50 protein-coding genes and 1 other RNA gene (2 of these 51 cut by a window edge) are annotated in these 56,329 nt (G+C 64.3%); 36 read left to right on the top strand and 15 right to left on the bottom strand.

Annotated elements, in window-relative coordinates:
* A protein-coding gene (locus tag NYQ83_RS09545) for a TrmO family methyltransferase (protein ID WP_261214347.1) crosses the window boundary here: on the top strand, positions 1 to 125 show its 3' portion. Its footprint begins 454 nt before the window's first position; 125 of the gene's 579 nt are visible here — the last part of the coding sequence; its start codon lies beyond the left edge, outside the window; its stop codon occupies positions 123 to 125.
* A gap of 238 nt (positions 126 to 363) precedes the next feature.
* Positions 364 to 567, top strand: coding sequence for a cold-shock protein (locus tag NYQ83_RS09540; RefSeq protein WP_092810980.1), 204 nt, complete (start codon positions 364 to 366; stop codon positions 565 to 567).
* A 94-nt stretch (positions 568 to 661) separates the two neighbouring features.
* Here the strand turns inward: NYQ83_RS09540 and NYQ83_RS09535 are convergent, their stop codons facing one another.
* The gene (locus tag NYQ83_RS09535; protein ID WP_261214345.1) at positions 662 to 985 is read right to left on the bottom strand and encodes a c-type cytochrome; all 324 of its coding nucleotides are present in this window, start codon (positions 983 to 985) and stop codon (positions 662 to 664) included.
* Positions 986 to 1,110: 125 nt separating this feature from the next.
* Between NYQ83_RS09535 and NYQ83_RS09530 the strand changes: the two genes are divergently transcribed.
* Complete coding sequence (locus NYQ83_RS09530) at positions 1,111 to 1,344, top strand: KTSC domain-containing protein (protein WP_128291512.1); 234 nt, start codon at positions 1,111 to 1,113, stop codon at positions 1,342 to 1,344.
* Here the strand turns inward: NYQ83_RS09530 and NYQ83_RS09525 are convergent.
* From NYQ83_RS09525 to msrB, 3 genes are all read right to left on the bottom strand, one after another.
* The gene (locus NYQ83_RS09525) at positions 1,283 to 1,825 is read right to left on the bottom strand and encodes a hypothetical protein (protein WP_261214343.1); all 543 of its coding nucleotides are present in this window, start codon (positions 1,823 to 1,825) and stop codon (positions 1,283 to 1,285) included. The two genes, NYQ83_RS09530 and NYQ83_RS09525, sit on opposite strands and share 62 nt — an antisense overlap.
* Before the next feature lie 117 nt (positions 1,826 to 1,942).
* The gene (locus tag NYQ83_RS09520; protein ID WP_128291514.1) at positions 1,943 to 2,143 is read right to left on the bottom strand and encodes a DUF2905 domain-containing protein; all 201 of its coding nucleotides are present in this window, start codon (positions 2,141 to 2,143) and stop codon (positions 1,943 to 1,945) included.
* A gap of 29 nt (positions 2,144 to 2,172) precedes the next feature.
* Positions 2,173 to 2,625 carry a peptide-methionine (R)-S-oxide reductase MsrB gene (gene msrB / locus NYQ83_RS09515; protein WP_261214341.1) on the bottom strand — a complete coding sequence of 151 codons (453 nt, stop codon included), beginning with the start codon at positions 2,623 to 2,625 and terminating at the stop codon, positions 2,173 to 2,175.
* Positions 2,626 to 2,835: 210 nt separating this feature from the next.
* On the opposite strand from msrB, the gene NYQ83_RS09510 reads away from it, so the two are divergent.
* The gene (locus NYQ83_RS09510; protein ID WP_261214339.1) at positions 2,836 to 3,024 is read left to right on the top strand and encodes a hypothetical protein; all 189 of its coding nucleotides are present in this window, start codon (positions 2,836 to 2,838) and stop codon (positions 3,022 to 3,024) included.
* Positions 3,025 to 3,087: 63 nt separating this feature from the next.
* Here the strand turns inward: NYQ83_RS09510 and NYQ83_RS09505 are convergent, their stop codons facing one another.
* Positions 3,088 to 6,804, bottom strand: a complete 3,717-nt coding sequence (locus NYQ83_RS09505) for a hydantoinase B/oxoprolinase family protein (RefSeq protein WP_409976988.1) — start codon at positions 6,802 to 6,804, stop codon at positions 3,088 to 3,090.
* A 114-nt stretch (positions 6,805 to 6,918) separates the two neighbouring features.
* On the opposite strand from NYQ83_RS09505, the gene NYQ83_RS09500 reads away from it, so the two are divergent.
* The 5 genes from NYQ83_RS09500 to rnpB all read left to right on the top strand — a co-directional run bounded on the left by NYQ83_RS09500 (position 6,919) and on the right by rnpB (position 10,841).
* Complete coding sequence (locus tag NYQ83_RS09500; protein WP_261214335.1) at positions 6,919 to 7,905, top strand: TRAP transporter substrate-binding protein; 987 nt, start codon at positions 6,919 to 6,921, stop codon at positions 7,903 to 7,905.
* Between the two features lie 56 nt (positions 7,906 to 7,961).
* Complete coding sequence (locus NYQ83_RS09495; RefSeq protein WP_261214333.1) at positions 7,962 to 8,519, top strand: TRAP transporter small permease; 558 nt, start codon at positions 7,962 to 7,964, stop codon at positions 8,517 to 8,519.
* On the top strand, positions 8,519 to 9,823 hold the full coding sequence (locus NYQ83_RS09490; protein WP_261214331.1) for a TRAP transporter large permease: 1,305 nt from the start codon (positions 8,519 to 8,521) through the stop codon (positions 9,821 to 9,823). The genes NYQ83_RS09495 and NYQ83_RS09490 overlap by 1 nt, the downstream gene beginning before the upstream one ends.
* Before the next feature lie 3 nt (positions 9,824 to 9,826).
* Positions 9,827 to 10,357: a winged helix DNA-binding protein gene (locus NYQ83_RS09485; protein ID WP_261214329.1), complete on the top strand. Its 531-nt coding sequence runs from the start codon at positions 9,827 to 9,829 to the stop codon at positions 10,355 to 10,357.
* 50 nt (positions 10,358 to 10,407) lie between these two features.
* Positions 10,408 to 10,841, top strand: an RNA gene (gene rnpB, locus NYQ83_RS09480) — RNase P RNA component class A.
* 15 nt (positions 10,842 to 10,856) lie between these two features.
* Here the strand turns inward: rnpB and NYQ83_RS09475 are convergent.
* The 3 genes from NYQ83_RS09475 to NYQ83_RS09465 form a co-directional block, all read right to left on the bottom strand.
* The gene (locus NYQ83_RS09475; RefSeq protein WP_261214327.1) at positions 10,857 to 11,558 is read right to left on the bottom strand and encodes a lytic transglycosylase domain-containing protein; all 702 of its coding nucleotides are present in this window, start codon (positions 11,556 to 11,558) and stop codon (positions 10,857 to 10,859) included.
* 129 nt (positions 11,559 to 11,687) lie between these two features.
* The gene (locus NYQ83_RS09470) at positions 11,688 to 12,446 is read right to left on the bottom strand and encodes an N-acetylmuramoyl-L-alanine amidase (RefSeq protein ID WP_261214326.1); all 759 of its coding nucleotides are present in this window, start codon (positions 12,444 to 12,446) and stop codon (positions 11,688 to 11,690) included.
* Entirely contained in the window at positions 12,443 to 13,159 is a 717-nt protein-coding gene (locus tag NYQ83_RS09465) for a J domain-containing protein (RefSeq protein WP_261214324.1), read from the bottom strand. The genes NYQ83_RS09470 and NYQ83_RS09465 overlap by 4 nt, the downstream gene beginning before the upstream one ends.
* Before the next feature lie 627 nt (positions 13,160 to 13,786).
* Between NYQ83_RS09465 and NYQ83_RS09460 the strand changes: the two genes are divergently transcribed.
* The 20 genes from NYQ83_RS09460 (at position 13,787) to ligA (ending at position 38,795) form a co-directional block, all read left to right on the top strand.
* On the top strand, positions 13,787 to 14,242 hold the full coding sequence (locus NYQ83_RS09460; RefSeq protein WP_246008381.1) for a division/cell wall cluster transcriptional repressor MraZ: 456 nt from the start codon (positions 13,787 to 13,789) through the stop codon (positions 14,240 to 14,242).
* On the top strand, positions 14,242 to 15,264 hold the full coding sequence (gene rsmH, locus NYQ83_RS09455; RefSeq protein ID WP_261214321.1) for a 16S rRNA (cytosine(1402)-N(4))-methyltransferase RsmH: 1,023 nt from the start codon (positions 14,242 to 14,244) through the stop codon (positions 15,262 to 15,264). Before NYQ83_RS09460 ends, rsmH begins: the two co-directional genes overlap by 1 nt.
* On the top strand, positions 15,261 to 15,617 hold the full coding sequence (locus NYQ83_RS09450; protein WP_128291526.1) for a hypothetical protein: 357 nt from the start codon (positions 15,261 to 15,263) through the stop codon (positions 15,615 to 15,617). The genes rsmH and NYQ83_RS09450 overlap by 4 nt, the downstream gene beginning before the upstream one ends.
* 137 nt (positions 15,618 to 15,754) lie before the next feature.
* Positions 15,755 to 17,368 (top strand): peptidoglycan D,D-transpeptidase FtsI family protein, encoded by a 1,614-nt coding sequence (locus tag NYQ83_RS09445; protein ID WP_261215162.1) that lies wholly within the window; start codon positions 15,755 to 15,757, stop codon positions 17,366 to 17,368.
* Between the two features lie 11 nt (positions 17,369 to 17,379).
* Positions 17,380 to 18,894, top strand: coding sequence for a UDP-N-acetylmuramoyl-L-alanyl-D-glutamate--2,6-diaminopimelate ligase (locus NYQ83_RS09440; protein WP_261214318.1), 1,515 nt, complete (start codon positions 17,380 to 17,382; stop codon positions 18,892 to 18,894).
* Positions 18,891 to 20,366, top strand: a complete 1,476-nt coding sequence (locus tag NYQ83_RS09435; protein ID WP_261214317.1) for a UDP-N-acetylmuramoylalanyl-D-glutamyl-2,6-diaminopimelate--D-alanyl-D-alanine ligase — start codon at positions 18,891 to 18,893, stop codon at positions 20,364 to 20,366. The genes NYQ83_RS09440 and NYQ83_RS09435 overlap by 4 nt, the downstream gene beginning before the upstream one ends.
* Before the next feature lie 5 nt (positions 20,367 to 20,371).
* Entirely contained in the window at positions 20,372 to 21,454 is a 1,083-nt protein-coding gene (gene mraY, locus NYQ83_RS09430) for a phospho-N-acetylmuramoyl-pentapeptide-transferase (protein WP_128291529.1), read from the top strand.
* A 7-nt stretch (positions 21,455 to 21,461) separates the two neighbouring features.
* Positions 21,462 to 22,907, top strand: a complete 1,446-nt coding sequence (gene murD / locus NYQ83_RS09425) for a UDP-N-acetylmuramoyl-L-alanine--D-glutamate ligase (protein WP_261214315.1) — start codon at positions 21,462 to 21,464, stop codon at positions 22,905 to 22,907.
* Positions 22,904 to 24,052, top strand: a complete 1,149-nt coding sequence (ftsW, locus tag NYQ83_RS09420) for a putative lipid II flippase FtsW (RefSeq protein WP_128291531.1) — start codon at positions 22,904 to 22,906, stop codon at positions 24,050 to 24,052. The genes murD and ftsW overlap by 4 nt, the downstream gene beginning before the upstream one ends.
* Complete coding sequence (gene murG / locus NYQ83_RS09415) at positions 24,049 to 25,167, top strand: undecaprenyldiphospho-muramoylpentapeptide beta-N-acetylglucosaminyltransferase (RefSeq protein WP_261214311.1); 1,119 nt, start codon at positions 24,049 to 24,051, stop codon at positions 25,165 to 25,167. The genes ftsW and murG overlap by 4 nt, the downstream gene beginning before the upstream one ends.
* The gene (gene murC / locus NYQ83_RS09410; RefSeq protein WP_261214309.1) at positions 25,164 to 26,576 is read left to right on the top strand and encodes a UDP-N-acetylmuramate--L-alanine ligase; all 1,413 of its coding nucleotides are present in this window, start codon (positions 25,164 to 25,166) and stop codon (positions 26,574 to 26,576) included. Before murG ends, murC begins: the two co-directional genes overlap by 4 nt.
* 28 nt (positions 26,577 to 26,604) lie before the next feature.
* Positions 26,605 to 27,588: a UDP-N-acetylmuramate dehydrogenase gene (gene murB / locus NYQ83_RS09405; RefSeq protein WP_261214308.1), complete on the top strand. Its 984-nt coding sequence runs from the start codon at positions 26,605 to 26,607 to the stop codon at positions 27,586 to 27,588.
* Between the two features lie 92 nt (positions 27,589 to 27,680).
* Positions 27,681 to 28,613, top strand: a complete 933-nt coding sequence (locus NYQ83_RS09400) for a D-alanine--D-alanine ligase (RefSeq protein ID WP_261214307.1) — start codon at positions 27,681 to 27,683, stop codon at positions 28,611 to 28,613.
* Entirely contained in the window at positions 28,601 to 29,515 is a 915-nt protein-coding gene (locus tag NYQ83_RS09395; RefSeq protein WP_261214306.1) for a cell division protein FtsQ/DivIB, read from the top strand. Before NYQ83_RS09400 ends, NYQ83_RS09395 begins: the two co-directional genes overlap by 13 nt.
* Positions 29,512 to 30,837: a cell division protein FtsA gene (gene ftsA / locus NYQ83_RS09390; protein ID WP_409976987.1), complete on the top strand. Its 1,326-nt coding sequence runs from the start codon at positions 29,512 to 29,514 to the stop codon at positions 30,835 to 30,837. Before NYQ83_RS09395 ends, ftsA begins: the two co-directional genes overlap by 4 nt.
* Positions 30,838 to 30,923: 86 nt before the next feature.
* Positions 30,924 to 32,687, top strand: coding sequence for a cell division protein FtsZ (ftsZ, locus tag NYQ83_RS09385; RefSeq protein WP_261214305.1), 1,764 nt, complete (start codon positions 30,924 to 30,926; stop codon positions 32,685 to 32,687).
* A gap of 242 nt (positions 32,688 to 32,929) precedes the next feature.
* Positions 32,930 to 33,886: a UDP-3-O-acyl-N-acetylglucosamine deacetylase gene (gene lpxC / locus NYQ83_RS09380; RefSeq protein ID WP_261214304.1), complete on the top strand. Its 957-nt coding sequence runs from the start codon at positions 32,930 to 32,932 to the stop codon at positions 33,884 to 33,886.
* A gap of 160 nt (positions 33,887 to 34,046) precedes the next feature.
* Positions 34,047 to 34,895: an outer membrane protein assembly factor BamD gene (locus tag NYQ83_RS09375; protein ID WP_128291538.1), complete on the top strand. Its 849-nt coding sequence runs from the start codon at positions 34,047 to 34,049 to the stop codon at positions 34,893 to 34,895.
* A 15-nt stretch (positions 34,896 to 34,910) separates the two neighbouring features.
* Positions 34,911 to 36,590 (top strand): DNA repair protein RecN, encoded by a 1,680-nt coding sequence (gene recN / locus NYQ83_RS09370; protein ID WP_261214303.1) that lies wholly within the window; start codon positions 34,911 to 34,913, stop codon positions 36,588 to 36,590.
* A 30-nt stretch (positions 36,591 to 36,620) separates the two neighbouring features.
* A complete protein-coding gene (ligA, locus tag NYQ83_RS09365) occupies positions 36,621 to 38,795 on the top strand; it encodes an NAD-dependent DNA ligase LigA (RefSeq protein WP_261214302.1) in 2,175 nt (724 codons plus the stop codon).
* 92 nt (positions 38,796 to 38,887) lie between these two features.
* On the opposite strand, the gene NYQ83_RS09360 is transcribed toward ligA, so the two are convergent.
* Positions 38,888 to 39,145 carry a DUF1127 domain-containing protein gene (locus tag NYQ83_RS09360; protein WP_128291541.1) on the bottom strand — a complete coding sequence of 86 codons (258 nt, stop codon included), beginning with the start codon at positions 39,143 to 39,145 and terminating at the stop codon, positions 38,888 to 38,890.
* A gap of 135 nt (positions 39,146 to 39,280) precedes the next feature.
* Between NYQ83_RS09360 and NYQ83_RS09355 the strand changes: the two genes are divergently transcribed.
* Complete coding sequence (locus NYQ83_RS09355; protein ID WP_261214298.1) at positions 39,281 to 40,207, top strand: LysR substrate-binding domain-containing protein; 927 nt, start codon at positions 39,281 to 39,283, stop codon at positions 40,205 to 40,207.
* On the opposite strand, the gene NYQ83_RS09350 is transcribed toward NYQ83_RS09355, so the two are convergent.
* On the bottom strand, positions 40,204 to 42,051 hold the full coding sequence (locus tag NYQ83_RS09350; protein ID WP_261214297.1) for an aminopeptidase P family protein: 1,848 nt from the start codon (positions 42,049 to 42,051) through the stop codon (positions 40,204 to 40,206). The two genes, NYQ83_RS09355 and NYQ83_RS09350, sit on opposite strands and share 4 nt — an antisense overlap.
* Positions 42,052 to 42,195: 144 nt before the next feature.
* Here NYQ83_RS09350 and NYQ83_RS09345 point away from each other — a divergent pair, with 144 nt between their 5' ends.
* Positions 42,196 to 42,411 (top strand): hypothetical protein, encoded by a 216-nt coding sequence (locus NYQ83_RS09345; protein WP_261214296.1) that lies wholly within the window; start codon positions 42,196 to 42,198, stop codon positions 42,409 to 42,411.
* Positions 42,412 to 42,442: 31 nt separating this feature from the next.
* On the opposite strand, the gene NYQ83_RS09340 is transcribed toward NYQ83_RS09345, so the two are convergent.
* The 3 genes from NYQ83_RS09340 to NYQ83_RS09330 form a co-directional block, all read right to left on the bottom strand.
* Positions 42,443 to 43,306 carry a 50S ribosomal protein L11 methyltransferase gene (locus NYQ83_RS09340; protein WP_261214295.1) on the bottom strand — a complete coding sequence of 288 codons (864 nt, stop codon included), beginning with the start codon at positions 43,304 to 43,306 and terminating at the stop codon, positions 42,443 to 42,445.
* On the bottom strand, positions 43,303 to 45,168 hold the full coding sequence (locus tag NYQ83_RS09335; protein ID WP_261214294.1) for a cation:proton antiporter: 1,866 nt from the start codon (positions 45,166 to 45,168) through the stop codon (positions 43,303 to 43,305). Before NYQ83_RS09335 ends, NYQ83_RS09340 begins: the two co-directional genes overlap by 4 nt.
* A 124-nt stretch (positions 45,169 to 45,292) precedes the next feature.
* The gene (locus tag NYQ83_RS09330) at positions 45,293 to 47,701 is read right to left on the bottom strand and encodes an ATP-dependent helicase (protein WP_261214293.1); all 2,409 of its coding nucleotides are present in this window, start codon (positions 47,699 to 47,701) and stop codon (positions 45,293 to 45,295) included.
* A 259-nt stretch (positions 47,702 to 47,960) separates the two neighbouring features.
* Between NYQ83_RS09330 and NYQ83_RS09325 the strand changes: the two genes are divergently transcribed.
* Both NYQ83_RS09325 and NYQ83_RS09320 read left to right on the top strand, forming a co-directional pair.
* Positions 47,961 to 48,434: a GFA family protein gene (locus NYQ83_RS09325; RefSeq protein WP_261214292.1), complete on the top strand. Its 474-nt coding sequence runs from the start codon at positions 47,961 to 47,963 to the stop codon at positions 48,432 to 48,434.
* Between the two features lie 58 nt (positions 48,435 to 48,492).
* Complete coding sequence (locus NYQ83_RS09320; protein ID WP_261214291.1) at positions 48,493 to 49,152, top strand: cupin domain-containing protein; 660 nt, start codon at positions 48,493 to 48,495, stop codon at positions 49,150 to 49,152.
* Positions 49,153 to 49,270: 118 nt separating this feature from the next.
* Here NYQ83_RS09320 and NYQ83_RS09315 read toward each other — a convergent pair whose 3' ends face one another.
* Complete coding sequence (locus tag NYQ83_RS09315; RefSeq protein WP_128291550.1) at positions 49,271 to 49,903, bottom strand: PRC-barrel domain-containing protein; 633 nt, start codon at positions 49,901 to 49,903, stop codon at positions 49,271 to 49,273.
* Positions 49,904 to 50,324: 421 nt separating this feature from the next.
* Here NYQ83_RS09315 and NYQ83_RS09310 point away from each other — a divergent pair, with 421 nt between their 5' ends.
* On the top strand, positions 50,325 to 52,160 hold the full coding sequence (locus NYQ83_RS09310) for a chloride channel protein (protein ID WP_246008382.1): 1,836 nt from the start codon (positions 50,325 to 50,327) through the stop codon (positions 52,158 to 52,160).
* A gap of 46 nt (positions 52,161 to 52,206) precedes the next feature.
* On the opposite strand, the gene NYQ83_RS09305 is transcribed toward NYQ83_RS09310, so the two are convergent.
* Entirely contained in the window at positions 52,207 to 52,695 is a 489-nt protein-coding gene (locus NYQ83_RS09305; RefSeq protein WP_261214289.1) for a thioesterase family protein, read from the bottom strand.
* Positions 52,696 to 52,807: 112 nt separating this feature from the next.
* Here NYQ83_RS09305 and NYQ83_RS09300 point away from each other — a divergent pair, with 112 nt between their 5' ends.
* Entirely contained in the window at positions 52,808 to 54,211 is a 1,404-nt protein-coding gene (locus tag NYQ83_RS09300; protein ID WP_261214287.1) for an FAD-binding oxidoreductase, read from the top strand.
* A protein-coding gene (locus NYQ83_RS09295) for an AsmA family protein (RefSeq protein WP_314733305.1) crosses the window boundary here: on the top strand, positions 54,186 to 56,329 show its 5' portion. The gene runs 1,744 nt beyond the window's last position; 2,144 of the gene's 3,888 nt are visible here — the first part of the coding sequence; it begins with the start codon at positions 54,186 to 54,188; its stop codon lies off the right edge, out of view. Before NYQ83_RS09300 ends, NYQ83_RS09295 begins: the two co-directional genes overlap by 26 nt.

The raw sequence follows: 56,329 nt of genomic DNA, 5'->3' as shown, positions 1-56,329 counted from the left end.
CCATCCTGGAGGTGGAGCAGGAGAGGGGGATCATCGTCGTCGATGCCCTCGATTGTCTCGATGGCACGCCGATCATCGATTTGAAGCCCTGGACGCAGATGGCCGACATTCCGGCCGCACGCTGAGACTGGTTCAAGGGCGGATTTCAACGCCGGCGACCGCGGAAGCCGATTTCGGCGTTCGGACACGGCCTTGAAACGGCCCTCTTCGGCCTCCATATTCTCGTCATCCAGGGCGACTTCATGGTTGCCCGCGCCACAAGCCCCGCGAAAGCCGGGCGGCGCATATTCCCAATCAATCCATCACATCGCTGAACGCAGCCGCGGAGCGCGGCGCGAAAGTGAGTCAAAGGACACCCGAATTATGCACACAGGCAACGTTGTCTGGTTCGACACCCGCCGAGGCTTCGGCTTTATCCGCCCCGATGAGGGCGCCGACATTTTCGTTCACCGCACCGCGCTTGAGCGCGCCGGGCTGGCGACGCTTCAGCCCGACCAGATCGTCTTCTTCGACGTCGAGATGCGCGATGGCGCGCCGACGGCGACGGATCTGACCGCCCTCAATTGAGGCGGAGCCCCGGTTTCGGGGATCGAAGACTTTTCCATGGACGGGCCGCCGCGTGCGGCCCGTTTCGATTCCGACTGCCGCGTTCGGCCAGGCCTCAGCCGCGAAGCGCGTCGATATAGGCGGTGAGGTCGCGGATCTCCTGTCGCGTCAGGCTCATATCCGGCATAACCGGATGCGGGTCGGCGAGGAAGGCTGCAAGTGCCGCGGGGCCCTTGCCGCGGTATTTCTCTCCGATTGCGGCGAAGCTCGGTGCGGCGGGCGTGGCGCTCGTCTGCGTCTCCATGACGACGTGGCAGGCGGCACACCATTTCTGGGCGATCGCCTGTCCCTCCTGCGCATCTCCCGCCGCCAAGGCCGGTGGGGCAAGAGACAAAAGCATCGCGAGAGCGCAGGCCGAGTGATGCAGGGATGAGGACATGAGGGCCTCCGAAGAGTTTCTTGGCACCTTGCGCATGTTAAGCCGCAGATCGGCATTCTTCAGCGGACGCTTCGCCGCTTCCTCCGTCTCGCCAGCCACGGGGCCAAGCCTAGATACGTGCTCGCATGGATGTTCTGGAGCATGTCTTTCAATCGGAGGCCTTGAAGCAGGCGCTGTACGTGCCGGCGGAGAAAGCGCTTTTCATCGCTTTCCAGACGGGCCGCATTTACCGCTACGACCATGTCCCGGAAGCGGTCTTCACCGGGCTCACGGAGGCGCAGTCGGCGGGCGCCTATTTCAATGCTGTCGTTCGTCATTATCCGTATCGGGAGGTGGAGACGACGTCTCTGCAGCGCTAGAGGGCCGGCGCGGCCGCGGCTTCAGGGTGAGCGAGCCGGTATATTCGAGCGCCGTCCGATCCTTCATGTTGAGAATGACACGGATGGTGCCGCCGCCGCTCAGGCCTCGATATTTGCCGGTGCCGTCGATGGCGACCCATTCGCCGCCGCGTTCTCCGTCCGAGGTCCAGGAGAGCCACCAGAGATCGCGGTCATGGTCGATGGTCGTGCAGATCCCGGCGCCAAACGGCGTCTCGCCTTCGGCCGTATAGAGCGTTCCCACACAATCCTGCGCGCTCAGATGCAGCGGGCTCGCCTCTCTCTTGTCCTTGATGATGCCCTTCTGGACGATGGCGGTGAGACGGCGTCCCTCGCCGAGCCGCGTCTGTCGGTTGGTGGTGGTGTAGACGACGGTGCCGTCCGTCTCCAAGGCTGGGACTTGCGCTTCGGCTGCTGCGGGCGCGATGACGGCCAACATCAGCCCAAGAATGGCGGTTCGCATGAGATCTGCCTCCCCCCGGCACAGCCTCGACCGAAGCGCAGGATGAGGCAGCTTGTGGTTGAGCGCAAGGCAGGTTTTCGGCCGCGTTGGTCGCGGCCTTTTCCGCTCTTTGCCGGCCTACCTGTCGAAGAACCACAGGATGAGCGAGAGGACGAGGCTCACGATCACCATCGTGGTGATCGGAAAATAGAACGAGACGTTCTCCCGCTCCACCGCGATGTCGCCGGGCAGACGGAAGAGGCCGAACCTCGAAAGGAGCGGCCAGAGAAGGCCCGCCGCGACGAGGGCGAGCCCGATGAGGATCAGCGTCTTCGACATCGTGCCGTGTCAACTCGCAGGCGCGCCGGTCATTCCGTCGCGAATTCGAGCGCGGCCGAATTCATGCAATAGCGCAGGCCCGTCGGGCGCGGGCCGTCGGGGAAGACGTGCCCGAGATGGCTGTCGCAGCGGGCGCAGCGCGTCTCGATGCGGCGCATGCCGTGGGAATTGTCCTCGATCTCGCGCACATGTTCCGGATCGAAGGGCTCGTAGAAGCTCGGCCAGCCGGTGCCGGATTCGAATTTCGTCACCGAGCGGAAGAGCGGCAGGCTGCAGAGCTTGCAGGTGTAGACGCCATCTTCCTTGTTGGTGAGAAGACCGCCGCAGAAGGGCGTCTCCGTACCGTGGTCGAGCATGATGTGACGCTCTTCCGGCGTCAGCTTTTCGGCGAGCCTGTCGCGTTCGGCGCCGCGGATCGGCGTCAGGTCGTAACCGGACTGCGAAACATGGTGGCCGTCGGTCTTGGCGGCAGTGTCGGTCATGAAAAATCTCCCTGTTTCAAGAGACATATAGGGAGCGATCGCCAAGGGCGAAGGCGGGGCAGGGCGATCGGAACGATCTTCTCGATCCGGATGCCCGCTGGGAGCGCCGGCCGGCGGTTTCGGCGGCTGCGTGAGTGGAGAGGCGTGGCGCCGCGGGAACGATCCCGGCGAGCCCTGCATTGTGGCACGGAAGATAAGACGGAGAACGAAATGGCTGAAAGCTCGGGCGGCAACACCTTCCTCGCCTTCATCGTCGGGGCGCTTCTCGTCCTCGTCGTCATCCTCTTCCTGGCACTCGGCGGCGTGAACCTCTTCACAGGTGGCGGCAGCGGTGGGCCGGACGTGGACGTCGACATCCAGGCGCCTGCGCCAGGTGGTGGCGACGGCGGCGGCAGCTGAGCAGGTCGCAAGGTTTTCTCTCAAGACGGCGCGGAGGTGTTCCGCGCCGTCCGTGTATGAGCGTCAGACTGCCCCAAATCCCCCGCCGGTCGGCGTCGTGACGATCACCGCTTCTCCGGCCTTCAAAACCGTCTGATCGGCGCCTTCGAGTTCTTCGAGGCTTCCGTCGAGGCGTCGGATTTCGGTTTTACCGACTTGCCCGGCCGCGCCGCCTTTGAGCCCGTGGGGGGCAACTTTTCGGTGGGAGGAAAGGATGGCGCAGTCCATTTCTTCCAGGAAGCGGATGGTGCGGCGCGTGCCTGATCCGGCCGAAAACGCGCCGCGTCCGCCCGAGCCGTGGCGGATATGAAAATCCTCCAGCAGCACCGGATAACGCATCTCCAGAACTTCCGGATCGGTGAGGCGCGAATTGGTCATGTGCACATGGACGCCATCCGTGCCGTCGAAGCCGGTGCCGTCGTTCATCGTGCCGGCCGGTGAGCCCGAACAGATCGTCTCGTAATACTGGTAGGTGGCGTTGCCGAAGGTCAGGTTGTTCATCGTGCCTTCGGAGGCGGCCATCGCGCCGAGCGCGCCGAAGAGGGCGTTCGTCACCTGCTGGCTCGTCTCGACATTGCCGGCGACGACGGCGCGCGGATATTCCGGCGACAGCATCGAACCTTTCGGGAGAACGATTTCGATCGGCTCCAGGCAGCCGGCATTCATCGGGATGTCGGCCTCCACCATGACGCGGAAGGCGTAAAGCACGGCGGCGCGCGTCACCGGGGCAGGGGCGTTGAAGTTGTTCTCCTTCGCCTCCGACGTGCCGGTGAAATCGACCTTGGCGGACCGGTTCTCCTTGTCGACCGTGATCGCCACCTTGATCACGGCGCCCTGGTCGGTTTCGACGGAGAATTCCGAATCTTTCAGGCTCTCGATGACGCGGCGGACGCTTTCGGCCGCATTGTCGCGGACATGGCGCATATAGGCCTGCACGACGTCGAGCCCGAACTCCGCCACCATCTTGCGCATCTCCGCGACGCCCTTTTCGTTGGCGGCGATCTGCGCCTTCAGATCGGCGACGTTCTGATCCGGGTTGCGGCAGGGATAAGCATGGTCGGTCAAAAGCTCGCGGAGCGCGTCCTCGCGGAAACGGCCCCGATCGACGAGTTTGAAATTGTCGATCAGAACGCCTTCCTCGTCGACATTCGTCGCCCGCGGCGTCATCGAACCGGGCGCCACGCCGCCGACATCGGCATGGTGGCCGCGTGATGCTACCCAGAAGAGGATCTGGTTGCCCGCCTCTTTCCCAGTTTCGGCGAAAACCGGTGTGACGACAGTGATGTCCGGCAGATGCGTGCCGCCATTGTAGGGGGCGTTGAGGGCGTAGACGTCGCCGGGGCGAATGTCCGGGTTCTTCTCGCGCACCGTCTCCACCGAGCGGTCCATGGAGCCGAGATGCACCGGCATGTGCGGGGCATTGGCGACGAGGGTGCCGTTCGGCCCGAAGACGGCGCAGGAGAAATCGAGCCGTTCCTTGATGTTCACCGAATAGGCGGTGTTCTGCAGCGTCACGCCCATCTGCTCGGCAATCGACATGAAGAGGTTGTTGAAGATCTCAAGAAGCACCGGATCGGCCCTGGTGCCGATCGCATGGTCGCGCGCCATCGCCTCCGTGCGCGTCAGGATGACATGGTTTTTCGCCGTGATCTCCGCCGACCAGCCGGGCTCGATGACGATCGTCTGATGGTCCTCGATGATGAGCGCCGGACCCTTGAGGCGGGCGCCGGGGGAGAGCTCGGCGCGCTGCGCGATCGCAGCCTCGTGCCAGTCGCCGGCCGAAAAGAAGCGGGTCGTCGCTTCCGGCCGCACGTCCTCGGAGATCGTGTCCGCTTCCGGCTCGTCGATGTCGGCGCCGCCGCCGACGGCCTCCACCTCGACTTGTTCGGCGATCAAGGGCTTGTCGTCGTAGATGAAGCCGAACTGGGCGCGGTGGGCATCTTCGAAGGCGGATCGCATCTCGGCCGCGTCCCCGAAAGGCACGGGGATCGGCGTATCGGTGCCCTCGTAGCGCAGATGCGCCTTGGCGATAATCGTGATCTCTGAATCGCTTATCGCCTGGTCTTGAAGCTCTTTGCGGGCCTCTTCCTCAAGTTCTGATTCAACGCGTTGAAGTTCTGATTCAGAGGCTGCCTTGAGCGGCAGGACGGTGGCGCGGCTCTTGTTGGCGCGCACATCGGCGAGGCCCATGCCGTAGGCGGAGAGGACGCCCGAAAGCGGGTGAATATGTACCTTCTGCATGCCGAGCCGGTCGGCGATCTGGCAGGCGTGCTGGCCGCCGGCGCCGCCGAAGCAGGAGAGCGCGTAGTGGGTGACGTCGTGGCCGCGCTCGACGGAGATTTTTTTTATGGCGTTCGCCATGTTTTCGATGGCGATTTTCAAAAAGCCGTCGGCAATCTCCTCAGGTGTGCGGTGCCTGCCGTTCTCGTCCGGTCCGATCTCACCCGCAAGCGCTTCGAAGCCCTTTTCGACCGCCGCGATATCGAGCGGCTCGTCCTGGTTCGGGCCAAAAATCGCCGGGAAATTCTCCGCCCGGATCTTTCCGGCCATGATGTTGGCGTCGGTGACGGTGAGGGGACCGCCGCGGCGGTAGGCGGCCGGTCCGGGATCGGCGCCGGCCGAGGCGGGCCCGACCTGAAAGCGGCCCGAGGCGTAAGAGAGGATCGAGCCGCCGCCAGCGGCCACCGTGTGAATGCGCATCATCGGGGCGCGCATTCTGACCCCCGCCACCTCCGTCTCGAAGGCGCGTTCGAGGTCGCCCGCATAATGCGAGACGTCGGTCGAGGTGCCGCCCATGTCAAAGCCGATGATCTTGTCGAGACCGGCCATCTTTGCGGTCTCGGTGGCGCCGACGACGCCGGCGGCGGGGCCTGACAGGATCGCGTCCTTGCCGGCGAAAAGTTCCGCCGCCGTCAGGCCGCCCGAAGACATCATGAACATGAGGCGGGGCGCATCGGGATCGTGCGGCTCGGCGGGATCGGCCGTTTCCTTGATGCCGAGATCGCGGGCGACGCGGGCGATGTAGCGAGCGAGGATCGGCGAGAGATAGGCGTCGACCACCGTCGTATCGCCACGGCCGACGAGTTTGACGAGCGGTGAGGTTTCGTGGCTGACGGAAACCTGGGTGAAGCCCATGTCGCGGGCGATCTCGGCCACCGCGGCCTCGTGCTCGGGGTATTTCCAGGCATGCATGAAGACGATCGCGAGCGCGTCGAAGCCGTCGTCCTTCAAGGCCTGAAGCGTCTTGCGGATCGCGGCTGCATCAGGCGCCGCCTCGACCGTGCCGTCGGCGCGCACGCGCTCGTCGATTTCTTCGACGCGATCATAGAGGAGGTCCGGCAGGACGATCTTCTTGGCAAAAATGTCGGGACGCGCCTGGTAGCCGATGCGAAGCGCGTCGCGGAAACCTCTGGTGATCAAAAGGGCCGTGCGCTCGCCCTTGCGTTCCAGGAGAGCGTTGGTGGCGACCGTCGTGCCCATCTTGACCGCGCCGATCTTCTCCGACGGCATTTTCTCGCCGGCCGGAACCTCGAGAAAGCGGCGGATCGCCTCGATCGCCGCGTCGTCATAGGCGCCGGGATTTTCCGACAGGAGCTTCATCGCGGAGAGTGCGCCCGCGGGATTGCGGGCCACGACATCCGTGAAGGTGCCGCCCCTATCGATCCAGAAGTCCCATTTCCCGCCGGCTTCCGATTGTGCCACGATCGTCTCTCCCGTCGCTCGATTGGCTATCGGAAGCATGTCGGGATGAAAACGTCAACACAACGTTGACAAATCGTCGGGGTGCGAACAGTCTCGGCACAGCTGCGGGACGCCGGCTCGGGCTCTCGCGAAAAACCAAGAGGGAGAGCATCGATGTACAAGACATTTCTGGGGGCGCTCGCGCTCGCCGGCTTCGTCGCCAATGGCTTAGCGGTTACGGGTGCCCAGGCGCAGACCGCCTGGGACATGCCGACGCCTTATGGCGACAGCAATTTCCACACGCAGAACATCGCCCAGTTCGCCGAGGATGTGAAAGAGGCGACGGGTGGCGATCTCACCATCACCGTCCATTCGGCCGGATCGCTGTTCAAGCATCCGGAGATCAAGGACGCGGTGCGCAAGGGGCTGGTGCCGATCGGCGAGGTGCTCGTCTCGCGCCTGTCCAACGAAGATCCGATTTTCGGGCTCGATTCCGTGCCCTTTGTGGCGACGAGCTATGACGACGCCAAGAAGCTCTACGACGCGCAGAAGCCGGAGCTCGAAAAGGTGCTCGACCAGCAGGGCCTGACGCTTCTCTATTCCGTGCCGTGGCCGCCGCAGGGGCTTTACACCACCAAGGAAGTGACGAAGGTCGAAGATCTCGCCGGCCTGAAGATGCGTGCCTACAACGCCGCGACGGAGCGGCTTGCCCAGCTTGCGGGCGCGGTGCCGACACAGGTCGAAGTGCCCGATCTGCCGACCGCCTTCTCCACCGGGCGCGTGGAGGCCATGGTCACGTCTCCCTCGACGGGCGCCAATTCCAAGGCCTGGGACTACGTCAAAATCTATACGAACACGCAGGCCTGGCTGCCGAAGAACATGGTCTTCGTGAACAAGCGGGCTTTCCAGAGCCTCTCGGCGGAAGATCAGAAGGCGGTGATGGACGCGGCGGCTGCTGCCGAGACGCGCGGCTGGGAAGCCTCCAAGACGGAGACCGAGGAGAAGACCCAGGAGCTCAAGGACAACGGCATGACGGTCGCCGAGCCGACCGACGAGCTGATGAGCGGTCTGAAGAAGATCGGCGAGACGATGGCCTCGGAATGGAGCGAGGAAGCGGGCGATCCCGGCAAGGCCGTGCTCGATAACTACAAGAGCATGTGAGGCAACACGGCCGGCCCAATCTGAGCCGGCCGTTTTCATTCGAGCGGAGGACAACGATGCGCAAGGCGCTCGACATGCTCTATGCCGCCTCCGGGATTGCCGCGGCTGCCGCGATCGTCGCCATTGCGGTGCTTGTTTCCGTTCAGGTGCTCGGGCGCGTCGCCGACAAGGCGCTGCAGCTTTTTGGCTATCCCGTCTATGGCTTTCTCATCCCGTCACTGGCGGAAATCTGCGGCTTCCTGTTGGTGGCAGCATCCTTTCTGGCGCTCGCTTCGACGCTTCGCCACGGCGTCCATATCCGCGTCAATCTTCTCCTGCAGTCGGTGCCGGAGGCAGCGCAGCGTCCGCTCAATGCTCTCGTCCTCATGGCGGGCACGGCGCTCTCCGGCTTCCTCGCCTTTCAGGGGGTGAACCTCGTGCTTGAATCCTATCGGTTCGGGGAGGTGTCTTTCGGCATCATTCCGATCCCGCTGTGGATCCCGCAGACCACGATGGCTGCAGGCCTCGTCATCCTGACGATTGCGCTCCTCGACGATCTCCTCGTGCTCCTTCGCGGACAGGTTTCGGTCTTCGCCCAGCATGAGGGCGAGGATCTGGTGGAAGGACGAGAGTGATGGGTCTCGCTGCAATCTCCGCGCTTCTTGCCTTCGGGCTTTTGGGTGCGCTCGCTCTCGGCCTCTGGGTGGCGCTGTCGCTTCTCGGCGTGGCGCTCGTCGCCATTCTTCTGATGACCAACGTGCCGGCCGGCGCCGTGACGGCGACGGCGGCCTGGGGTGCGTCGAATTCCTGGGATCTGACGGCGCTGCCGATGTTCATCTGGATGGGCGAGATCTTGTTCCGCACGCGCCTGTCGGAGGACATGTTCGCCGGCATCTCGCCCTTCATGCGGCGCATTCCGGGGCGGCTTCTGCACGTCAATATCGTCGGCTGCGCCATCTTTGCCGCCGTCTCGGGCTCCTCGGCCGCCACCACGGCCATGATCGGGCGCATGTCGCTGCCGGAGCTGCGGGGTCGCGGCTACGACGAGAAGATGGCGATCGGGACGCTCGCCGGGTCCGGCACGCTCGGGCTTTTGATTCCGCCCTCGATCATCCTCATCGTCTATGGCGCGGCGACGGAGCAATCGATCGCGCGCCTCTTCATCGCCGGCATCCTGCCGGGCGCGATGCTCGCCTGTCTCTTCATGGGCTATGTTGTCGTCTGGTCGCTCTTGCGCCGGTCCGGCATGCCGGAGGCAGATCCCTCGACGAGCATGCGGCAGAAGTTTTCGGCTGCGCGCCGGCTTTTGCCGGTCGTTCTTCTCATCGTCGGCGTCATCGGTTCGATCTATGCAGGTCTTGCCGCACCGACGGAGGCGGCTGCGATCGGCGTCATGCTGGCGCTTTTGCTCTCCTGGGTGACGGGCACATTGACGAGGGCAAGCTTTGCCGAAGCGCTGATGAGCGCCACGCGCACCTCCTGCATGATCGCCTTCATTCTCGTGGGGGCGGCGGTGCTGACGGTTGCGATGGGATTTACGGGCATCCCGCGGGAGCTCGCCTCGGCGATCGGCGCGATGGATTTGTCGCCCGCCGCACTTCTGGCGGCGCTGACGCTCCTCTTTATCGTGCTCGGCTGTTTTCTCGACGGCATTTCGGTGGTGGTGCTGACGACCTCCGTCATCCTGCCGATCGTGGAGGCGGCGGGCTTCGACCTCATCTGGTTCGGCATCTATCTCGTTCTTGTCGTGGAAATGAGCCAGATCACGCCGCCGGTCGGTTTCAATCTCTTCGTTCTTCAGGGCATTACGGGGCACAACATCTTCAAGGTGGCGGTGATGGCGCTGCCGTTCTTTCTCATCATGGTGGTGGCGGTGGCGCTGATCGCAGCGTTCCCAGAGATCGCGCTCTTCCTGCCGCGCACCATGCTCGCAAGGTGATCCATGGCGGCGACCCCTAAACGAACCACGGAGATCGGCCCGATCGTGTCGGCCGCGCATCTCGCGGAAGGGGGGATGCCCGCGCTTTCGGAAGTCGAGTTTGCGCTGGAGATGGCGAGCAACGCCTTTTCGCGCTGGATGGTGCGTGGCATGGCCGCCGCCGGTGTGGACGGATTGTCGGCGCTCGACGTTCTCGTTCTTCACACGGTCGCGCATCGCGCGCGGATGAAGACGGTCGCCGACATCTGTCTCGTTCTCAACATCGAGGACACGCACACCGTCACCTACACGCTGAAGAAGCTCGAGCGGCTCGGTCTCGTCTCCTCCAGCCGGCGCGGCAAGGAGAAGGCGGTCGCCGTCACGCGCGAAGGCGAGGCGGCGTGCCTGCGCTACCGCGAAATCCGTGAGACGCTGCTCGTGGAGGCGGTGAAATCGCTCGGCCTCGACGAAGCGGAGATGAGCCGGCTCGCCGCGCTGCTCAGGGCGCTCTCCGGCCATTACGATCAGGCGGCGCGGTCAGCCGTGTCATTGTAGTCACGCCGGCGGCATTGACGCCGCCTTCCGCCAATGCCACCTGTCGCGCGCCAGCCGGCCGGACGGCCGCTTCGCCAAGTCTCGAAAGGGCGGCGGAGAGGAAAGTCCGGGCTCCATGGAAACACGACGCCGGGTAACGCCCGGCGAGGGAAGCTGCGCCGCAAGGCGCAGACGAACCTCAGGGAAAGCGCCACAGAGAGCAGTCTGCCTCTCCGCTTCGGCCGAGAGGTGAGGGTGAAAGGGTGGGGTAAGAGCCCACCGCGGACGCAGCGATGCGGACGGCACGGCAAGCCCCGTCGGGAGCAAGACCGAGAAGGGGCGGCAGGGACGAACGTCTTCGGGCGCTTGCGTCCAGGCCGGTTTTCAGGCCAGCCGCTCGGGTAGGTCGCGAGAAGCGCCGGGCAACCGGCGCTCCAGATGAATGGTCGTCACGTCGCGGGCAACCGCGGCCGTACAGAACCCGGCTTACAGGCCGGCTGGCATATTTCCCGCTGAAAAATCAGACGGTTGGGCCGGCGGAGGCCAAGGCCGTCTTGACGCGACCGCAATAGGCCGCGGCGCCGGAGGTCATGCGTGTCGCGTAATGGCCGGCGTTGTAACGCAGAAGCGTGCCGCAGGTCGTGCCGCCGCCGAGCTCATAGGCGCGGGCGAGATAGCGCATGCCCCATTCGAGGTTCGTTTCCGGATCGTAGAGTGCCTGGATCGAACCGGTATAGCCGAGGCCGCGGGCCGTCGCCGGCTTGATCTGCATGAGGCCGATCTCGCCGGCGCTGCCAGTGGCGCGCGGATTGAAGCGGCTTTCCACCATCACCACGGCGCTTGCGAGTTCCACCGGCACGCCATGCTTTGCGGCCGCCTTGGCGACGAGCGCATGCAGATCGCTGGCCGGCTTTGCGGTTTTCTCGGCCGCGTCCTTCTTGGCTTCGACCGTTTTCTCGGTGCGCGCGACGGCGTCCGTGCTGCCGGTGCTTTTCGGCGCTGCGTCGTGCGCCCGGGCGATGATGAAGGCTTTCGAGCTGTCGCCTGAGCTGGCCCGTGGCGTATGCGCGGTCTTCTGCGTGGCGGTGTCGCTCTTTTCGGTTGTGGTTTCGGCGGCAGCCTGGCGCTGTGCGCCGATGATCAGATCTTTGGAGGCATCATCTGCGAAAGCGGGCTGGATGAAAGCGGCGCCTAGCAGGACCGCTGCAATCGTTCTCTTCAACTTTGACCCCTTTACCGGTCTCTTCCGGGCGGGGCGGGTAAAAAGCCCAGATGGCCACAATGTGCGGGTTCCAAGGTCATTTGATGGAACACCACATGTGACGCAGCGGCGGGCAAGTCCCTGAACCGACTAAGCTTCGTCGATCGTGGCGAGGAGCTTGCGCAGTGTCTGGAGCGTCGAATGATCGACGATGCCGTCGATGCGCTCGGGGCGGAAGTGCCTCTGGAAGGCGGCCACGATCGTCTGGGTGCGCTCGTCATAAACGCCGCTGACTGTGACCCCGTAGCCATAGAGAGCGAGGAGGCTCTGGAGGTCGGCGACCTGCTCGCCTTCAGCGCCGAGAGCCAAGAGCGGTTCGGAGGAGGCGGGCTCCGGCGACACGAAATGGCCGATCCCCGCCTTCGCAAGCTGGTGCCAGGGAAAGAGCTCGCCCGGATCGAGCTTGCGCTCGGGTGCGACGTCGGAATGGCCCAGAACACGTCGGGCCGGGATTTCGTGGCGTTTCAGGATGTCCCGGGACAGGGCGATGACGCTGTCGATCTGTCGAGCGCTGAACGGCGGCAATGGCTTGCCTTCTTCGAGTGCCGCATGGCCCCAATTGGCGATCTCGATGCCGATCGAGCGGGCATTGATATCGCACGCGCCGTTCCATGAGGCGCGGCCGGCATGCCAGGCGCGATCTTTCTCGTCGACGAGCTGGAGACGCGTGCCGTCCGTGCGAACGAGATAGTGGCAGGAGACTTGCGCGGCCGGGTCGCACAGCCGAGCGAGGGCCGCGTCCTCATGCTCCATGCCTGTATAATGCAGGAGAAGGAGATCGATCGGCTCGCCGTTCCGAGAGTTGAAATTGGGCGATGGCTGCCACTCGGCGAGGGGAGTGTTGCTCATTGATCGGCGGCCGAGCCTCGCGAGGCGAAGGAGCGGCCGCGGCCGATTTCCTCCCAGGCCGCGTTGATCGCGGCAAGCCTGTCATTTGCGATGGCGATGAATTCTTCGGGCACGTTGCGTGCGATCAAGCGATCGGGATGGTTCTCGCGGACGAGCTGGCGGTAGCGATCTCGCAACTGTTTTTCGTCCCATGAGGGATCGGCGCCGAGAACCAGCCAGGGATCGGCCTCGCCCATATGCACATGGCGGGCCCGGATGCGCTCGAAATCACGACCTTCGAAGCCGAAGATGGCTGCGACCCGCTCCAGATAAGAGAGCTCGCGCTGATGCACGGCGCCGTCCGCCTTGGCGATGGCGAAGAGCGCGTCGAGGATGTCTTCCAGCATCGCCGGATCGTCCTGCAGGAGACGGGCGGCGTCCTGCGCGTAGGCCTCGAAACCTGCAATGTCGGCGCTTGCCAGACGATAGATGCGGGCGACGTTCTTCTCGTCTGCGGGTGGGACGATGAAGAGCCTTTCGAAGGTCTCGATCTCCTCGAAGGAGACGATGCCGTCAGCCTTCGCCATTTTTGCAGACAAGGCGATCATCGCGATCGTGAAGGCGATCTCCTTGCGCCTTTCGCTTCCCGAGAGCTGCAGCAGCACGTCGCGCAGGCCGGCGATCGCCGCGCCCGTGCGGTCGAGGAAGTCGGACAGACGCGACCAGATGCTCATGGATGTCCTGCTGAGGTGGTGAAGCGAACTGTGAGCGGCATCGGAACCGCTTTTGTGTCCCTAGCGGGGCGAAAGTGCCCAGGCAAGAATAAGCGAATTCCTCAGCGCTTCTCCAGGTCCGGCGTGGTGCCTTGAGCCTCGATCGCCCGTCGCGAGCCTGAGCGTCCGATAGTGAGCGGGCAAGGCAGCGCGACGCGAACGTCGCGCTGCCTCGGGCCGCCAGGCCGGCACCCGATCGGCCGGCGGCCGATCCCTTGCCCACTCGTCCTGTAACGGTCGCAGGGAGCTTTGCGTTCCGGCCTCGGCGTCTCTCTGTGCGTCTCTTTCATGCTGCCGGAAATCCCTGCCGGCAAAGGGTTTAGGCAATCGCGGAAGGTCCCGCTTACCGCCTGTTTACCTTGTGAGCGCATCTCTTCCAGACCATCAGAACGGTGCTCCGGCCCGCCGGATTCCATTGCAAACCATGGTATCCCATGCTATCCCATGGATACCCGGAATGGATCGGTAGGGATGATGCGCGTGGGGTTCTCGGCGCGCTTCGTCTTTCGTGTTTGCGGAATGCCGTGACCTTGCCGGGGAGCGCGGCTCGATGACCGCTATGGGGTGTGCAGGCGTATGGACGGGTTCGTGGCAACCTTCACCAACCGGCTCGATGCGAAGGGCCGGGTGTCGGTGCCTGCCCAGTTCCGTGCGGTGCTTGCGCGGGAAGGGACGGAAGGGCTGTTTTGTTATCCCTCACTCGACCAGGACGCGATCGATTGCGGCGGCGCTCGTCTTCAGGACGAGATCAGCAAGCGCCTGCAAGCCTTCGAGACGTTCTCGGAGGATTACGAGACCCTTTCCACGGCCTTCTATGCCGACAGCCGTCTCCTGAAGATCGATCAGGACGGTCGCATCATGCTTCCCGAGGAATTCATCGAATTCGCCGGCATCAAGGATGCGGCGGTGTTTGCCGGTCTCGGCCTCAAATTTCAGATCTGGGAGCAGGAGAAGTTCCAGGCGCGCCGTCAGGTCGCCCGCTCCAGACTGCGCAGCATCATCCGTTCGCTCGACGGCAAGCGGCCGTCCGAGGACGACGCGTGATGGGCGGGTCGGAAAGCCTGCCGAACAATTCCCCGCATGTCCCGGTGATGCTCGAGCCGGTCATGGAGGCTCTCAATGTGCGCGCCGAGGGGCGCTACATTGACGGAACATTTGGAGCCGGCGGCTACAGCCGCGCCATCCTCGAGGCGGGCGGCGCGGTTCTGGCGATCGATCGCGATCCGAGTGCGATCGCCGGCGGTGCGGCTCTTCTGGACGAATACGGGGCGCGCCTGCGTCTCGTCGAAGGCCGTTTCTCCGAGCTCGAGGCGATCGCCAAAGACAACGATTTCACGCCAGCCGATGGCGTCGTTCTCGACATCGGCGTGTCCTCCATGCAGCTCGATCAGGCCGAGCGCGGCTTTTCATTTCGTTTCGATGGCCCGCTCGACATGCGCATGGGCGCGGACGGTGCGTCTGCCGCCGACGTCGTCAACCGTGCCTCGATCGGCGATCTTCAGCGTATCATCGGCCATCTCGGTGAGGAGCGCCGGGCCGGGCGCATCGCCCGCGCGATCGCCGCAGCCCGCGAGGACGAGCCGATTACGCGGACCGCGACGCTCGCCGCCATCGTCGAGAAGGCGGCCGGAGGCCGGGCTCCCGGCTCCCATATCCATCCTGCGACGCGCACCTTTCAGGCGCTGCGCATCTTCGTCAACCGCGAGCTCGACGAGCTCGTCGAAGCGCTTTCCGCGGCCGAGCAGGTTCTGGGCGAGGGCGGCCGGCTGGTCGTCGTCGCCTTCCATTCGCTCGAGGATCGCATCGTCAAGCGCTTCCTGCGTCTGCGCGCCGAGGAGCTGCGCGGTTCGCGCCATCAGCCGTTGAATGTTGGTCCGGCGCCGAGCTTCAAGGCGCTCAATCGCGGCCTCAAGGCCGATGATGCGGAAACTGCGCGCAATCCCCGGGCTCGCTCCGCGGTTCTGCGTGCGGCCGAACGCACCGCTGCTCCCGCTCATCCCCTCGATAACACGCGCCTCGGTGTTCCCCGCCTTGTCGGTGTCTCCGGGCCGGAGGCCTTCGCATGATGCGTGTTCTCAACATCGTCGCCATCGCCGCGGCCCTCATCGCGGCCTTCTCCGTGTTCAATCTGAAGTACCAGGCTGAAGGCGTCGCCAAAGAGGTCGCGGAGCTGCAGCGGAAGGTCGATCAGGAAAAAGAAAGCCTGTCGCTCCTGCGCGCCGAATGGAGCGTTCTCAACCAGCCAGAACGTGTCGAGGAACTCGTCACGCGGCATGCCGAAGCTCTCGACCTCGCACCCGTCGAGCCGGCGCAACTTGCTGATCCAAGGCAGATACCCATGCGAAGCATCGCTCCGAGCGAGCAGGACCGTGATCTCCTGACCGGCCTTGCCGGCGATCTGGTGGAGAAACTCCAGTGAGCGTCACGACCGAAGCCTTCAAGCCGGACAATTCATGGCGGGAGAGCAGCTGGAGGCATCTTGCTTCCCGCCCGCGCCAGCCGTCGATCACCCGAGCCGGCGACAACGAACGTTTGCGCTGGCGTGTCGTCTTCGCGATGGCCGCGTTCGGCGTGCTCTACGCGGTGCTCGCCGGACGGCTCGTGCATCTGGGTCTCGCCGCCAATGGCGATGATATGCGCACGGCCGGTGCCGCAAGCGCGGTTGCTGCCGCGCGGCCCGATATCGTCGACGAGAACGGCGAGATTCTCGCCACCGACATCAAGACGGCGTCGCTTTACGCAGAGCCGCGCCGCATCGTCGATGCCGACGAGGCCGCCGAGCAATTGTCGCTGGTTTTCCCGGATTTCGATCGCGAGCGGCTGCGGCGCGATCTTGCCACCAATGCTGGCTTTCTTTGGCTGAAGCGCGAGATCACTCCGGATCAGCGCCGGCGTGTGCACGAGCTCGGCCTGCCGGGCATCGGCTTCGTCTCTGAAAATCGCCGTTTCTATCCTGGCGGCCCGACCGTTTCCCACATTCTGGGTGCGGTCAACGTCGACAATCAGGGCATCGCCGGCATCGAAAAGTATATCGACGACAGCGGCCTTGCGGATCTGCATCAGGCGGGCTTTGCGACCGAACACGGTCTCGAACCGGTCAAGCTCTCCATCGATCTGCGTGTGCAGCATGCGGTCCGCAGCGAGCTTGAGACCGCGATGGGCAAGTACACCGCCAAAGCCGCCATCGGCATCGTGCTCGACGTGAAGACCGGCGAAGTCGTGGGCATGAGCTCGCTGCCCGACTTCGATCCGAATATCCCGGCGCAGGCTCTCGACAAGGACCGGCTCAACCGCGCCACCGTCGGCGTCTACGAGATGGGCTCGACCTTCAAGACGTTTACGACGGCCATGGCCCTCGATTCAGGGCTGGTGCACCTGAACGACACGTTCGATGCGAGCAAGCCGCTGCGCATCTCGGGCTTCACCATTCACGATTTCCACGGCAAGCACCGGGCTTTGAGCGTGCCGGAGATCTTCATCTATTCGTCGAACATCGGCACGGCGAAGATGGCGCTCGAATGCGGCATCCCCATGCAGCAGGAATTTTTGGGCAAGCTCGGCCTTCTCGACGAGTTGCGCACCGAATTGCCGGAAGCCGGCGCACCGCTGAAGCCGCGGGAGTGGACCAAGCTCTCTTCGGTCACGATTTCCTTCGGCCACGGCATTTCCGTGTCGCCGCTGCAGACGGCTGCGGCCGGTGCGGCGCTTATGAACGGCGGCTATTATATTCCGCCGACGTTCCTGCCGCGCGACGAGCGGACTGCGGCCGAGCTTTCGCGCCGGGTGGTCAAGCCTGAGACGAGCGCCGACATGCGCAAGCTGATGCGGCTCAACGTTCTGAAGGGCTCCGGCCGCCGCGCCGCCGTTCCTGGCTACCGCGTCGGCGGCAAGACGGGGACCGCCGAAAAGGTGGTGAACGGCAAATACGCGAACGACAAGCGCCGCAACGCCTTCCTTTCCGCTTTTCCGATCGACGATCCCCGCTATCTCGTGCTGGTGGTCATCGACGAACCGAACCCGGAGAAGCCTGGATTGCCCGCCACGGCCGGCATGAATGCCGCCCCCACGACCGCCGCCATCATCCGCCGGATCGCCCCGATGCTCGGCATCAAGCCGCTCCTCACCGATCCCGAAGAGGATCTGGCGACGACGATCGCAGCCATCGAGTAGGTGACAGGTCGATGGCTTCCGACAAGGCCTACCCACCGCGCCGGCTCGGCAAGCTCTTCGGCGACGAAGCTTCCGTTGCCGACGATGCCGCCGAGGTGTGGATCTCCGGACTGACCGCGGACAGCCGCGAGGTGGTCCGGGGAACGCTCTTCGCTGCGCTGCCCGGCACGAAATCCGATGGCGCTTCCTTCATCCCGGATGCGGTGAACAAGGGGGCCGCTGCAATCCTGACCGGCACGAAGCCGCTTCCTGAAGATCCTGGCGTGCCCGTCATCCGTGCCGCCGATCCGCGCCGCGCGCTCGCAGTTGCGGCCGCCAATTTCTTCGGACGGCAGCCGGAGCGTGTGGTCGCCATCACCGGGACGAGCGGCAAGACTTCGGTCGCCGTCTTCACACGGCAGATTTTTGCCCATGCGGGGCTGAAGGCGGCGAGCCTCGGGACGATCGGGCTCGTGACGTCGGACGGCCAGACGAAGCCCGGCCTCACGACGCCGGATCCGGTTTATCTGCATCGTACGCTTGCCGATCTCGCCAAGTCGGGCGTCACGCATCTGGCGCTCGAAGCCTCCAGCCATGGCCTCGACCAGCGGCGGCTCGACGGCGTCAAGCTCGCGGCGGGCGGCTTCACCAATCTGTCGCGCGATCATCTCGATTATCACAAGACGCTCGAAGAGTACCTTCTCGCCAAGCTCAGGCTCTTCGAGGTGCTTCTGCCGGAAGGCGCGGCCGCCGTGGCCGATGCCGATCAGAAGGAAGCGATGCGGGTGAGGGCGATCGCCAGGCGTCGCAATCTCTCCTATCTGTCGATCGGCAAAGCGGGCGAGACGCTTCGGCTCCTTTCGGTCACGCGCATGCCGGACGGGGCTCGTCTGCTCCTCGAAGTGAACGGCGAGAAACGTTACGTGCCGCTGCCGCTGATCGGGGAGTTTCAGGTCTCCAACGCCTTGATGGCCGCATGCCTCGCCATTGGGGCCGGGCTTTCGGTCGATCAAGCACTTGCGGCGCTGCCGGAGCTTCAAGGCGCGCCGGGGCGGCTGGAGCTCGTCGGGAGCCATCCGAACGGGGCGCAGGTTTTTGTCGATTACGCGCACAAGCCGGGCGCGATCATGGCAGCGCTTCAGGCGCTGCGTCCGCACACGCAGAACCGTCTCGTCATCATCTTCGGGGCGGGCGGTGATCGCGACCCCGGCAAGCGCGAGCTGATGGGCGAGGCCACGCGGGAGGCCGCCGACCGCGTCATCGTCACCGACGACAATCCGCGCAGTGAAGATCCGGCGTCAATCCGCCGGGCCATCATGGCCGCGGTACCGAAGGCCCGGGAAATCGGCGACCGGCGCGAGGCCATTCGGCAGGGCATTGCCGGTCTCGAAGCCGGCGACATCCTGCTCGTGGCCGGCAAGGGACACGAGACGGGCCAGACGGTTGGCGATCAGGTTCTACCTTTTTCCGATCAGGAAGAGGTGCGCAAGGCGCTGGCGGAACTCGGCAGCGAAGCTCCGCAAGAGGCGAAGGAACAGGCCCAATGAACCCTTTGTGGCGGATAGCCGAGTTCCTGGCCGCCACAGAAGGGCGGCTGGAAGGTGGGGCGCCTCAACCGGCCTTGGCCGGAGACGAGGATGCTGGCGCGATCTCACCGATGGCCATCACCGGCATCTCCATCGACAGCCGCTCGGTCGGTCCTGGTGAGGCCTTCTTTGCCATCAAAGGCGATCGCTTCGACGGCCACGATTTTGCCGAGGCCGCGCTGAAACAAGGTGCCGCGCTCGCGGTCGTCTCCGAAGATCGTCTTGCGGAACTCTCCGGCGGACCCTTCGTGGTCGTGCCCGACGATCCCTTGAAGGCGCTCGAACGCCTCGGCATCGCCGCACGCGAGCGCTCGCATGCCAAGATCGTCGCGGTGACGGGCTCTGTCGGAAAGACCGGCACGAAGGAAATGCTGCGGCTCGCCTTCTCCCTTCTCGGCGAGACGCATGCGCCGGTCGGATCCTTCAACAATCATTGGGGTGTGCCCCTGACGCTCGCGCGCCTGCCGGAAAAAGCGGCGTTCGGGATTTTCGAGATCGGCATGAACCATGCCGGCGAGATCCGGCCGCTGACGCGGATGGTGCGACCGGACGTTGCGATCGTCACGACCGTCGAACCCGTGCACATCGAGTTCTTCGGGACTGTCGAAGCGATCGCCGATGCCAAGGCGGAAATTTTCGAGGGGCTCGAAGAGGGCGGAACGGCGATCCTCAATCGCGACAACGGCCAGTTCGATCGTCTGGCCGGAGCGGCCCGAGCGCGGGGCACGCGGATCGTCAGTTTCGGCAGCCATCCCGATTGTGACGTCAGTCTTGTCGGTCTTATCGAAGAGGCCTCGGGGAGCCGGGTGACGGCCGATGTCTTCGGGGAGAGCGTGCAGTATCGGCTGGGCGCGCCCGGTCGCCATCTGGCGACCAATTCCTTGTCCGTTCTTGCAACGGCTTCGGTTCTCGGAGAGAGCCCGTCGGCTGCCGGCGAAGCGCTGTCGCAATTTTCAGCTCCCGTTGGGCGCGGGGCGCGCACGCAGCTTTGTGTCGGCGAGGGGAGCTTCACGCTCATCGATGAAAGCTACAACGCCAATCCCGCGTCGATGCGTGCGGCGATCGCGCTCCTGGGTGCGGCCGAGCCGGGTCCGAACGGTCGGCGGATCGCCGTTCTCGGTGATATGGGCGAACTCGGCGAGCATGGGCCAGCTTTTCATGCCGAGCTTGTTGATAATCTTGCAACAGCCCGCGCCGATCAAATCTTTCTGGTCGGGCCGCTCATGCATCATCTTTGGAATCACTTGCCGGAACGGGTGCAGGGAGCCTATGCCGAAGCGGCGGGCGAAATTGAGCCGATTCTTCTCGATGCGATCCGGCCGGGCGACGTGGTGATGGTGAAAGCCTCCCTGCTCACTGGTCTCGGCAGAGTGGTTGCGGCAATGAAAGAGCGGTTTCCCGCAAGAGATCCAAGCGAAAAAGAAGAGAGCTGAGACGGATGCTGGCCTATCTGCAGAACTTCGCGGATGACTTCTCCGTCTTCAACATCTTCCGTTACATAACCTTCCGAACAGGGGCGGCGACGATGACGGCGCTGCTCTTCGTTTTTCTGTTCGGTCCGATGATGATCGAGGTGCTGCGCTTTCGGCAGGGCAAAGGTCAGCCGATTCGAGCCGACGGGCCGCAAACGCATTTCAAGAAGGCCGGAACCCCCACGATGGGCGGGCTCATGATCCTGACGGGCGTCGTCGTCTCGGCGCTCCTGTGGTCGGATCTTTCCTCGCCGTATGTCTGGTGCGTGCTTCTGGTGACGCTCGGTTTCGGTTCGATCGGCTTCTACGACGATTATCTCAAGGTGAAGGGCGCGTCTTCGAAAGGCTTTTCGGGACGGGCGCGGCTCGGCTTCGAGGCATTGATCGCCGGCGCCGCTGTCTACGTGATGATGCGGGCGGGCGAGGGCGCAAGCGCGACGGCGCTGACGTTGCCGTTCTTGAAGGAGACCTTCATCCAGCTCGGGATCTTCTTCGTCGTCTTCGGCGCCTTCGTGATCGTGGGGGCGGGCAATGCCGTGAACCTGACCGACGGTCTCGACGGGCTCGCCATCGTCCCGGTGATGATCGCTGCCGCCTCCTTCGGGCTGATCGCCTATCTCGCCGGCAATATCCGCTTCGCCGATTATCTCCAGATCCATTACGTCGCCGGAACCGGCGAGCTTGCCGTTCTCTGCGGCGCGATGATCGGCGCCGGTCTCGGTTTTCTCTGGTTCAACGCCCCGCCTGCCGCAATCTTCATGGGCGACACTGGCTCGCTGGCGCTCGGCGGCATGATCGGCGCGGTCGCGGTCGCCACCAAGCACGAGGTCGTGCTCGCCATCATCGGCGGCATCTTCGTCATGGAAGCACTGTCGGTGATCATCCAGGTCACCTCTTACAAGCTCACGGGCAAGCGCGTCTTCAAGATGGCGCCCATTCATCATCATTTCGAGCAGATCGGCTGGACCGAACCGCAAGTCGTGATCCGGTTTTGGATCGTCGCCGTGGTTCTTGCCCTGATCGGCCTCTCCACGCTGAAACTCCGCTAGGCCGGCGATGTCGATCCCTCTCTCCCATCTCAAAGGAAAAAGTCTCGGGGTTTTCGGGCTCGCCCGCAGCGGGCTTGCGACGGTCAAGGCGGCCGTCAGCGGCGGGGCACGCGTCTATGCCTGGGACAACCGGGAAGATGCGCGGGCAAAAGCGGCGGGCGAGGGCGTCACGCTGCAAGAGCCGGGGGAATGGCCGTGGGAAGAGCTTGCCGCTCTGGCGCTCGCCCCCGGCGTGCCTCTCACGCATCCCGAGCCACATCCGATCGTCGGCATGGCAAGGGGCGCAGGCGTTGAAATCCTGTGCGATGCGGAGCTTTTGTTTCGCGAACTTGAAGGCAAGGCCCGCTTCGTTGCCATCACCGGAACGAACGGCAAGTCGACGACGACGGCGCTCATCGGCCATCTCTTCGGCGAGGCTGGAATTGCTGTCGAGGTGGGGGGCAATATCGGGCGTTCCGCGCTTGATCTCGCAGCGCCTTCGGCGAGCGAGCCTGTCTCTGGGCATGTCCCCGAGCACGTCTATGTGCTCGAGCTCTCGTCCTATCAGCTCGATCTCTGCCACCGCCTTCGGCCCAACGTTGCGGTCTGGCTCAATCTGACGCCGGATCACCTTGACCGCCATGGCGATATGGCCGGCTATCGTCTCGCCAAGGAGCGGATCTTTGCGAAGATGGGCGGCGACGATCTTGCGGTTCTCGGTATCGACGAGACCGATATGGAAGAGGTTGCCGTCGCGCTTTCCGAACGAGCCCAGGCGCCCCGGCTTGCCCGCGTCACCGTGCGCGAGCGGGACGCGGCCGACATTCGCGTCGACGATGCCGGGCAGATGACGGATGCGCGCAACGGCGAGAGGCTCGATCTTTCGGCGTTCCCATCGCTGCGCGGACGTCACAATTGGCAGAACGCTGCCTGCGCCTATGCGGCGGTGCGAGAGCTCGGCGTGCCGGTCTCTCAGATCGCCGCTGGAATGGCGAGTTTTCCGGGGCTCGAACACCGCATGCAGATCGTCGGACGACACGGCAAGGTGCTTTTCGTCGACGATTCCAAAGCGACCAACGCCGATGCGGCCGCGCCCGCTCTGGCGACCTTTCAGCCCGTCTACTGGATCGTCGGCGGGCGGCCGAAGGCGGGGGGTATCCACGGCTTGTCCGGTTTCTTCCCGCGCGTTGCGAAAGCCTATCTGATCGGCGAGGCGGCGGATGAATTCTCCGCCACGCTCGCCGCGCGGGTCCCGCATGTCATCGCCGGAGAGCTCGCACGCGCCGTCAGGATGGCGGCGGAAGATGCGGCGCTCGATCCGGAGGACGAGCCTGTCGTCCTCCTGTCGCCGGCGGCGGCTTCCTTTGATCAGTTTCCCGATTTCGAGGCGCGCGGACGGGCCTTCGTCGCCGCCGTCAACGCCCTGGACGATGCATCCGCGCAGCAGGCTGCGCTCTCGGAGACCGCGTCATGATCAGTCGTCGCGACCGTTCCCTGATTGCCGAATGGTGGTGGACCGTCGATCGCACGACGCTCTTCCTGGTGCTTCTTCTGCTCGCGGCCGGCGTCGTCCTGTCCTTTGCGGCGAGCCCGCCGGTTGCCGAACGTATTGGCCTCTCGACCTATCATTTCGCGATCAGGCAGGCGATGTACGCGCCGACCGCGACGGCGATCATTCTCAGCATCTCGCTGCTCACGCCCCGCCAGGTGCGTCGTCTCGCGCTTCTTATCCTCCTCGTGTCTCTGTCGATGATGGTCGCAGTGCTCTTCATCGGCGACGAAGTGAAGGGCTCGCGGCGCTGGGTCTATATCGCTGGCATGTCGTTGCAGCCATCGGAGTTCCTGAAGCCCGCCTTCATCGTCATCGTGTCGTGGCTGTTCGCGGAAGGCTCCAAACATCCGGAAGTGCCGGGCAAGCTTCTCGCCGTCATTCTGCTCATCATCACCGCGGCTCTGCTCGTGGCCGAGCCTGACCTCGGCCAGACCATCCTGATCTTCTCCGTTTGGGGTGCCGTCTTCTTCCTGGCTGGCGTGTCGCTGCCTCTGGTCGGCGGGCTCGCGGGCACGGCCGTGGCCGGGCTCTTTGCGGCCTATTTCATGTTTCCGCACTTCACCTCGCGCATCGACCGGTTCCTCGATCCGGAAGGCGGCGACACCTATCAGGTCGATATCGCCATGCGTTCCTTCGAGCGCGGCGGTTGGTCTGGATCGGGACCGGGCGAGGGCGTGATGAAGCGGATTCTGCCGGATTCGCATACCGACTTCGTCTTCGCGGTGATCGCCGAGGAATTCGGAATCGTCCTGTGCCTCGCTCTCATCTGCATCTTCGGCTTTATCGTCATGCGCGGGCTCATGCACGCGCTGCGGCGCAAGCAGCCGTTCGAGCGCATGGCGATCGCCGGCCTCTCTACCCAGATCGGCCTGCAGGCCTTCATCAATATGGGCGTGAACCTGCAGCTTCTGCCCGCCAAGGGCATGACCTTGCCGTTCATTTCGTATGGCGGCTCGGCGTTGCTTTCGAGCGCCGTCGTCATGGGCTTCATCCTCGCCCTGTCGCGCGAGCGTGCGGAGCGGAAGGTGACCGTCATGCCGCATTCGAGCTTTGCTGAGCAATTATGAGCGAAAAGACCAGGCCGCTGGCCTTGCTGGCCGCCGGGGGAACCGGCGGGCATCTCTTCCCGGCAATCTCTTTGCGGGCCGAGCTGAAAAAGCGCGGCTATGACGTCGCGATCGTCACCGACAAAAGGGCGGGGCAATACGCGGGCGATCTGCCCGCCGACGAACTCCACGCCATCGATGCGGCGACGCTTTCGGCCGGCAATCCGGTGCGCGCCGTCTCCTCCATGTGGAAGCTCTCTCGCGGCGTCCTGCAATCTCGAAAACTCCTGCGGCAGCTTGGTGCCGATATCTGCGTCGGTTTCGGTGGCTACCCGACCGTGCCGCCGCTCCTTGCCGCGCGTATGGCACGTGTGCCCGCCCTCGTGCATGAGCAGAACGCGGTTCTTGGCCGTGCCAACAGGCTGCTGGTGAAGGCCGGTGCAGCACTTGCCACCGGGTTTCCCGATCCGAAAGGTGCGGCTTCTGCAAAGCGCCTTGCATTCACCGGAAATCCCGTCCGCGAAAGCGTTATCGACGCTGGCAAGACGGCCTATGAGCCTGCCGGCGAGGAGGACAGCTTTCGCCTTCTCGTCTTCGGCGGCAGTCAAGGTGCGCGCGCGCTGTCGTCACTGGTGCCGGAGGCGGTCGCGCTTCTGCCGCGAGCGCTGCGCGCAAGGCTTCAGATCGTGCAGCAATGCCGGCCGGAGGATCTCGACACGGTGCGGCTTCTCTACGGCCGTCTCGATGTCTCGGCGGAACTTGCCTCCTTCTTTCAGGATCTGCCGGCGAAGATCGGCGCAAGCCATCTCGTCATCAGCCGGGCAGGGGCGTCGACAGTGTCGGAACTCGCCGTTATCGGCCGTCCGGCCATCCTCATTCCTTTTCCGCACGCGATCGATCAGGATCAGGCGGAAAATGCCCGCCTTCTCGCCGATGTCGGCGGCGGCTGGATGATGGAAGAAGGCTCTTTGACCGCGGAAGGCCTTGCCTCGCGGTTGAAGGAGCTGATAGCGCATCCCGACGAACTGGCCGCAGCGGCCGCCGCCGCGAAAAAGGCCGGCCGGCCGGACGCGGCCGAAAGGCTCGCCGAGCAGGTCGACGAGCTCGTCAGCCTGACGCGAGGACATCGCCAATGAAAATGCCTTACAACATCGGCCCGATCCATTTCGTGGGGATCGGCGGCATCGGCATGAGCGGCATCGCTGAGGTGCTGATCAATCAGGGTTGCCAGGTCCAGGGTTCCGATGTCTCCGACAGCCCGAATGTCGCCCGCCTGCGCGCCAAGGGAGCTGAGGTGATGATCGGGCACGCTGCGGAAAATCTCCGCAACGCGGCGGTGGTCGTTGTCTCTTCGGCCATCAAGCGCGACAACCCGGAGCTCCAGGCAGCGCGGACGCAAGGTCTGCCCGTGGTCCGGCGGGCGGAGATGCTGGCGGAGCTCATGCGGCTCAAATCCGCGGTCGCCATCGGCGGCACGCACGGCAAGACGACGACCACGTCCATGGTGGCGGCGCTGCTCGATGCCGGGGGGCTCGACCCGACCGTCATCAATGGCGGCATCATCAACGCCTATGGCACCAATGCCCGCATGGGCGACGGCGAATGGATGGTGGTGGAGGCGGACGAGAGCGACGGCACCTTCGTCAAGCTGCCGGCCGACGTCGCCGTCGTGACGAATATCGATCCGGAACATCTCGACCATTACGGCTCCTTCGAAAAGGTGCGCGAAGCCTTCATGGCCTTCGTGGAGAACGTGCCCTTCTACGGCTTTGCCGTGATGTGCCTCGATCATCCCGAGGTGCAGGCGCTGGTGAAGCGCATCGAAGACCGGCGCATCATCACCTACGGCTCCAATCTCCAGGCTGAGGTTCGGTTTCACTCGGTGAGCTTCGTGCCGGGTGAATCGCATTTTTCGATCGAGCGGCGCGACCGGCTGACTGGCGAAACCGAGACGCTTTCCGACCTCGTTCTGCCGATGCCGGGCATCCACAACGTCTCGAACGCGACGGCTGCGATCGCAGTCGCCCGGGCGCTCGGCGTATCCGAAGCGGATGTGCGCAAGGGGCTCGCCTCGTTCGGCGGTGTCAAACGCCGCTTCACGCTGACGGGCACCTGGAACGGCGTCGCCATCTATGACGATTACGGCCACCATCCGGTGGAGATTTCCGCCGTCTTGAAGGCCGCCCGCGCGAGCTGCCGCGGCCGCGTCATCGCTGTCGTGCAGCCGCACCGCTACAGCCGCCTCCACAATCTCTTCGATCAGTTCTGCGCCTGCTTCAACGATGCCGATACCGTCATCGTCGCGGACGTTTATTCGGCGGGCGAAGACCCGATCGAAGGGGCCGATCGCGACAGTCTCGTCGACGGGTTGCGGGCCGGCGGACATCGCGACGTGCGACCGCTTCCGAGCGAAGCCGCGCTTGCCCGCATGATCGCCGATGTCGCGAAGCCGGACGACATGGTCTTGTGCCTCGGCGCGGGCTCTATCTCGAAATGGGCCAATGCTCTTCCGGGCGAGCTCAATGCGCGAGACGAGGCTGCGTGAGCCTCAAGCTCGATCGGCAGGGATTGTGATGCGCGCTCACGAACTCGAGGGCCTGCTCGAAGGCTTCCGCGGCAGGCTGAAGGCGAACGAGCCGCTCGCGCCGATCGTCTGGCTGCGGGCCGGCGGGCCGGCGGATCTTCTCGCCATGCCGGCCGATGTCGATGATCTCGCCTTTCTTCTGAAAGCTCTGCCCGAAGAGGTGCCGGTGACCGTGATCGGTCTTGGCTCCAATCTCCTCATCCGTGATGGCGGGATCGAAGGCGTGGTTATACGCCTCTCAGGCAAAGGGCTGGGTAAGATCGAGGTCGATGGTGATCTCATTCGCGTCGGCACCGCGCTTCCCGACAAGCTTTTTGCGAAGGCGGCGCTCGATGCGGGCCTCGGCGGCTTCGCGTTTTATCATGGGATACCGGGCGGGCTCGGCGGGGCGCTCAGGATGAATGCGGGCGCCAATGGCGGTGAAACCTGTGATCGGCTGATCGAGGTCGTGGCGCTCGACCGTCAGGGCAACCGCCATGTGCTGACGCGAGCGGAGATGGGCTATTCCTACCGCCACAGCGACGCGCCCAAGGATCTCATCTTCGTCGAAGCGCTCTTCAGGGGCGAAAGGCGGCCCGAGGACGCGATCCGAGCCGAGATGGATGCGGTGCAAAAACACCGGGAAGAGGCGCAGCCGATCAAGACCCGCACCGGCGGTTCGACCTTCAAGAATCCACCCGGCCAGCGTGCCTGGGAGCTGATCGATGCCGCCGGCTGCCGAGGTCTCAGGATTGGCGGGGCGCGCGTTTCCGAGATGCATTGCAACTTCCTCATCAACGAGGATGACGCCAGTGCCTACGACCTTGAACTGTTGGGCGAGACGGTGAGGGCGCGGGTTCTCGCCCATTCCGGCGTGCGGCTCGACTGGGAGGTCCGGCGCCTTGGCCGGTTCGGCGAGACGGGCGAGGTCGAGCCGTTCCTGGGTGCCGGAGTGGGCGCTTTTCAAAGAATCGCCGATCCGCCTCTTAGTTAACGATTTCTAACCCTTTCGGGTCGAGATTGCGGCTTCGTTCGAATGCGGACCGAGCGCCAGGCGCGTCGGTTGGAGCAGAGGGAGGCGCTGCCGTGACCCGCAACACCCATATCGCCGTCTTGATGGGAGGCTGGTCGTCGGAGCGATCGGTGAGCCTTTCCTCGGGCAAATCCTGTGCCGATGCCCTCGAAGAGCGGGGCTATCGCGTGACGCGCGTCGATGTCGGGCGCGATATCGCAAGAGTCCTCAGCGATCTGCGTCCGGACGTCGCCTTCAACGCTCTGCACGGGCCTTTCGGCGAAGACGGCAAGATCCAGGGCCTCCTGGAAATCCTCGAGATTCCCTACACGCATTCCGGTGTGCTCGCCTCCGCGCTCGCCATGCACAAGGTCAAGGCGAAGGCCGTCGTCGCGAATGTCGGCGTGCCGGTCGCGGAACAGCGTGTCGTCACTCGCGAGGAAACGGCGCGCGAACACGTCATGGCGCCCCCCTATGTCGTGAAGCCGATCAACGAAGGCTCGTCCTTCGGCGTGACGATCGTACCTGAGGATCAGGCGCATCCGCCGCAATCGCTTCTGGGCGATGCCTGGACCTATGGCGAGGAGGTGCTGGTCGAGCACTATGTCGCCGGCAAGGAGCTCACCTGTGCCGTTATGGGACGGCCGGGCGAGGAGGAGGCCTTCGACGTCATCGACATCGTTCCCGTGGGCCACGGCTTCTATGACTTTGATGCAAAATATCTTCAGGGGGGCTCTAAGCACATTCTCCCGGCCAATCTTAAACCATTTGTTTACCAAAATATCCGCAGGTTCGCTTTGGAGGCGCATCGTGCCATCGGGTGTCGCGGAGTGTCTCGCAGCGACTTCAGGTACTGCGAGGAAAGCGATGAGCTCATCTGGCTGGAAGTGAACACACAGCCAGGCATGACGCCGACCTCCCTGGTCCCGGACATGGCGGCCCATGCAGGCCGCAGTTTCGGGGATCTGGTGACTTGGCTTGTGGAGGATGCATCGTGCCGACGATAGGGACGTGGCTGGCAGATCAGGGGGCTCGGGTCGACGCGTTGAGCGACGGTCTCGGCCATACCCTGAATCGCGCCGTGCCGCCGCGCCTGCGTCGCATCGTGGAAAAGATGCAGACCGGCCGGCAGCACCATTACGGCCAGGTCGCCGCGATCGGTTTCCTGGGCGCCACCATTCTTTACGGTCTGATCGCCGGCGGTCACATGCTGACGCTGCTCGACCGCACCGTTGCCGCCGCCTTTTTCGGCATTCAGGAGATCCGCATCGGCGGCGAGATCGAAACGCCCGAATCTGCGGTCGTCGATCAGCTCGACATTCGTGGCGGCTCGCTGCTCGGATTTGACGCGAGCGACGCGCGCGAGCGCCTCATCGCGCTGCCCTGGGTCAAAGACGCCGACATCCGCAAATTCTATCCGAACCGGCTCGACATCACGCTCACCGAGCGCACGCCGTTCGCGCTTTGGCAGAACGACGAGGTGATCTCGATCATCGACCGCGCCGGTGTGGTCATCGGGCCGTACAAGGATGTGCGTTTTGCCGGACTTCCCTTCGTGGTCGGCAAGGGCGCGGACAGCCGCGCCGACGGATTCATGACCATGGTGCAGCGGCACCCGTTCCTGGCGGAGCGCATGCGCACGGCCGTGCTCGTCTCGGAGCGCCGCTGGGATCTCGTGACGAAGAACGGCATCACCGTTCAGCTGCCCGAGAGCGGGGTCGACGAGGCGATCGATCGCCTGAAGGCTCTGCAGGACAAGGACGACGTCCTGTCGCGCGAGATCGTCACCATCGATCTGCGCCTCAAGGACCGCATCCGCATCGGCCTTGCGGACAATATGGCCGAAACCGTCATCAAGGAGAATGAATCGGTGATCCGTCGCCTCGCCAAAGCTGGAGGCGAGATTTGAACGCCATCACTGAAAACGCCGGCTCCCGCATCAAGCCGCTGTCGCCGCGCCGCACGGCCGTGGTGAGCGTGCTCGACGTCGGCTCGTCGAAGACCACCTGCCTCATTGCACGCCTGAAGCCGCTCGAAGGCGATCATCAGGCGGGCCGCACGCATCATGCCGAGGTGATCGGCTTCGGGCTGACGCGCTCGCGCGGCATCAAATCCGGTGCCGTCGTCGATCTGGAAGAGGCGGAAAAGTCGATCCGGATCGCCGTCGATCAGGCCGAGCGGATGGCCGACATGACGATCGGCTCCGTCATCGTCAACGTGTCGAGCGGACGTCTGAAGAGCGATACGTTTTCTGCCACAGTCGAGTTGTCCAGTTCCGGCGTGTCGGAGATCGATATTCAGCGCGTCCTGGGCGCGGGCTGCGCCAATTCCATCGCCGACGGGCGCGTCGTCGTCCATTCGCTGCCGATCGGCTATGCGCTCGACGGGCACAGGGGAATTGCCGATCCGCGCGGCATGCTCGGCAGCGAGCTCGGGGTGGACATGCATGTCGTCACCGCCGACGAAGCGCCGCTGACGAACCTCGAACTCGCCGTCAACCGCTGCCACCTCGAAGTGGAGACCGTGGTTGCGACGCCTTATGCGTCGGCGCTTTCGGTCCTCGTCGAGGACGAGGCGCAGCTCGGCGTCGCCTGTCTCGATTTCGGTGGCGGCACCACCAGCCTGTCGATCTTCTACGAAGGCCAGTTCATTCACGCGGCCAGCGTTCCGATCGGCGGCAACCACGTCACCATGGATATCGCGCGCGGCCTCTCGACCCGGCTTGCCGATGCGGAGCGCCTGAAGGCGCGCCACGGTTCGGCGCTGCCTTCGATCTCCGACGAGAAAGACATTTTGACGATCCCGCCTGTCGGCGAGGACGAGCGAGATGCACCGAATGCGGTGCCACGCTCGACGCTGACGCGCATCATCCGGCCGCGCATCGAGGAAACCCTCGAAATGGCGCGCACGATGATCGACGAATCGGGATTTGCCGAGATTGTCGGCAAACGCGTCGTTCTGACCGGCGGGGCGAGCCAGCTCACCGGACTGACGGAAACGGCGCGGCGGATGCTTGGACGCAATGTGCGTCTCGGCCGCCCGCAGCAGGGTGCGAATGCTTTGCCCGAGGCGGTCAAGGGACCGGCCTTCTCGGCGGCGCTCGGCCTTATCACCTATCCCCAGGTCGCCCGCATCGAGCAGTTCCGGACGAGACGTCCGAGCCAGTTTGCGATGACCGGGACGGATGGATACTTCGCCCGCATGGGGCGATGGATCAGGGAGAGTTTCTGACGCGCGGCGCGGGGCCGAGCGGCAATTGAGAATAGGCGCGGGCAAGGCAGATGCCCGACGCGAGGACAGCGGCGAAAGGACAACAGATGGCCATCAACTTGCATATGCCGGACCTTACCGAATTGAAGCCCCGGATCACCGTCTTCGGTGTCGGCGGGGCGGGCTGCAACGCGGTCAACAACATGATCGAAGCAGGCCTGCAGGGCGTCGACTTTGTCGTCGCCAACACCGACGCCCAGGCGCTGACGATGTCACGTGCCGACCGCGTGGTGCAGATGGGTGTGGCGGTGACGGAAGGCCTCGGCGCCGGATCGCAGCCGGAGATCGGGCGGGCCGCTGCCGAAGAAACGATCGATGAGATCAACGACCATCTGACCGGCGCGCACATGGTCTTCATCACCGCCGGCATGGGCGGTGGCACCGGCACCGGCGCCGCACCGGTGGTGGCGCGCGCTGCACGCGATGCCGGTATACTGACCGTCGGTGTTGTCACGAAGCCGTTCCAGTTCGAGGGCCAGCGCCGCATGCGCCTCGCCGAGGCCGGCATCAACGAGCTGACGCAGCACGTCGATACGCTGATCGTCATCCCGAACCAGAATCTGTTCCGCATCGCCAACGAGAAGACGACCTTCGCGGACGCCTTCGCCATGGCCGACGAAGTCCTTTATTCCGGTGTCGCCTGCATCACCGACCTGATGGTCAAGGACGGGCTCATCAACCTCGACTTCGCGGACGTCCGCTCGGTCATGCGCGAGATGGGCAAGGCGATGATGGGCACCGGCGAGGCCTCCGGCGACAAGCGCGCTGTGGAAGCCGCCGAGAAGGCGATTTCCAACCCGCTCCTCGACGAGGTCTCCATGCGCGGTGCGCAGGGCCTGCTGATCTCGATCACCGGCGGCAAGGACATGACGCTGTTTGAGGTCGACGAGGCGGCGAGCCGCGTTCGCGAAGAGGTCGACGGTGATGCCAACATCATCTTCGGCGCGACCTTCGACGAAAGCCTGGAAGGCGTCATCCGCGTTTCGGTCGTCGCCACCGGCATCGACCAGGAACAGCGCCAGTCGGAGAACACCGAGCAGCGCATGCAGGAGTTAAAGCAGCGCCTGAAGAGCGTCGGCGGTCCGGCAGGTCATGCCCGTCAGGCTCCCGAGCAGGTGGCGGCGAAGACCCCTTCTTTCGAGGAGGCGATGGCTGAGGATCTGGAGCGTGAGCTCGCTGCTCCGCGCCAGCAGCAGGTCGAGCGCCAGGTCGCGGCCGCAGCCGCCGCCGTGCCGCACACGAACCAGCAGCCGCGTGCCGAAGTTCGCCAGGAGAAAGGCATCAAAATCGGCCCGTTTCGCCCCGAACCGTCCTTGATCGCGCCGCGTGATGCGCATGACGAGATGGAGACGCGCGAAGCCCCGGTGCGCCGTCAGGAGGCTTTCGTTCCTCAGGCTGCGGAGCGGCCGGAGAGCGTGCAGCCGCGTATGCCGAAGGTGGAGGATTTTCCCGCCATCGCACAGCGGCAGATTCACGCCAGCCGGGGTGCCGCCAATGAGGAAGAAGAGCGCCGTCCGCGTTCCCTCCTGCAGCGTCTGACTCATGGTCTCGCCAAGCACGGCGAGGGCGAGGAAGGCCAGGCTCCGCGTCAGGCTCGCGACATGGAAATCGAGCCGCGGATCGCTGCCGCCCCCGAGCGGGCGCCGGCCCGTCCGTCGGCCGCCGAGACCTTCGGCCGGCCGCAGCAGCGGCGTGCTGTTGATCAGGCGGCACGCGGCGGTCTCGATCCGCATGGCCGTCCGGCAGCGGCTGGGCACAGCGAGGACGACCAGCTCGAGATTCCGGCATTCCTGCGGCGCCAGACCAGCTGATGGGCGCTCACAGCCTGTAACGCTCTTGCGGCCCCGGCGTTTTTCGCCGGGGCCGCATTTTTTTAAGTCTATGTTTTCATGAGCGAAATCGGATCGACGCCAGATTTCAAGTCGGTAACAAAAGGTAAGAAAGCTTGATTGGCGAAACTGTGACCGCTGCTGCTAGCTTCCGGCGCGTCGGGTGAGAGCCGGTCCGCTCCGATTCGCGATGCCACCGGCACGACAACATGAAAGATGGCTTGATGACACAGACCGCTCAGAGCGCCCAAAAGACGCTCCGCAGGGATGCGACACTTACGGGCATCGGCACGCATAGCGGCAAGCCGGTGACGTTGCGGCTGTCTCCTGCCGACCCGGATACGGGTATCGTCTTCGTTCGCCGCAACGAGGCCGGCGAAGACGTTTTCATTCCCGCGCGCTCTTCCTCCGTCGTCGGCACACAGATGTGCACGATCCTGGGTGATGGCGCCGGACTTTCGGTTGCCACCGTCGAGCATCTTCTGGCCGCGACTTCCGCGCTTTCCATCGACAATCTTGTGATCGAGGTCGATGGCGCCGAAATCCCGATGATGGACGGAAGTGCCTCGGCCTTCGTGGAGGCGATCGACGAGGCCGGTATCGTGGCGCAGCCTGCACGGGCGCGCGCGATCAAGGTTTTGAAGCCGGTACGCCTCGAGGTCGGATCGTCCTGGGCCGAATTTCTGCCCTATAGCGGGCGTCGCTTCACCGTCGAGATCGATTTCGACTGCCCGGTCATCGGCCGGCAGAAGCATGCGGCCAACATCACCGCGAACAGCTTCCGCCGCGACATCTCGCGGGCGCGGACCTTTGGTTACATGAAGGACGTCGAGGCCTTGTGGGCCAGGGGGCTGGCTCTCGGCTCTTCCCTCGACAACGCCGTGGTGATCGCCGACGACAAGGTCGTCAATCCGGAAGGCCTGCGCTACCCGGACGAATTCGTTCGCCATAAGCTGCTCGATGCGGTCGGCGATCTCGCTCTCGCCGGGGCGCCGATCATCGGCCATTATCGTTCCTATCGCGGCGGCCACAAGGTCAATGCCATGGCGCTTGCGGCGCTTCTGGAAGATCGCTCCGCGTGGAGCTGGCTCGTTTCCTCCGATCCCGCGCCGCGTCGCAGCGAGCAGGCGGAAGGCCTGCCCGGCTATTTCGCCCCCGCCTTCGCTCCCGACCGTTCGTAGCCATCACAGATGATGGCGCCATCACCATATGGCAGCCATTTTTGCGTGCTGTGCCCATCGCAGCCGGCCGACATTTGCGATTGCGGTGTGCATGCGGCTTTGCAGTCGGCCTGATCTTCGATAAGGAGGCAGCCCGTGCCCTTTTGCTCCGTGTGGATGCATGACTTTCTCTGACGCTACCAAGCCCGGGCTGCGCATCGTCGCCGCCAGTCTCCTCGTTGCCTCGATCGGCGCCTGCTCGAATTTCGGCAATCGTACGAAAATCATCGAGGAGGAACCGACCGTTCCTGCCGACGTCCTCTACAACGAGGGCCTCGCAGCGATGAAGGAAGGGGAGACGACCAAGGCGAAGGAGAAGTTCGCCGAGATCGACAAGCAGCATCCCTATTCGGATTATGCGCGCCGTTCGATGATCCTGTCGGCCTACCTCAACTACAAGCGCGGCAATTACACGGATGCGGTGACCGAGGCGAAACGCTTCGTGACATTGTTCCCGGCCAGCGATGACGCGGCCTATGCCCAGTACATCATCGCCGAATCATACTACCGGCAGATCCCCGACGTGACGCGCGATCAGGAAATGACGCAGCGCGCGATCCTCGCTTACGGGCAGATCCTCAGCAAATATCCTGATTCGGAATATGCCGATGACGCGCGCCGGAAGATCGATGTCGGCCGCGATCAGCTCGCCGGCAAGGAGATGCAGACCGGGCGCTACTATCAGGAGCGCGGGGAGTATCTGGCTGCGGTGAACCGATTCAAATCGGTCGTGGAAGCCTATCAGACCACCCGTCATGTCGAAGAGGCGCTGCATCGTCTGGTCGAGTGCTATCTCGCTCTCGGTCTCGTCGATCAGGCGCAGACGGCGGCCGCGGTGCTTGGGCATAACTTCCCAGACAGCCCCTGGTACAAGGATTCCTACCGGCTTCTGGCGGATAAGGGTGTCGAACCGTCGGAAAGCAAGGGATCTTGGATCTCGCGGGCCTTCCGCTCGGGGCAGGCCACCTGATAGCTTCCGGCGGCCATGCTGGCCAACCTGACCATCCGCGACATCGTTCTCATTGAACGCCTGTCGATCGACTTTGCCGCCGGTCTCAGCGTCCTGACGGGCGAGACCGGCGCGGGCAAATCGATTCTGCTCGATTCGCTGGCGCTCGCTCTCGGCGCGCGCGGCGACGCGGCGCTGGTGCGCTCCGGCGCGAACCAGGGGCAGGTGACGGCCGTCTTCGATCTCGTTCCGACGCATGCCGTCATCCGGACGTGCGAGGAGAACGGCATCGAGGTCGACGGTCCCCTCGTTCTTCGCCGCCTGCAGTCGGGCGATGGGCGCAGCCGCGCTTTCATCAACGATCAGCCGGTGTCGGTTTCGCTCTTGCGCGAGATCGGCCATCAGCTCGTGGAAATTCACGGCCAGCACGACGAACGGGCGCTTGTCGCCCCCGAAGAACATCGCAGGCTCCTCGATGCTTTCGGCGGGCTGGAACGGGATCGGGCGGAAGTTGCCGGCCACGCTCAGGTGCTGAGAGAGGCGGAGCGGCAGGCCGAAGAGCTGCAAGCCTCCATCGAGGCGGCCGAGCGGGAAGCCGATTTTCTGCGCGCTGCCGTTGAAGAGCTCGAAGCGTTGTCGGCCGAACCCGGCGAAGAGGAACGGCTTGCCGATCGCCGACGGCTTCTCATGCAGGCGGAGAAGGTTGCGGGCGACCTCAACGAGGCGCTGGATATCCTGGGCGGCAACGTCTCGCCCGTGCCGGATCTGGCCGCTCTCATGCGGCGGTTGGAACGCAAGAGCGCCGAGATGCCGGAGGTGATGGACGCGATCGTGGAAGCGATCGGGCAGGCGCTCGACCGGCTTGAAGATGCGCGTTCGGGCCTTGCCGCGGCGGTCACCGAGCTCGGCCATGATGCGGGCGAGCTCGAGCGCGTCGAGGAGCGGCTTTTCGCCATTCGTGCGGCGGCGCGCAAATATCGCTGCGAGGCCGACGCGCTTCCGGGCGTGGCGGCGGATTTTGCGGCGAAACTTGAGGATTTCGAAAGCGGTCACGACCGGCTGGCGCGCCTGCAGAACGCGGTGCGCGAGGCCGAGGAGAGTTATGTCGCGGCGGCGCGCATTCTGTCGGAGCGACGGGAAGAGGCCGCGCGAGGTCTCGAAGAGGCGGTGACTGCCGAACTGCCCGCTCTCAAACTCGAGGCCGCGTCCTTCCACGTGCATTTGCAGCGGGACGATGCGCGGCGGAGTGCGGATGGCTTCGACACGGTGTCCTTCGAGGTTCAAACGAATCCGGGCACGGCGCGCGGGCCCTTGATGAAGGTCGCGTCCGGCGGCGAGCTTGCCCGTTTTCTTCTGGCGCTCAAGGTGGCGCTCGCCGACCGCGGGTCTGCTCCGACGCTCGTCTTCGATGAGATCGATTCGGGCGTCGGCGGTGCGGTGGCGGAAGCCATCGGACGGCGGCTCGCACGGCTTTCAGAGCGCGTCCAGGTGATGTCGGTCACGCATGCGCCGCAGGTTGCGGCCCGTGCCAACGGCCATTTCGTCATCTCCAAGCGCGTGACCGACGAAGGCCGCAAGACGGCGACGGCCGTGACCCGCGTCGAGGCTGAAGATCGGCGCGAGGAGATTGCGCGCATGCTCGCGGGCGCCACGATTACCGATGAAGCGCGGGCGGCGGCCGAGCGGCTCATCGTGGGTGAGAGCCAAGCCTCTTGAGCTTGGCGCGGCTTTGCGCGACAGGACGGCATGGCACCACGCTCCAAAAAGTCGTCCGAAGGCGAAGAGGCGCTTGCCGCCGAGCCTGTCGACAAGCTCACCCTCGACGAGGCGCAGGCGGAACTCGCGCGGCTGGCGGCGGAGATCGCCGGGCATGACCGGCGCTATTACGAAGACGATGCGCCTTCGGTTTCCGATGCGGCCTATGATGCCCTCCGGCAGCGCAATGCGGCGCTCGAGGCTCGCTTTCCGGAGCTGAAGCGCAGCGATTCGCCTTCAGAGAAGGTCGGCGCAAAGCCTTCCGGCCGCTTCGCCAAGGTGCGCCACAGCGTGCCGATGCTGTCGCTCGACAACGCCTTTTACGATGAGGACGTGCACGATTTCGCGGCGCGGATCCGGCGGTTTCTCGGGATGAAGCCGGAAGAGGCGATCGAGGTTCTGGCCGAGCCGAAGATCGACGGGCTGTCGGCCTCTCTGCGTTACGAAAACGGCGTTCTGGTGCGCGGGGCAACGCGTGGCGACGGCACCGAAGGCGAGGACGTCACCGCCAATCTCCGCACCATCGAGGATATTCCCGAGCGACTGCCGAAGGGCGCGCCGGAGGTGATGGAAGTGCGCGGCGAGGTTTATATGAGCCACGCCGATTTCGAAGCCCTCAACCAGCGCATGGAGGAGGCGGGGGACCGCGTCTTCGCCAATCCCAGGAACGGCGCGGCAGGTTCCCTGCGTCAGCTCGATGCCAAGGTGACGGCAAGCCGGCCCTTGCGCTTCTTCGCTTATAGCTGGGGCGAGGTGACGGCGCTGCCGGCGGACACGCAATGGGGCGTGATGGAGGTGTTTCGCGACTGGGGGCTGCCGACCAACCCGTTCATGAAGCTCTGTGCCAATGTCGAAGAGGCGCTCGCGCATTACCGTCATATCGAAGCGGAGCGGGCGTTGCTCGGCTACGACATCGACGGCGTCGTCTACAAGGTGAACCGGCTCGACCTGCAGGAGCGTCTCGGTTTCGTGTCGCGTTCGCCACGCTGGGCGATCGCGCACAAATTCCCAGCCGAGAAGGCGACGACGGTTCTGGAGGGCATCGAGATCCAGGTCGGGCGCACCGGGGCGCTGACGCCCGTCGCGAAGCTGAAGCCGGTGACCGTCGGCGGGGTCGTCGTTCAGAACGCGACGCTGCACAACGAAGATTACATCAAGGGGATCGGTCGTGACGGCGAGACGATCCGTGACGGCAAGGATATCCGTGTCGGCGATACGGTGACCATCCAGCGGGCCGGCGACGTCATTCCGCAGGTGCTCGACGTCGACCTTTCGAGGCGACCGGAAGACGCTAAGCCTTTCGAGTTTCCGACCCAATGTCCGGAATGCGGTTCCGACGCGGTGCGCGAGCACGATCCCAAGACGGGGCGCACCGATGCCGTGCGGCGCTGCACGGGTGGGCTCATCTGCCCGGCGCAGGCGGTGGAGCGGCTCAAACATTTCGTCTCGCGCGAGGCCTTCGACATCGAGGGACTCGGCTCGAAACAGGTCGAGGCGTTCTGGCGGGACGGCCTCATCATGCATCCCTCCGACATCTTCACGCTTTCCGCGCGTGACGAGCGCTCACTCAAAAAGCTCAAGGATCGCGAGGGGTGGGGCGAAACGAGCGTGCGCAATCTCTTTGCGGCGATCGACGAGCGGCGGCAGATTTCGCTCAACCGCTTCGTCTATGCGCTCGGCATTCGCCATGTCGGCGAAACCAACGCCAAACGCCTGGGGCGCCATTACGGCACCGTCGAGGCTTTCCTGGAGGGAGCCCGCGCGGCAACGGATCAGGAAGGTCAGGCCTGGCATGAGCTCAATGACATCGACGGCATCGGCCCGGTGGTGGCGGAAGCGATCGCCCAGTTCTTCGGCGAAGAGCACAATCTTGAGGAGATCGAGCGGCTCCTGCGCGAGGTGACGCCGGAAGAGGCGGAGAAGGTCGCCTCGGCTTCGCCCGTCGCCGGCAAGACGGTCGTCTTTACGGGCTCACTCGAAAAGATGACCCGCGACGAGGCCAAAGCGATGGCGGAGCGCCTTGGCGCGAAGGTGTCGGGATCCGTCTCCGGCAAGACCGATCTCTTAGTCGCCGGCCCGGGCGCCGGCTCGAAGCTCAAAAAGGCCGCCGATCTCGGCGTCGAAGTCATCGACGAGGATGGCTGGTTCAAGCTCATCGGCGAGTAAGAGGGCCAGCGGATAAAAGCGTCAGCGGGCGGCGCGGCCCGGATTTTCGTCCGGAGAGTTGCTGCGCCGCCCGCAAAGCCTGTTTTGTCGTGTCAGGCTGGCCTGCATGTCGGCTGCCTCGCCGGCACCTGACCCGGCCAGTCGATGGGCAGGAACAGGGCCGTCTTGAAGAGAAGCGCGTGAGGCTGCGATGGCGCCGGCTGGTCGCTCGACAGCATTTTCGCGGCCACCTTGTCGACGTCGGCCGGATTGATGCCGATATCGTTGAGAAGATCGGGCGAGAGGCCCCGAAGCTCGTGCGCGGCATTCCGCTTGCGGCGGGCGCGGAGAAGGTGCTGGATGAATCTCATTCATTGCCTCCATGAATATTGATCAGCCTTGCCTGCTGGCTGTGCCGATCGACTGGGGCTAAGGTAGTCGGACTGGCGCGGTTATTCGAACGCGCAGAATGCATGACAGCCTGAATGAGATTCATGTGAGGCGCTATGGATGAGACGAGGCTCACGGCATTGCCGCCCTTGCACGCTTTGAGAAGCTTCCATGCGGCGGCCCAGTGCGGACGCTTTCGTGACGCCGCGAGTGCTCTCGGGCTGACGGAATCGGCGATCAGCCACCAGGTGCGCAAGCTCGAGGATTATCTCGGGGTGCGGCTGTTCGAGAGGCGGGGCAATGCGGTCCAGCTCACCGCTGCCGGCGCAAGCTATTTTGAGGATATCGATCCGGCCTTTGCCGCCATCCGTCGGGCGACCGAAAGGCTTGCAGGGCCCGGTGGGCGCGTGACGCTCACCCTGCCGACCTCGCTCGTCACGATGTGGCTGATCCCACGGCTGATGGAGCTCGAGGCGGCGCTGCCGGAGATCAAGCTGCAGCTTGCGCCGTCCAACCGCATCATCGATCTGAAGCGGGATCAGATCGATCTCGCCCTGCGGCACGGGAAGGGGAGCTGGCCCGGCATCGCCTCGGTGCATCTGTTCAACGAGCAGACTTTTCCGGTCTGCAAGACCGGCCTTTTGCCGAAGAACGCCGATCCGCAGGAGGCGCTGCGATCGGTCCGCCTCATCGTCAACGCCTTCCACAAGGAAGAATGGGTGGAATGGGCGCAGGCGCGTCAGATCGAGCCGCCCTCACTCGACAATGCGATGGTTTTCGACGGCACCGAACAAATCATCGAGGCGGTGGCGGGTGGCGTCGGGCTCGGCATCGGACGCCGGCCGATGATCGATCGCTGGATCGATGACGGCCGAGTAGAGGCGCCTTTCGGCACGGCCGATGAAAGCGGCTATGCCTATTATCTCGCCTGGCGCGACGATACCGAGCTCAGCGTCCCAGCGCGCCAGGTGGCACGCTGGTTCGTTGCGGCCTGCAAGGGCAAAAAGGCCGCTGAGGCGATGTTCACGCCGACCGCCGCTTAGCGGACGATCGGCCGGCAGGAATTCTCCAGGAATTTGCGTTCCGCATCGGTGTAGTGCGGCCAGAAGGAGAGGCTTGCCCGCACCCGCGCGTGATAGAGATCGAGCCAGGCGATCTCGGCGGCCGTCAGAAGTGCCGGCGAGATCAGGCGGCGGTCGATCGGCGCGAACGAAATCGTCTCAAAAGAGAGCATCGGCCTGTCGCCGCCGACCGGGACTTTTGGCTCGCGCACCACGATCAGGTTTTCGATGCGGATGCCGAAATCGCCCGGACGATAATAGCCCGGCTCGTTGGAGACGATCATGCCCGGTTCCAGCGCCACATGGCCGCTCTTGGCGATGCGCTGCGGGCCCTCATGGACGGCGAGGAAGGAGCCGATGCCGTGGCCGGTGCCGTGATCGAAGTCGAGACCGGCCTGCCAAAGAGGCGTGCGTGCCAGGACGTCGAGCTGGGCGCCGGACGTCTCTTTCGGGAAGTTCGCCATGGCAAGCGCGATATGGCCCTTGAGGACGCGTGTGAAGCGGTCGCGATAGAGCGTCAGGCGATCGGATGACGCCTCGCCCACGAGCACGGTGCGAGTGATGTCGGTCGTGCCGTCGCGATACTGGGCGCCGGAATCGATGAGATAGAGCTCTCCCGCCTCAAGCGTGCGGTTGCTCTTTTCGGTCACGCGGTAATGGTTCATCGCCGCGTTCGGTCCGGTCGAGGAGATGGAATCGAACGACACGTCTTCGAGCTTGGAGCCGTCGAGCTCCGCCGTTTCGGTGCGGATCTCTTCGAGCTTCTTCGCCGCGTCGATCTCGCTCACGCTGCCGGCCGGCTGAAGATCGAGCCAGGCAAGGAAGCGGGTGACGGCGACGCCGTCGCGGATATGCGCGGCGCGGCTGCCGGCGATTTCGGCGGCGTTCTTGCGGGCCTTGGGAAGCGCGATCGGGTCGGAGGCTTCGACGATCTCGGCGCCGCCTTCCTCGACGAGCAGCGCGACGGCTTCGGCCGAGCCCGCCGCGTCGTAAAGGACCTTCGTGCCCTTGCCGAGGGCGCGCAGGGCGTCGGCGAATTCGCCCGGCTCGTGCAGGCCGGCGAGATCTGCCAGCGCGTCACGCTCGGCATTGGAGAGCTTGCGCCCGTCGATGAAGAGATCCGGCGCCTTGTCCTGGTGGACGATCGCGAAGGAAAGCGCGAGCGGCGTGTGCGGAACGTCGCTGCCGCGAATGTTGAACAGCCAGGCGATCGAGGAGGGATCGGTCAGGACGACCGCCTGTGCCCGGCGCTTGGCAAGCGCTTCCTTCTGCTCGGCGATCTTTTCAGCCGCGCTGCGTCCGGCGAGGTCGTCGGGGTGCAGATGGACGGCGCCCGTCGGCGTGTCGGGACGATCGCTCCAGGCGAGATCGATCGGATTCTCCGAGAGGGCGACGAGTTCGGCGCCGGCGTTTTCGAGCTTCGCCGCCATCGAGCGGCGCTGGCTTCGCGTCGTGAGCCAGGGATCGAAGCCGATGCGGTCGCCTTCCTTGATCTTTTCGACGAGCCAGTCGGTCGGGCTCTTGTCGCCGATGAAGACGACCTCGAAGGCCGCCTTGTCGACTTGTGCGGCCGCTTGCACGGTGTAGCGGCCGTCCACGAAGAGTGTCGCCTCGTCGGCAAGTACGATGGCGGTGCCGGCCGATCCGGTGAAGCCGGTCAGCCAGGACAGCCGCTCAGCCGAGGGCGGCACGTATTCGCTCTGGTGCTCGTCGGCCCGCGGAACGATGAAGCCCGCGAGATTCTGCTCTTTGAGAGCGGTGCGCAGCGCTGCCAACCGTTCAGCCGAATGGGTGGCGTCGCTCTTGTCGTCATAGGTTTGAAACATGGCTTTCCCTACCAGCGGGCGTCGTCACGCGCCACTCTCCGCAGAGCTGCGACAAGCGAGGGGCTGACATGCGGCTGTCGGCATTTTCGATTGCCGCGTCGAGGCGTATTTCGCACCCGAAAGCGAAATCGGGAATTGTGCATCATGTCTTTCACCTTCGACCAGAGCGGTCATCTCGTACATCGGGCCAAACCAGCGCTGTGGCGGCGTGTTCTGGATCGTCTGATGGCGGCACGGCTTGCCGAAGCGCAGCACGCGGTCAACGTCTGCCTGTCGAAGCTCGATGATGACGAGCTTGCACGTCTCGGTTATCGCCGCAGCGACCTCGCGGCGACGCGCGACCGCGCGTCGCGGTTCTGATTTTCGTTCCGAGCCTCTTCTTGGGGCTCGATCAGATGCGGTGAGACAGGACGAGTACGCTCCACTCGCCGAAGCGTCGATGTGTCTCCAGAGCAAAGCCCTGATTGCGGTAGGCCGCCATCACGCGTGAAGCCTGTGTGTTGAGAATGCCGGAGAGCACGATGACGCCGTCGGCTTCGCTGGCGCGTCCCATTGCCGGCGCGAGCGCGATCAGAGGTGCGGCCAGAATATTGGCGACGATCAGATCGTAAGGCGCGCAGGCGGCGATCCTCGGATGGCCGAGCCCTGTGGCGGTCATCGTCTCGACGAGATGGCCGACGCCGTTGAGACGGGCGTTTTCGGCTGCGATCTCGACGGCGATCGGATCGATGTCGGAGGCGAGAACGGGTTCACGCAAGAGCCTCGCGAGCGCGATCGCCAGAAGCCCCGTGCCGGTGCCGACGTCGAGCGGACGGTCGAAGCGGCGGACTTTCACCAGTTCGTCCAGCGTCTCCAGGCAGCCGAGCGTCGTTGCATGATGACCGGTGCCGAAGGCCTGGCCGGCATCGATCTCGATGCCAATCCGTCCGGCCGGAACGGCGCCGCGATCATGGGCGCCATGAACGATGAAACGCCCGGTAGGGACGGGCGCGAGCCCTTTCAGGGATTGGGCGACCCAGTCGGTCTCAGGCAGGATTTCGATGTCGAACTTCGCCGCGTCCGCGGCGAGCGCTTCGCTCAACTTCGCTTGGAGCGGGCCTGCATTGTCTCCTTCGAGATAGAGTTCGACCTGCCAGTTCGGACCGGCTTCGCTCAAGGCGACGACGCCGCCTTCCTCTTCAAACGCCGCGTCGAGCCGATCCGAGAGAAGCTCCGCTTCCTCCCGGCTGCCGGTGAAACTGATACGTGCCGTCATGTCTTGGCTTTGTCTGTCTCTCGCTGGACCTTGCGACGCACGGATTTCTCCGTCGTGCGGTCCTGGTTTTCTTTCTCTGGCGGCACCATGGCAAGGATGCGCCCGGCATTGGAGGCGGCACGCTCCTGCGCCTGTTCGGCGAAGAAGAGGCTGCCGTCGGCTGCGACATACAACAGAATCTCCAGATCGTCGCCGCGCTCGTTGCGATAATCCTCGAAGGTGTATTCCTTCGTGAGCGGGGTCGACTGGATCGTCCAGCCGCTCGACAAGCGCCGCTCTAGCTCCCAGTAGGACGCTCCGGACGCAAGCAGGGGGCGGCCGCCGACGGTGACGGCCATGTTCTTCTTGCTGCCGGAGTCTTCGTCGCGCTGACGGTCGATCTGAAAGACGTCGGTGCGGCCGAAATGCGGGCCAAAGTCCGTGCAGACGAGGGCGTTGTAGGCATCGTTGTCGGTCGCCGCGATGAGATAGTCGTAGCGGTTGAACTCGACCGAGAATTCCGCGGGCTCCGAAAGGATCTCGCCGTAATAGGTCGGCGTCTCCGTCTGGCGCAGAAGGCGCAGACGCGACCAGTTGCGATCGGCCACCATCGTCGGGATCTTCATCTCCTTGAGACGGGCCGTCAGCGCCTTGGTGAAGTTCGATGCGCCGACGACGAGGATTCCCGAGCGCCTGTCTGCTGCAAGGCCCAGGTGGCGCGCCACCCAGGGGAGTGTGAAGCCGTGGACGACGACGGTGACGAAGACGAGGGCGAAGGTGATCGGCACCATCAGCGGGCCGTCGTCGACGCCGATCGCCGCAAGCTCCGTTCCGAACAAACCTGCGACTGCCACCGCCACGATACCGCGCGGGGCGATCCAGCCGACGAGAAGCCGCTCGGAGAGTTTGAGGCCGCTGCCGATCGTTGCCACGAGCACGGAGAGCGGCCGTACGACGAGAAGGAGAACGACGATGAAGGCGGCGAGGCGCCAGTTGAGCGCGGTGAGATCCGCCCAGGTGAGCGTTGCCGTGAGCAGCACGAAGACGCCCGAGACGAGGAGGACCGTCATCGTCTCCTTGAAGCGCTTCAGTTCGTCGAGGCTCGCGATACGGGAATTGCCGAGCGTGATGCCGAGCACTGTCACGGCCACGAGGCCGGCTTCGGCGACCAGAAGATCGGTCGCGGCATAGGCGACGAGAACGGCTGCCAGGATGAGCGGAACTTTCAGGTATTCCGGCACCCAGCCGCGGGAAAAGACGGTGACGAGAATGCGGCCGAGAAGATAAGCGCCGGCGAGCGCCACGACGGCCGCCGCGACGATCGACATGGCGAAGTCGGAAAATGCCTGCTCGTGATGGTTGATGAGAATGACTTCGAAGGCCAGAACCGCAAACAGGGCGCCGATCGGGTCGTTGATGATGGCTTCCCAGCGCAGAAGGGATGCCGGCCGCTGGGCAAGCCGGGCCTGGCGCAGCAGCGGCATGATGACGGTCGGACCCGTGACCACGAAGAGGCCGGACAGAACCGTTGCCGTCGGCCAGCTGAGATCGCCTACGAAATGGGCGGCGAGTGTGCCCAGCAGGAACGCCAGCGGGCCGCCGACCAGCACGAGCCGCCGCACCCCCATCGAGGTTTCGCGGATTTCGTGGAAATGCAGCGTCAGGCCGCCTTCGAACAGAATGATGGCGACGGCGACCGCGATGATCGGGCGCAGGAAATCGCCGAAATCCGATTCCGGATCGATGAGGCCGAGGCCCGGTCCGATCAAAAGACCGGCGAGCGACAGGACGACAATCGCAGGCAGGCTGAAACGCCAGGACAGCCATTGGGCGGCAATGCCGGTGGCGCCGATCAGCGCAATCTCGGTGATGATGTCGTGCATGGACCCGCTCTGCGCTGGAAGAGCGGGATTAAAGAGCAGCTGTGGCTGCTTTCAAGCGCCGTTTGCGCAACTTTCGTCGAAAGTCACTCGCGCAGAGGGTGTCCGGCAGCGTGAGCCAGCCTCCTCAGGTCGCCTCGACGAAACTGTCGACCACGCGCTTGCGGCCGGATTTTTCGAAGTCGATCGTGAGCTTGTTGCCGTCGATCGTGTGGATGGTGCCATAGCCGAATTTCTGGTGGAAGACGCGCTCGCCGACCGAATAGCGGCTTTTGCCGCCGATCACCGATTTGGCGACGAGCTCTCCTTCGAGGGTCGTCGGCCCGCGTCCGGTGCGGTTTCTCGGATCGGCGCGATCGCGGTTCGACTTGGCGCGCTGCCATCCCGGCGTCCGATAGGCGGAATCGAAAGGCTCCATCCGCTCGAAGCGTGAGCCGCCGTAGCCGCCCGACCCATAATGACCGGCGCCGCCATAGCCGCCGTAGCTTGCGGGTTCGGCAACTTCGACGTGGTCTTCCGGCAGATCGTCGATGAAGCGCGAGGGCAGGGTGGACTGCCACAGGCCATGAACGCGGCGATTGCCGACGAACCATATGGTGGCGTGGCGGCGGGCGCGCGTCAGTCCGACATAGGCGAGACGGCGTTCCTCTTCGAGGCCGGCCTTGCCGCTCTCGTCGAGGGCGCGCTGGTGCGGGAAGAGGCCTTCCTCCCAGCCGGGCAGATAGACGACGTCGAATTCGAGCCCTTTGGCCGAATGCAGCGTCATGATGGAGACGGCTTCTTCCGTCTCGCCACCCTCGGTGTCCATGACCAGCGAGACATGCTCCAGGAAGCCGCCGAGGGAATCGTATTCACCGAGATTGTTGACGAGTTCCTTGAGGTTTTCGAGCCGGCCCGGAGCTTCCGGCGAGCGGTCGCGCTGCCACATCTCGATGTAGCCGGATTCCTCCAGGATGATTTCGGCGAGTTCCGGATGCGGCGTGTGTTCCAGCATCTCCGACCAGCGCGCAAAGTTACGAACCAGATCGCCGAGTGCCTGGCGCTGGCGCGGCTTGATCTCCTCGGTCGCCGCGAGCTCTCCGGCCGCCGCCAGAAGCGGGATGTCACGACTGCGCGCATGTGAATGGATGAGCTGGATGGTGGCCGCGCCGAGGCCGCGCTTCGGCGTGTTGACGATGCGCTCGAAGGCGAGCCCGTCGGCCGGATTTTGCGTGACGCGCAGATAGGCGAGCGCATCGCGGATTTCCATGCGCTCGAAGAAGCGTGGGCCGCCGATGACACGATAGGGCAGGCCGAGCGTGACGAAGCGGTCTTCGAATTCGCGCATCTGGAAGGACGCCCGCACCAGGATGGCGATCTCATTGAGAGAGATGCCCTGGCGCTGCTTTCGTTCGATGTCTTCGCCGATCGAGCGGGCCTCTTCGGAGGAATCCCAGCCGGAGGCGACGAGAACCGGCGCGCCCATATCGTCGGTTGCCGGAAACAGCGTCTTGCCGAGACGGCTCTCGTTCTGGGCGATGAGGCATGACGCGGCTGCGAGGATATGGCCTGTCGAACGGTAATTGCGCTCCAGGCGGATCACCTTGGCGCCGGGAAAATCGTGATCGAAGCGCAGGATGTTGGCGACTTCGGCGCCGCGCCAGCCATAGATCGACTGATCGTCGTCACCCACGCAGCAGATATTGGCGCGCTCGCCTTCCGGGCGCTGGGCCAGGAGGCGCAGCCAGAGATATTGTGCGACGTTGGTATCCTGATACTCGTCGACAAGAATGTAGCGAAAGCGCTGCTGGAAGCTTTCGAGAACATCGGGATGCTCGCGAAAGAGCCGCACGCATTCCGTCAGAAGATCGCCGAAATCGACCGCATTCAGCGTCTTCAGACGCTCCTGATAGGCGGTGTAGAGCTCGCGCCCGCGCCCGTTGGCAAAAGCGTAAGCGTCGGAATCCGGAATCTTGTCAGGCGACAAGCCGCGGTTCTTCCAGCCATCGATGAGATTGGCGAGCTGGCGGGCGGGCCAGCGCTTATCGTCGAGACCGGCGGCCTGGATCACCTGCTTCATCAGCCGGATCTGATCGTCGGTGTCGAGGATGGTGAAATCGGAGCGCAGGCCGACGAGTTCGCCGTGGCGGCGCAGGATCTTGACGCCGATCGAGTGAAAGGTGCCGAGCCACGGCATGCCTTCCGTCTGCTCACCGCCGATCAAGGCGCCGATCCGCACCTTCATCTCGCGTGCGGCCTTGTTGGTGAAGGTGACCGCGAGGATCTGCGAGGGAAAGGCGCGGCGCGAGGCGAGGATGTGGGCAATGCGCGTCGTCAGAACCCGGGTCTTGCCGGTGCCGGCGCCGGCGAGCACCAGAAGCGGGCCTTCGGTCGTCTCCACCGCATCGCGCTGCTCGGGATTGAGGCCTTGCAGGTAGCGCGCGGGAGCGGAGACCTGCCCCGCCTGGGCGCGAGCAGCGATGCCACCCGGCCGCGGCGCGGGCGTTTGCGGGTCGAACAAGGGATCGTCGTGTCGGTCGGCGTTTGAATGGGTCATCAGGTTTCGATTCGCTTAAGCCCAAGATAGGGCAACGATCCCTGTCTTGCGAGGCGATGGCCGGGCTGCGGGATTGTACTATTGTTCTTGTCTCGTTCTCTGCGTCTGCCGACCAAGTCGCAAGGGGGCTGTGCAAAAAAATGCGTATTGCTTGCCGTAGCTGTTGCTCATGATCGAGCCGTGAGGATGGGGCCGGCGAAACTTCCGAGCTTCTTCGTCGGCCCACTTCCTGCGAGGTTGAGGGCTTGGGGGGAGAGATATGCCTGTGGAACTCGAAGGGGGATGCTCCTGCAAGGAGGTGCGTTACCGGCTGACATCGCGGCCGATGTTCGTGCATTGCTGTCATTGCCGGGACTGCCAGCGGGAGACGGGCAGCGCTTTCGTCCTCAACGCGCTCATCGAGCGCGACCGGATCGAGCTTTTCAAGGCAGAGCCGATCATCGTGACGCTGCCGACGGCGAGCGGGCTTCCTCACGACGTCTATCGCTGCCCGAACTGCCAGATTGCGCTCTGGAGCGATTACGGACGCCGCGGAATCTTGAGCTTCCTGCGGGTCGGAACGCTCGATAATCCGCATGTGCTCGCGCCGGACGTTCATATCTATACGCGCTCGAAGGTCCCGTGGCTCGAATTGCCGGCGGATGTCCCGGCTTTTGAGGAATATTACGATCTCGAGGAGGTGTGGCCGACCGCCAGCCTGGCGCGCCGAGATGCGCTTCTCAAGACAGCCTAGCGAACTGATCTGCCTTCCTCTGCATTGGGATTGAGAAACCCAAGAGCGGAGACATCGCATGGCAACGCACGATCTCGATCTCAGCGTCGCAGTCGAATCCTACGATTTTGAACCTTCGAGCGGCATTCCCAACAGCAAGCTGCCGACGCTCGTCTATCGCGGAGGTCTCGACGAGCCGGTCCGTATGGCCGGGGCGGCCGACACGATCCTGAAGCGGAATATGTGGCAGGGCGTGTGGGTCTGGTCGATCTATCCGTTCTGGCATTTCCACACCAAGGGGCATGAAGTGCTCGCCTGCGTGTGCGGCTCGGCCCGCGTCGGCCTCGGCGGCGATGACGGCATCGAAACCGATATCAACGCTGGCGACGTGATCGTCATTCCCGCCGGCGTCGGCCACAAAAAGCTGTCGGCAACGGAGGATTTTTCGGTCGTCGGCGCTTATCCGCCGGGGCAGGAGGGCGACATCACCAAGCCCGAAGAGATCGATTTCGAGGAGGCCAGGAAGAAGGCCGCAAGCGTGCCGCTTCCCGACACCGATCCCATCTATGGGCGGGAGGGTCCGCTCTTTCAGTATTGGAAAGGCGGTGCAGCGGAGATGGGCGCGGACGCCCCTGCGGAGCATGAAGAGCCCGCCGAAGGCGAGGAGGCGCGCGATGCCTCTGACATCAATGAAGAGACGCGCGACACCGACAAGTCTGGCGCGACCAGCGAGAAATAGAACGAAGCTTGAGCGTCAGCCGTTCGGCGGAGGCAACGCTCCGAAAAAAGCCGGGCTCAAAGAAAATGCCGCCCGCATGGTGCGGACGGCATCGTTCAAACCCGAATAGGGGTATGGCTTAGTTCGACTGGGCCGGCTCGCCGGTCGCCGGGGCACCGCCGGTGCTGGTGCCCATGCCGCCGCTTTCAGTCTGCGACTGCTGGGCCGCGGCATCAGCCTGCGCCTTCTGGTCGTCGAGGTCGACGAAGTCCGGAGCGGCTTCAAGCGCCTCCTTCGAGCCGTCGATCACGAGGTGCAGGTCGCCATCTTCATCGGTCTGCACGTCGATTTCACTGAACTTGATAGCGACATCTTTCTCACCGATGCCGAGGAAGCCGCCAACGCCGATGATCGCGCCGTCAACTCCGCCGTCCTTCGTGAAGAGGAGGTCGTTGATGTCGCCCACCGCCTCGTCGCTCTGATTGTAGACCGTTTGGCCGATATAGCTGCTCGCCTGGATCTGGTCTTCGCTCTGCTCGGTGAGGAAGACGGACGAGTCCATCGGCTTTGCGGGAGCTTCAGCGGTCTCGCCGGCCGGCGCGCTCATGCTGTCGTTCGGCTGCGCTTCCATCTCGCCAGCAGGCGCCTTGTCCTGGCTTGCCGGCTGTTCCGCCATCGGCTGGTTGGTGGTGTCAGTGTCATTCGACTGCGCCATCGCGCCGGTCACCATCATCGCCGAGATGGCCGTCGTTGCCAGAAGCTTCTTCAACATTCTCACTCTCCCTTTTGGGGGCTTGCCTGGGTGGCGGCTTGCCCCGTGTGTGTAGTGGGATTGGAATGCCGTGACGGCTAAAGGGTTCGTTCAAATAACGTTGCGAAAGCCGCACAAAATGTGATCGCTATTTCAGGAACCATTTTGGCGCCGCCTCTCACTGTCCGGCCGCTTGACCTCCGCTCCGCTGAGGCGGGACATGCCGGAAGATATGGGTCTGCGCTCTGGACCGCGGACTGATCGCTGTGGCGACGTGCAAACGATGGCGCATGGGAGAAGGCCGGTTCGCAGCCTTGACCTTGCAGCTTGCTTGGGTGCAGGAGACGGGGGCTTCCCGGTGCCCGCGACAGATTAACCTCTTGTTCTTCTCAGTGTGACGCTCCGTTCGGAAGCGGCACCCGAGATGGAAAGAAGCGAGATCGTGACCGACACTTCGGCCGAGGCGAAGCCGACAAATTCAGCGCCAGTTTCCGCGTCCGGTGCGGAAGAAGAGAGCCAGGAGCGTGTCTTGAGCGCTCCCGCATTGTGTGTGGTCGCGTTCACAATCGGTGTGGTGGCTGCCGTTGGCGCCGTGCTTTTTCGCTACATGATCGCCTTCGTCCACAATCTGGCTTTCAACGGGCGTATCAGCTTCTTTTATGACGCCAACCATTTCGAGGCGGCGAGCGTCTGGGGCCCGTTCGTTATTCTCGCGCCGATCATCGGCGGCCTCATCGTCGTCTTTTTGGTGAAGACGTTTGCGCCGGAGGCCAAGGGTCACGGCGTTCCGGAAGTGATGTACGCCGTCTACCACAACAACGGGAATGTGCGCGGCGTCGTGGCGATCGTGAAATCGATCGCCTCCGCCATCTCGATCGGCAGCGGCGCCTCGGTCGGACGCGAAGGGCCGATCATCCAGATTGGCGCGTCCTTCGGCTCGACGATTGCGCGGACGTTGAAGCTGCCGCGCTGGCAGAAGATCACGATGCTCGCCGCCGGCGCCGGGGCCGGCATCGCGGCCACGTTCAACACGCCCCTTGGCGGCGTGCTCTTTGCCGTCGAACTCCTGCTGCCGGAGGTGAGCGGACGCACCTTTCTGCCGGTCGTCGTGGCGACTGCGACGGCAACCTATATCGGCCGGATCGCGCTCGGCCTCGATCCGGCATTCTTCGTGCCGCTTTCGGCCGTCGATCCCCAGCATGCGATCAATCTCGCCGAGCTCGTCGGTTTTGCGGTTCTCGGTCTCCTTGCGGGCGTCGCCTCCTGGGCGTTCATCCGCTTCCTCGCCTTCTGCGAGGATTTCTTTCCGAAGCTGCCGGGCAACGATTACACGCGCAACATCATCGGCATGACGCTGATCGGGCTGCTCGCCTACGGCTTTTTCGTCACGACGGGGCAGTACCACACGGCCGGTGTCGGCTATGCCACGATCCAGTCGATCGTGAGCGAGAGCAATTACAGCTACACGCTCTTCCTTCTCGTCGCCCTGTTGATCGGCAAGCTGGTGGCGACGAGCGTCAGCCTCGGCGCGGGCGCCTCTGGCGGTGTTTTTTCTCCGTCCCTCTTCATCGGGGCGACGCTCGGCGGCGCCGTCGGCGCGCTCGGGGCGTGGCTCTTCCCTGGCGAGGGCTTCAACATGGCGGAATTTGCCGTGGTCGGCATGGGCGCACTCGTGGGCGGTGCGACCGGCGCCTCGATGACGGCGATCGTCATGATCTTCGAAATGACGCGCGACTATAATGTGATCGTCCCGCTGGTCCTGGCGGTGGCGCTGTCGGTCGGCGTGCGGCGCTGGTTCATTGCGGCCGACATTTACACGATCAAGCTGCGCAATCGCGGCCGTCCGATTCCGTCGGTGCGGCACACCAATATGTATCTGGTGCAGCAGGCGCGCGATCTGATGAATCGCAATTTCGTCGTCCTGCCTGCGGCGACAAGCGTGCGGGATGCGATCAAGCTCGTCGGCGAGGAGGGTCAGCGCAGGCATGTCGTCGTCAGCGAGGATGGCCGGATCGTCGGGTATGCCCGCTTCGGCTCGGTGCTCTATGCACCGTCGATCCGAGCCGATCAGACGCTCGCCGACATCATCTCCGACGATTTCGTCGTCGCGCCGGAAAACAACATTCTCAATTCCATCATCACGCGTATGAACCGGCGTGCGCGCTCCTTCGCGATCGTGGTGCGGGCCGGCGTGGTGGTGCCGCGTCCGGAGGATGTCGTCGGTATCATCGATTCTCCGGAGATCGCCGGGGCGGTCATCCGCAACCACTATTCCTGATCGCCTGACAAATTGATTCAGCCCTCGATCCCAGAGGGCTGATCCGTCAGCGTTTATCGAGAGTGATCGCGGCGCCCACACTTTCCGGCCAGGGGAGTGTCCGGTGGGCCGCGAAGGTGGCTTCGACGTTTGCCCGAATGTCCGGCGGGAAGGCGGCGGCTCGGCGTGCGGCCATGTCCACATGCAGATGCAGCTGTTCGCAGGTCGCGGCGAGGAACCCGTCTTCGGCGTGGCGGAGCTCCATGTAACTGCGCAACCTTTTGTCGTCGGCGGAGAGGAGCTGCCAGGTCGCGGCGACTTTCGCGCCGGCTTTCAGTTCGCGCAGATAGCGCACATGCATTTCGACCGCGAAGAAGGAGGCGTTATGCGCCTGCCGGTAATCGGGGCCGAGGCCGAGCGCTTCGAAGGCTTTGTCGATGCCGCGATCGAAAAGCAGGACGTAATACGCGACATTCATATGGCCGTTGTAATCGATCCAGGCGTCTTCGACGGTCTGTGTCGTCGCCTGGAACGGAGCCTCAATTGTCCTGGACATAAGCCACCTTTTTTCGCATTGCAGGGGATAGTCGCGCCGCCCGAGAGCCAGCGCGGCGACTTGTTATGCTTTCAACAAGCTTGAGGATTTGCTCCGGCATCGGGAGCCGAATATGGCCATCGCAGACGCGCTTTCTCGCAACGAAGACGGTATTGCTACCGCGCTTGGTATTCTCGCACAGCGTTTCGGGGAGCGCTTTTCCACCTCCGCCGCGGTTCGTGAGCATCACGGCCACACCACGACGTGGATCACCAATCAGCCCCCCGACGGCGTGGTCTTCGTGCATTCCACCGAAGAAGTCGCCGAAGTGGTGCGCGTCTGCGCCGAGCATCATGTGCCGATCATCCCGTTCGGCACCGGGTCGTCTCTCGAAGGCCATCTCAACGCCCCGGCGGGCGGCGTCTCGATCGACCTCTCCTCGATGAACCGAATCCTTGCCGTGCATCCCGAAGATCTCGACTGCGTCGTCGAGCCAGGCGTCACGCGCAAGCAGTTGAACGAGCATCTGCGTGATACCGGGCTTTTCTTCCCGATCGATCCGGGGGCGGATGCGAGCCTCGGCGGCATGGCCTCGACGCGCGCCTCCGGCACCAATGCGGTCCGTTACGGTACCATGAAGGACAATGTCCTCAACCTCACGGCGGTCATGCCGGATGGTGCAATCGTGCGCACGGCGCAGCGGGCGAAGAAGACCTCGGCCGGTTATGATCTCACCCGGCTTCTGGTGGGGGCGGAGGGCACGCTCGGCGTCATCACGGAATTGACGTTGCGGCTGCAGGGAATCCCCGAGGCGATCTCGGCCGGCGTGTGCAGCTTTCCGGATGTGGAATCGGCCTGCAACACCGTCATCGCCACCATCCAAAGCGGCATCCCGATGGCGCGGATCGAGCTCCTCGATACGCTGCAGATGCGGGCGTGCAATGCCTATTCCAAGCTCGATTACCCCGAGGCGCCGACGCTCTTCCTGGAATTCCACGGAACCACGGCCGGTGTGAAGGAGCAGGCGGAGCTCTTTGGCGACATCGCGGAGGAATTCGGCGGTGGAAATTTCTCCTGGACGACGCGCCAGGAGGACAGAGCCAGGCTCTGGCAGGCGCGCCACGACGCCTATTGGGCGGCGATCTCGCTGCGTCCGGGGACAAAGGCCTTTGCAACGGACGCCTGCGTTCCGCTTTCAAGGCTGGCCGATTGCGTGCGCGGCACGATGGACGACATCGCCGAACTCGGCCTCATCGCGCCCATCGTCGGCCATGTCGGCGACGGCAATTTCCATGTGTCGGCTTTGATCGACATGGACGATCCGGCGGAACTCGACAAGGCGCAGCAGCTTTCGGCGCGCATCAGTGCCCGAGCGATCGGGATGGATGGAACATGCACCGGTGAACACGGGATCGGTCAGGGCAAGCGCGCTTATCTGGAGCAGGAGCTCGGCCCCGCTCTCGATGTCATGCGTGCCGTCAAACGCGCGATCGATCCGCAGAACATCATGAATCCGGGTAAGATCATCCGTCTCTAGGTCGGATCGAGACCGTCGCGGAGACGGGCGGAGAGGGAGAGTTGTTCTGGGAAGGCTTTATGTCGCGATAGGCCTCGCCATCATTGCGGTGCTCTTCACCGCACTGATCGGGCCGTACCTCGTTGATTGGAGCGCCTACCGGCAGGATTTCGAGGAAAAGGCCTCGGCGAGCCTGGGCGTGCCGGTCAAGGTGCGTGGCGATGCCGACCTTTCAATCCTGCCGACGCCGAGTTTGCGCCTCGCGGACGTCCGGGTCGGACCTTCCGAGGCGCCGATCCTGACGCTGGGGCGCCTGCGCGCCAAGGTGGAGCTTACCGGTCTCCTCAAGGGCGAGATCAACATCATTTCGGTTCAGCTCGATCGGCCGCGATTGACGCTGGACGTTGCCGATCTCGCTCATGCGGGGGGGCGGATGCGGATCGGCCGCTTCGGGCCCGAGCAGATCTCGCTCGACGAGATGGACATTCGCAACGGCGAGGTCGACCTCAGGGACAGCCGGCGCGGCGCCTCCTGGCGCATCGGCGAGATCAATGCGCTCATGCAGGCGCGCTCGCTGGAAGGACCCGGGCATTTGCAGGGCGGCTTCCGGCTCGGCGGCGACTCCTACAGCATCGATGTCGGGGTCGGACGGCTGGCCGACGGCCGTATGCCTTTGAAAGCGAGCCTGATACCGGCAGCAAAACCTCTGGTGCTGACGGTCGCCGGCGATCTCGTCACAGATGGCGAGGATGGCCTCGCCTTGAAGGGCAGCTTCGATCTTTCCGGCCTCAAGCCGGACACGGAAGCTGCGCCCGAGCAACCGCAATCGCCGCTCGCGCTTTTGCGGACGAAGGGCGAGTTCGAGCTCACAAGCGAAAAGCTCGCCTCGGAAGACTTCACCTTTGCCTACGGGCCGGAAGCGAACGCGGTGCAGGCGACCGGCCATGGCGAACTCGCATTCGTGCCGGAACCGCGCTTCGCCATTGCACTCGATGCGCGGCAGATCGATCTCGATCGGGCGCTCGGGGGCGGTGCAGGCAAACCGATCGCTATCGAGAAAGCAGCCGAGAGGCTTGTCGCCGGACTCACGGATCTGCCGAGGCCCGCGGTTCCCGGCACATTGAACCTCGACGCGCAAGGCGTCGTCGTCGGCGGCAGCGTCATTCAGGCGGTCGGGACCGATGTGAAGCCGACAAAGAGCGGCTGGAGAGTGGACATCCTGTCCGCGGTGCTGCCTGGGGCGACCCGTATCGATGTGAGCGGCGACATCGATACGGCGACGCCGACTTTCCACGGCCACGGCCGGATCGCTTCGGAGCGTCCCGCGGCCTTTGCCGCCTGGTGGCGCGGCGATGCGGGGGAGGCGGTGCGCCTCGACCGGTTCCGGGTGGAGGCGGATCTCGATCTGTCGCAACGCCGGCAGACGGCGCAGAATCTGGTCGCGGAGATCAACGACGGGACGATCGACGGGGCGATTTCCATGCGCCGTTTCGCGCGCACAGGAGAAACATTTGCCGACGTGACGCTGAGCGCCGAGAATGTGGCACTCGAAGAGGCCGAGGCGGTCACGGGCCTTCTCGCCGGAGACGATCTGCGCAATGGCAATTTTGCCCGTGTGGCGATGTCGCTTGCAGCGCAGAACCTTTCTGTCGGCGGGGCGGAGGCGGCCTCCGTCAACCTGGAAGGGGTCTTGACCGGCGACAGTCTAGATATTGCCACCTTGTCGATCGCCGATCTCGCCGGTGCCGATATCAATGCCTCGGGTCGGATCGAGAACTTCTTCGCGGCGCCGCGGGGCCGGCTTTCGGCCGATATCGTGGCTGAGAACCTTTCAGGCGCGGCGGCTTTTCTGCGGGGTCTTCTGCCACAGAGCCCGCTTGCGGAACGTCTGGTCGCGCGCGCCGACGCGCTGTCGCCGGTCGATGCCAGTCTGGTCGCGACCGCAGAGACGGATGGCGCGCAGACGCTGGAGCTTTCCGGCAACTTTGCCGGAACGCGCCTGACGCTGACGGCCGATGGGCGTGGCGGCTTCAACGATCCGGATGAGCTTTCCGGGCAGGCCGATCTCCTCGTGCAATCGCAGGATTCGGCATCTCTGCTTGCACAGCTCGGCCTCGACGTCGTGCCGTTGCCCGGGAG

Origin of the sequence: Afifella sp. JA880 (assembly GCF_025379905.1) — a bacterium.
GTDB classification, from domain to species: Bacteria; Pseudomonadota; Alphaproteobacteria; order Rhizobiales; family Afifellaceae; genus Afifella; species Afifella aestuarii.
Note: the sequence above shows the minus strand (reverse complement) of the source record. Positions and strands in the feature narration are given on the sequence as shown.

Excerpts from the sequence above, each read along its gene's own strand:
- NYQ83_RS09540 (WP_092810980.1), top strand. The coding sequence starts at position 364 with ATGCACACAGGCAACGTTGTCTGGTTCGACACCCGCCGAGGCTTCGGC.
- NYQ83_RS09535 (WP_261214345.1), bottom strand. The coding sequence starts at position 985 with ATGTCCTCATCCCTGCATCACTCGGCCTGCGCTCTCGCGATGCTTTTG.
- NYQ83_RS09530 (WP_128291512.1), top strand. The coding sequence starts at position 1,111 with ATGGATGTTCTGGAGCATGTCTTTCAATCGGAGGCCTTGAAGCAGGCG.
- NYQ83_RS09525 (WP_261214343.1), bottom strand. The coding sequence starts at position 1,825 with ATGCGAACCGCCATTCTTGGGCTGATGTTGGCCGTCATCGCGCCCGCA.
- NYQ83_RS09520 (WP_128291514.1), bottom strand. The coding sequence starts at position 2,143 with ATGTCGAAGACGCTGATCCTCATCGGGCTCGCCCTCGTCGCGGCGGGC.
- msrB (WP_261214341.1), bottom strand. The coding sequence starts at position 2,625 with ATGACCGACACTGCCGCCAAGACCGACGGCCACCATGTTTCGCAGTCC.
- NYQ83_RS09510 (WP_261214339.1), top strand. The coding sequence starts at position 2,836 with ATGGCTGAAAGCTCGGGCGGCAACACCTTCCTCGCCTTCATCGTCGGG.
- NYQ83_RS09505 (WP_409976988.1), bottom strand. The coding sequence starts at position 6,804 with ATGCTTCCGATAGCCAATCGAGCGACGGGAGAGACGATCGTGGCACAA.
- NYQ83_RS09500 (WP_261214335.1), top strand. The coding sequence starts at position 6,919 with ATGTACAAGACATTTCTGGGGGCGCTCGCGCTCGCCGGCTTCGTCGCC.
- NYQ83_RS09495 (WP_261214333.1), top strand. The coding sequence starts at position 7,962 with ATGCGCAAGGCGCTCGACATGCTCTATGCCGCCTCCGGGATTGCCGCG.
- NYQ83_RS09490 (WP_261214331.1), top strand. The coding sequence starts at position 8,519 with ATGGGTCTCGCTGCAATCTCCGCGCTTCTTGCCTTCGGGCTTTTGGGT.
- NYQ83_RS09485 (WP_261214329.1), top strand. The coding sequence starts at position 9,827 with ATGGCGGCGACCCCTAAACGAACCACGGAGATCGGCCCGATCGTGTCG.
- NYQ83_RS09470 (WP_261214326.1), bottom strand. The coding sequence starts at position 12,446 with ATGAGCAACACTCCCCTCGCCGAGTGGCAGCCATCGCCCAATTTCAAC.
- NYQ83_RS09465 (WP_261214324.1), bottom strand. The coding sequence starts at position 13,159 with ATGAGCATCTGGTCGCGTCTGTCCGACTTCCTCGACCGCACGGGCGCG.
- rsmH (WP_261214321.1), top strand. The coding sequence starts at position 14,242 with ATGGGCGGGTCGGAAAGCCTGCCGAACAATTCCCCGCATGTCCCGGTG.
- NYQ83_RS09450 (WP_128291526.1), top strand. The coding sequence starts at position 15,261 with ATGATGCGTGTTCTCAACATCGTCGCCATCGCCGCGGCCCTCATCGCG.
- NYQ83_RS09445 (WP_261215162.1), top strand. The coding sequence starts at position 15,755 with ATGGCCGCGTTCGGCGTGCTCTACGCGGTGCTCGCCGGACGGCTCGTG.
- NYQ83_RS09440 (WP_261214318.1), top strand. The coding sequence starts at position 17,380 with ATGGCTTCCGACAAGGCCTACCCACCGCGCCGGCTCGGCAAGCTCTTC.
- NYQ83_RS09435 (WP_261214317.1), top strand. The coding sequence starts at position 18,891 with ATGAACCCTTTGTGGCGGATAGCCGAGTTCCTGGCCGCCACAGAAGGG.
- mraY (WP_128291529.1), top strand. The coding sequence starts at position 20,372 with ATGCTGGCCTATCTGCAGAACTTCGCGGATGACTTCTCCGTCTTCAAC.
- murD (WP_261214315.1), top strand. The coding sequence starts at position 21,462 with ATGTCGATCCCTCTCTCCCATCTCAAAGGAAAAAGTCTCGGGGTTTTC.
- ftsW (WP_128291531.1), top strand. The coding sequence starts at position 22,904 with ATGATCAGTCGTCGCGACCGTTCCCTGATTGCCGAATGGTGGTGGACC.
- murG (WP_261214311.1), top strand. The coding sequence starts at position 24,049 with ATGAGCGAAAAGACCAGGCCGCTGGCCTTGCTGGCCGCCGGGGGAACC.
- murC (WP_261214309.1), top strand. The coding sequence starts at position 25,164 with ATGAAAATGCCTTACAACATCGGCCCGATCCATTTCGTGGGGATCGGC.
- murB (WP_261214308.1), top strand. The coding sequence starts at position 26,605 with ATGCGCGCTCACGAACTCGAGGGCCTGCTCGAAGGCTTCCGCGGCAGG.
- ftsZ (WP_261214305.1), top strand. The coding sequence starts at position 30,924 with ATGGCCATCAACTTGCATATGCCGGACCTTACCGAATTGAAGCCCCGG.
- lpxC (WP_261214304.1), top strand. The coding sequence starts at position 32,930 with ATGACACAGACCGCTCAGAGCGCCCAAAAGACGCTCCGCAGGGATGCG.
- NYQ83_RS09375 (WP_128291538.1), top strand. The coding sequence starts at position 34,047 with ATGACTTTCTCTGACGCTACCAAGCCCGGGCTGCGCATCGTCGCCGCC.
- recN (WP_261214303.1), top strand. The coding sequence starts at position 34,911 with ATGCTGGCCAACCTGACCATCCGCGACATCGTTCTCATTGAACGCCTG.
- ligA (WP_261214302.1), top strand. The coding sequence starts at position 36,621 with ATGGCACCACGCTCCAAAAAGTCGTCCGAAGGCGAAGAGGCGCTTGCC.
- NYQ83_RS09360 (WP_128291541.1), bottom strand. The coding sequence starts at position 39,145 with ATGAGATTCATCCAGCACCTTCTCCGCGCCCGCCGCAAGCGGAATGCC.
- NYQ83_RS09355 (WP_261214298.1), top strand. The coding sequence starts at position 39,281 with ATGGATGAGACGAGGCTCACGGCATTGCCGCCCTTGCACGCTTTGAGA.
- NYQ83_RS09350 (WP_261214297.1), bottom strand. The coding sequence starts at position 42,051 with ATGTTTCAAACCTATGACGACAAGAGCGACGCCACCCATTCGGCTGAA.
- NYQ83_RS09345 (WP_261214296.1), top strand. The coding sequence starts at position 42,196 with ATGTCTTTCACCTTCGACCAGAGCGGTCATCTCGTACATCGGGCCAAA.
- NYQ83_RS09340 (WP_261214295.1), bottom strand. The coding sequence starts at position 43,306 with ATGACGGCACGTATCAGTTTCACCGGCAGCCGGGAGGAAGCGGAGCTT.
- NYQ83_RS09335 (WP_261214294.1), bottom strand. The coding sequence starts at position 45,168 with ATGCACGACATCATCACCGAGATTGCGCTGATCGGCGCCACCGGCATT.
- NYQ83_RS09330 (WP_261214293.1), bottom strand. The coding sequence starts at position 47,701 with ATGACCCATTCAAACGCCGACCGACACGACGATCCCTTGTTCGACCCG.
- NYQ83_RS09325 (WP_261214292.1), top strand. The coding sequence starts at position 47,961 with ATGCCTGTGGAACTCGAAGGGGGATGCTCCTGCAAGGAGGTGCGTTAC.
- NYQ83_RS09320 (WP_261214291.1), top strand. The coding sequence starts at position 48,493 with ATGGCAACGCACGATCTCGATCTCAGCGTCGCAGTCGAATCCTACGAT.
- NYQ83_RS09315 (WP_128291550.1), bottom strand. The coding sequence starts at position 49,903 with ATGTTGAAGAAGCTTCTGGCAACGACGGCCATCTCGGCGATGATGGTG.
- NYQ83_RS09305 (WP_261214289.1), bottom strand. The coding sequence starts at position 52,695 with ATGTCCAGGACAATTGAGGCTCCGTTCCAGGCGACGACACAGACCGTC.
- NYQ83_RS09300 (WP_261214287.1), top strand. The coding sequence starts at position 52,808 with ATGGCCATCGCAGACGCGCTTTCTCGCAACGAAGACGGTATTGCTACC.